This is a genomic window from Streptomyces maremycinicus, from assembly GCF_001184025.1.
Taxonomy (GTDB): Bacteria; Actinomycetota; Actinomycetes; order Streptomycetales; family Streptomycetaceae; genus Streptomyces; species Streptomyces maremycinicus.
In genome coordinates this window covers 57486-114333 of record NZ_BBYG01000017.1, presented here as the reverse complement: position 1 = coordinate 114333, position 56848 = coordinate 57486, and the positions used below count along the sequence as shown (strand labels likewise).

General features: G+C 71.2%; 56 protein-coding genes and 1 pseudogene (2 of these 57 only partly in view). 42 read left to right on the top strand and 15 right to left on the bottom strand.

Annotation, left to right across the window (positions count from 1 at the left end; genetic code table 11):
* The 11 genes from mraY to AOQ37_RS25960 all read left to right on the top strand — a co-directional run.
* Positions 1-411 carry the 3' end of a phospho-N-acetylmuramoyl-pentapeptide-transferase gene (mraY, locus tag AOQ37_RS26010; protein ID WP_020129934.1) on the top strand. The gene continues 663 nt to the left of window position 1, outside the view, so 411 of the gene's 1074 nt are visible here — the last part of the coding sequence; the start codon falls outside the window, past its left edge; its stop codon occupies positions 409-411.
* A complete protein-coding gene (gene murD, locus AOQ37_RS26005; RefSeq protein ID WP_062647430.1) occupies positions 393-1820 on the top strand; it encodes a UDP-N-acetylmuramoyl-L-alanine--D-glutamate ligase in 1428 nt (475 codons plus the stop codon). Before mraY ends, murD begins: the two co-directional genes overlap by 19 nt.
* 108 nt (positions 1821-1928) lie before the next feature.
* Complete coding sequence (gene ftsW, locus AOQ37_RS26000) at positions 1929-3293, top strand: putative lipid II flippase FtsW (RefSeq protein WP_062647428.1); 1365 nt, start codon at positions 1929-1931, stop codon at positions 3291-3293.
* A 6-nt stretch (positions 3294-3299) separates the two neighbouring features.
* Positions 3300-4397, top strand: coding sequence for an undecaprenyldiphospho-muramoylpentapeptide beta-N-acetylglucosaminyltransferase (gene murG / locus AOQ37_RS25995; RefSeq protein ID WP_028806861.1), 1098 nt, complete (start codon positions 3300-3302; stop codon positions 4395-4397).
* 142 nt (positions 4398-4539) lie between these two features.
* Positions 4540-5334 (top strand): cell division protein FtsQ/DivIB, encoded by a 795-nt coding sequence (locus AOQ37_RS25990; RefSeq protein WP_062647426.1) that lies wholly within the window; start codon positions 4540-4542, stop codon positions 5332-5334.
* A gap of 277 nt (positions 5335-5611) precedes the next feature.
* Positions 5612-6814 (top strand): cell division protein FtsZ, encoded by a 1203-nt coding sequence (gene ftsZ / locus AOQ37_RS25985; RefSeq protein ID WP_062647424.1) that lies wholly within the window; start codon positions 5612-5614, stop codon positions 6812-6814.
* Positions 6811-7548 carry a peptidoglycan editing factor PgeF gene (gene pgeF / locus AOQ37_RS25980; protein WP_062647422.1) on the top strand — a complete coding sequence of 246 codons (738 nt, stop codon included), beginning with the start codon at positions 6811-6813 and terminating at the stop codon, positions 7546-7548. Before ftsZ ends, pgeF begins: the two co-directional genes overlap by 4 nt.
* Positions 7545-8264, top strand: a complete 720-nt coding sequence (locus tag AOQ37_RS25975) for a YggS family pyridoxal phosphate-dependent enzyme (RefSeq protein ID WP_062647421.1) — start codon at positions 7545-7547, stop codon at positions 8262-8264. Before pgeF ends, AOQ37_RS25975 begins: the two co-directional genes overlap by 4 nt.
* Positions 8265-8392: 128 nt before the next feature.
* Positions 8393-9034: a cell division protein SepF gene (locus tag AOQ37_RS25970; protein WP_062647419.1), complete on the top strand. Its 642-nt coding sequence runs from the start codon at positions 8393-8395 to the stop codon at positions 9032-9034.
* 62 nt (positions 9035-9096) lie between these two features.
* Positions 9097-9381 (top strand): YggT family protein, encoded by a 285-nt coding sequence (locus tag AOQ37_RS25965; protein ID WP_020129925.1) that lies wholly within the window; start codon positions 9097-9099, stop codon positions 9379-9381.
* Positions 9382-9433: 52 nt separating this feature from the next.
* Positions 9434-10690 (top strand): DivIVA domain-containing protein, encoded by a 1257-nt coding sequence (locus AOQ37_RS25960; protein ID WP_062647417.1) that lies wholly within the window; start codon positions 9434-9436, stop codon positions 10688-10690.
* 184 nt (positions 10691-10874) lie between these two features.
* On the opposite strand, the gene ileS is transcribed toward AOQ37_RS25960, so the two are convergent.
* Entirely contained in the window at positions 10875-14042 is a 3168-nt protein-coding gene (gene ileS / locus AOQ37_RS25955) for an isoleucine--tRNA ligase (RefSeq protein ID WP_062647415.1), read from the bottom strand.
* Between the two features lie 591 nt (positions 14043-14633).
* Here ileS and AOQ37_RS25950 point away from each other — a divergent pair.
* The 6 genes from AOQ37_RS25950 (at position 14634) to AOQ37_RS25925 (ending at position 20484) form a co-directional block, all read left to right on the top strand.
* Positions 14634-15773: a TraR/DksA family transcriptional regulator gene (locus AOQ37_RS25950; RefSeq protein WP_062647414.1), complete on the top strand. Its 1140-nt coding sequence runs from the start codon at positions 14634-14636 to the stop codon at positions 15771-15773.
* A 67-nt stretch (positions 15774-15840) separates the two neighbouring features.
* Positions 15841-16437, top strand: coding sequence for a signal peptidase II (gene lspA / locus AOQ37_RS25945; protein ID WP_062647412.1), 597 nt, complete (start codon positions 15841-15843; stop codon positions 16435-16437).
* A gap of 133 nt (positions 16438-16570) precedes the next feature.
* Positions 16571-17515, top strand: a complete 945-nt coding sequence (locus tag AOQ37_RS25940; protein WP_062647410.1) for an RluA family pseudouridine synthase — start codon at positions 16571-16573, stop codon at positions 17513-17515.
* Positions 17512-18000, top strand: coding sequence for a GNAT family N-acetyltransferase (locus tag AOQ37_RS25935; RefSeq protein WP_062647408.1), 489 nt, complete (start codon positions 17512-17514; stop codon positions 17998-18000). Before AOQ37_RS25940 ends, AOQ37_RS25935 begins: the two co-directional genes overlap by 4 nt.
* Positions 18001-18065: 65 nt before the next feature.
* Complete coding sequence (locus AOQ37_RS25930) at positions 18066-19652, top strand: Na+/H+ antiporter (protein WP_062647406.1); 1587 nt, start codon at positions 18066-18068, stop codon at positions 19650-19652.
* A gap of 91 nt (positions 19653-19743) precedes the next feature.
* Entirely contained in the window at positions 19744-20484 is a 741-nt protein-coding gene (locus tag AOQ37_RS25925; protein WP_062647865.1) for an SDR family NAD(P)-dependent oxidoreductase, read from the top strand.
* A gap of 3 nt (positions 20485-20487) precedes the next feature.
* On the opposite strand, the gene AOQ37_RS25920 is transcribed toward AOQ37_RS25925, so the two are convergent.
* A complete protein-coding gene (locus tag AOQ37_RS25920) occupies positions 20488-21600 on the bottom strand; it encodes a mechanosensitive ion channel family protein (protein WP_062647404.1) in 1113 nt (370 codons plus the stop codon).
* A gap of 98 nt (positions 21601-21698) precedes the next feature.
* Here AOQ37_RS25920 and AOQ37_RS25915 point away from each other — a divergent pair, with 98 nt between their 5' ends.
* Positions 21699-22268, top strand: coding sequence for a dienelactone hydrolase family protein (locus tag AOQ37_RS25915; protein ID WP_062647402.1), 570 nt, complete (start codon positions 21699-21701; stop codon positions 22266-22268).
* 27 nt (positions 22269-22295) lie between these two features.
* Here AOQ37_RS25915 and AOQ37_RS25910 read toward each other — a convergent pair whose 3' ends face one another.
* The 5 genes from AOQ37_RS25910 to AOQ37_RS25895 all read right to left on the bottom strand — a co-directional run bounded on the left by AOQ37_RS25910 (position 22296) and on the right by AOQ37_RS25895 (position 27743).
* On the bottom strand, positions 22296-23975 hold the full coding sequence (locus AOQ37_RS25910; protein WP_062647400.1) for an alkaline phosphatase D family protein: 1680 nt from the start codon (positions 23973-23975) through the stop codon (positions 22296-22298).
* A 128-nt stretch (positions 23976-24103) separates the two neighbouring features.
* On the bottom strand, positions 24104-24532 hold the full coding sequence (locus AOQ37_RS40510) for a hypothetical protein (protein WP_159401370.1): 429 nt from the start codon (positions 24530-24532) through the stop codon (positions 24104-24106).
* A gap of 170 nt (positions 24533-24702) precedes the next feature.
* A complete protein-coding gene (locus AOQ37_RS25905; RefSeq protein ID WP_062647863.1) occupies positions 24703-25545 on the bottom strand; it encodes a thioredoxin domain-containing protein in 843 nt (280 codons plus the stop codon).
* 111 nt (positions 25546-25656) lie between these two features.
* Positions 25657-26349, bottom strand: coding sequence for a hypothetical protein (locus AOQ37_RS25900; protein WP_062647398.1), 693 nt, complete (start codon positions 26347-26349; stop codon positions 25657-25659).
* A 68-nt stretch (positions 26350-26417) separates the two neighbouring features.
* A complete protein-coding gene (locus tag AOQ37_RS25895; protein ID WP_062647396.1) occupies positions 26418-27743 on the bottom strand; it encodes a DUF2252 domain-containing protein in 1326 nt (441 codons plus the stop codon).
* 215 nt (positions 27744-27958) lie between these two features.
* Between AOQ37_RS25895 and dnaE the strand changes: the two genes are divergently transcribed.
* On the top strand, positions 27959-31498 hold the full coding sequence (gene dnaE, locus AOQ37_RS25890; RefSeq protein ID WP_062647394.1) for a DNA polymerase III subunit alpha: 3540 nt from the start codon (positions 27959-27961) through the stop codon (positions 31496-31498).
* Positions 31499-31635: 137 nt separating this feature from the next.
* On the opposite strand, the gene AOQ37_RS40910 is transcribed toward dnaE, so the two are convergent.
* Positions 31636-31800, bottom strand: a complete 165-nt coding sequence (locus AOQ37_RS40910; protein WP_199825085.1) for a hypothetical protein — start codon at positions 31798-31800, stop codon at positions 31636-31638.
* Positions 31801-32023: 223 nt separating this feature from the next.
* On the opposite strand from AOQ37_RS40910, the gene AOQ37_RS25885 reads away from it, so the two are divergent.
* The 4 genes from AOQ37_RS25885 (at position 32024) to AOQ37_RS25870 (ending at position 35999) form a co-directional block, all read left to right on the top strand.
* A complete protein-coding gene (locus tag AOQ37_RS25885; protein ID WP_062647392.1) occupies positions 32024-33256 on the top strand; it encodes an NYN domain-containing protein in 1233 nt (410 codons plus the stop codon).
* A 107-nt stretch (positions 33257-33363) separates the two neighbouring features.
* On the top strand, positions 33364-34338 hold the full coding sequence (locus AOQ37_RS25880) for an ABC transporter ATP-binding protein (protein ID WP_062647390.1): 975 nt from the start codon (positions 33364-33366) through the stop codon (positions 34336-34338).
* A gap of 109 nt (positions 34339-34447) precedes the next feature.
* Positions 34448-35275 carry an ABC transporter permease gene (locus tag AOQ37_RS25875; RefSeq protein WP_062647389.1) on the top strand — a complete coding sequence of 276 codons (828 nt, stop codon included), beginning with the start codon at positions 34448-34450 and terminating at the stop codon, positions 35273-35275.
* A gap of 34 nt (positions 35276-35309) precedes the next feature.
* A complete protein-coding gene (locus AOQ37_RS25870) occupies positions 35310-35999 on the top strand; it encodes a DUF2567 domain-containing protein (protein ID WP_078890360.1) in 690 nt (229 codons plus the stop codon).
* 157 nt (positions 36000-36156) lie between these two features.
* Here AOQ37_RS25870 and ybaK read toward each other — a convergent pair whose 3' ends face one another.
* The 4 genes from ybaK to AOQ37_RS25850 all read right to left on the bottom strand — a co-directional run bounded on the left by ybaK (position 36157) and on the right by AOQ37_RS25850 (position 40183).
* Entirely contained in the window at positions 36157-36657 is a 501-nt protein-coding gene (gene ybaK / locus AOQ37_RS25865; protein WP_062647385.1) for a Cys-tRNA(Pro) deacylase, read from the bottom strand.
* Positions 36658-36665: 8 nt separating this feature from the next.
* Positions 36666-37406, bottom strand: a complete 741-nt coding sequence (locus AOQ37_RS25860) for an LON peptidase substrate-binding domain-containing protein (protein ID WP_062647383.1) — start codon at positions 37404-37406, stop codon at positions 36666-36668.
* 11 nt (positions 37407-37417) lie between these two features.
* Entirely contained in the window at positions 37418-38464 is a 1047-nt protein-coding gene (locus AOQ37_RS25855; protein ID WP_062647378.1) for a hypothetical protein, read from the bottom strand.
* 129 nt (positions 38465-38593) lie between these two features.
* A complete protein-coding gene (locus AOQ37_RS25850; protein ID WP_062647862.1) occupies positions 38594-40183 on the bottom strand; it encodes a hypothetical protein in 1590 nt (529 codons plus the stop codon).
* A gap of 167 nt (positions 40184-40350) precedes the next feature.
* Here AOQ37_RS25850 and hisD point away from each other — a divergent pair, with 167 nt between their 5' ends.
* From hisD to hisF, 8 genes are read left to right on the top strand one after another with little or no spacing between them, the layout of a single operon-like run.
* A complete protein-coding gene (hisD, locus tag AOQ37_RS25845) occupies positions 40351-41676 on the top strand; it encodes a histidinol dehydrogenase (protein WP_062647376.1) in 1326 nt (441 codons plus the stop codon).
* The gene (locus AOQ37_RS25840) at positions 41673-42782 is read left to right on the top strand and encodes a histidinol-phosphate transaminase (RefSeq protein ID WP_062647375.1); all 1110 of its coding nucleotides are present in this window, start codon (positions 41673-41675) and stop codon (positions 42780-42782) included. The genes hisD and AOQ37_RS25840 overlap by 4 nt, the downstream gene beginning before the upstream one ends.
* Positions 42779-43372 (top strand): imidazoleglycerol-phosphate dehydratase HisB, encoded by a 594-nt coding sequence (gene hisB / locus AOQ37_RS25835; protein ID WP_055632936.1) that lies wholly within the window; start codon positions 42779-42781, stop codon positions 43370-43372. Before AOQ37_RS25840 ends, hisB begins: the two co-directional genes overlap by 4 nt.
* Positions 43373-43376: 4 nt before the next feature.
* Positions 43377-43541 (top strand): CG2302 family histidine operon protein, encoded by a 165-nt coding sequence (locus AOQ37_RS40905; RefSeq protein WP_062647370.1) that lies wholly within the window; start codon positions 43377-43379, stop codon positions 43539-43541.
* Complete coding sequence (hisH, locus tag AOQ37_RS25825; RefSeq protein ID WP_062647368.1) at positions 43532-44209, top strand: imidazole glycerol phosphate synthase subunit HisH; 678 nt, start codon at positions 43532-43534, stop codon at positions 44207-44209. Before AOQ37_RS40905 ends, hisH begins: the two co-directional genes overlap by 10 nt.
* Positions 44206-44931: a bifunctional 1-(5-phosphoribosyl)-5-((5-phosphoribosylamino)methylideneamino)imidazole-4-carboxamide isomerase/phosphoribosylanthranilate isomerase PriA gene (gene priA / locus AOQ37_RS25820; protein ID WP_062647366.1), complete on the top strand. Its 726-nt coding sequence runs from the start codon at positions 44206-44208 to the stop codon at positions 44929-44931. Before hisH ends, priA begins: the two co-directional genes overlap by 4 nt.
* Positions 44928-45326, top strand: coding sequence for a RidA family protein (locus AOQ37_RS25815; RefSeq protein WP_062647360.1), 399 nt, complete (start codon positions 44928-44930; stop codon positions 45324-45326). The genes priA and AOQ37_RS25815 overlap by 4 nt, the downstream gene beginning before the upstream one ends.
* Positions 45323-46078, top strand: coding sequence for an imidazole glycerol phosphate synthase subunit HisF (gene hisF, locus AOQ37_RS25810; RefSeq protein WP_062647359.1), 756 nt, complete (start codon positions 45323-45325; stop codon positions 46076-46078). The genes AOQ37_RS25815 and hisF overlap by 4 nt, the downstream gene beginning before the upstream one ends.
* A gap of 2 nt (positions 46079-46080) precedes the next feature.
* Here hisF and AOQ37_RS25805 read toward each other — a convergent pair whose 3' ends face one another.
* A complete protein-coding gene (locus AOQ37_RS25805; RefSeq protein ID WP_062647357.1) occupies positions 46081-46479 on the bottom strand; it encodes a glyoxalase/bleomycin resistance/extradiol dioxygenase family protein in 399 nt (132 codons plus the stop codon).
* Between the two features lie 11 nt (positions 46480-46490).
* Positions 46491-47126: a TIGR03085 family metal-binding protein gene (locus tag AOQ37_RS25800; RefSeq protein ID WP_062647354.1), complete on the bottom strand. Its 636-nt coding sequence runs from the start codon at positions 47124-47126 to the stop codon at positions 46491-46493.
* Between the two features lie 133 nt (positions 47127-47259).
* Between AOQ37_RS25800 and hisI the strand changes: the two genes are divergently transcribed.
* The 11 genes and pseudogenes from hisI to lgt all read left to right on the top strand — a co-directional run.
* Complete coding sequence (gene hisI, locus AOQ37_RS25795) at positions 47260-47664, top strand: phosphoribosyl-AMP cyclohydrolase (RefSeq protein ID WP_107085308.1); 405 nt, start codon at positions 47260-47262, stop codon at positions 47662-47664.
* 11 nt (positions 47665-47675) lie between these two features.
* A complete protein-coding gene (locus AOQ37_RS25790) occupies positions 47676-49154 on the top strand; it encodes an anthranilate synthase component I (RefSeq protein ID WP_062647350.1) in 1479 nt (492 codons plus the stop codon).
* 93 nt (positions 49155-49247) lie between these two features.
* A complete protein-coding gene (locus AOQ37_RS25785) occupies positions 49248-49898 on the top strand; it encodes a TIGR02234 family membrane protein (protein ID WP_062647348.1) in 651 nt (216 codons plus the stop codon).
* A gap of 188 nt (positions 49899-50086) precedes the next feature.
* Entirely contained in the window at positions 50087-50338 is a 252-nt protein-coding gene (locus AOQ37_RS25780; protein ID WP_062647346.1) for an HGxxPAAW family protein, read from the top strand.
* A gap of 103 nt (positions 50339-50441) precedes the next feature.
* Complete coding sequence (locus tag AOQ37_RS25775) at positions 50442-50900, top strand: DUF2752 domain-containing protein (RefSeq protein ID WP_062647344.1); 459 nt, start codon at positions 50442-50444, stop codon at positions 50898-50900.
* 151 nt (positions 50901-51051) lie between these two features.
* The gene (gene trpC / locus AOQ37_RS25770; RefSeq protein ID WP_062647343.1) at positions 51052-51861 is read left to right on the top strand and encodes an indole-3-glycerol phosphate synthase TrpC; all 810 of its coding nucleotides are present in this window, start codon (positions 51052-51054) and stop codon (positions 51859-51861) included.
* 23 nt (positions 51862-51884) lie between these two features.
* Positions 51885-52127: a tryptophan biosynthesis modulator TrpM gene (gene trpM / locus AOQ37_RS42015; RefSeq protein ID WP_078890359.1), complete on the top strand. Its 243-nt coding sequence runs from the start codon at positions 51885-51887 to the stop codon at positions 52125-52127.
* A 56-nt stretch (positions 52128-52183) separates the two neighbouring features.
* Positions 52184-53467 carry a tryptophan synthase subunit beta gene (trpB, locus tag AOQ37_RS25765; protein ID WP_062647342.1) on the top strand — a complete coding sequence of 428 codons (1284 nt, stop codon included), beginning with the start codon at positions 52184-52186 and terminating at the stop codon, positions 53465-53467.
* Positions 53464-54300, top strand: a complete 837-nt coding sequence (gene trpA, locus AOQ37_RS25760; protein WP_062647340.1) for a tryptophan synthase subunit alpha — start codon at positions 53464-53466, stop codon at positions 54298-54300. The genes trpB and trpA overlap by 4 nt, the downstream gene beginning before the upstream one ends.
* A gap of 103 nt (positions 54301-54403) precedes the next feature.
* Complete coding sequence (locus AOQ37_RS25755; protein WP_062647338.1) at positions 54404-55180, top strand: thioredoxin domain-containing protein; 777 nt, start codon at positions 54404-54406, stop codon at positions 55178-55180.
* 94 nt (positions 55181-55274) lie between these two features.
* Positions 55275-56291 (top strand): annotated as a pseudogene (gene lgt, locus AOQ37_RS25750) (prolipoprotein diacylglyceryl transferase); the annotation flags it as partial.
* Between the two features lie 291 nt (positions 56292-56582).
* Here lgt and AOQ37_RS25745 read toward each other — a convergent pair.
* On the bottom strand, positions 56583-56848 hold the 3' end of the coding sequence (locus AOQ37_RS25745; RefSeq protein ID WP_062647334.1) for an HpcH/HpaI aldolase/citrate lyase family protein. Its footprint extends 568 nt past the window's final position; 266 of the gene's 834 nt are visible here — the last part of the coding sequence; its start codon lies off the right edge, out of view; it ends in the stop codon at positions 56583-56585.

Below are 56848 nucleotides of genomic sequence, written 5' to 3'. Positions count from 1 at the left end.
TGCTACGAGGTGCGCGATCCACTGGACCTCGCGGTCATCGCGTCCGCGCTGATGGGCGCCTGCCTCGGCTTCCTGTGGTGGAACACCTCGCCGGCCAAGATCTTCATGGGCGACACCGGTTCGCTGGCGCTCGGCGGCGTGCTCGCGGGTCTCGCGATCTGCTCCCGCACCGAGCTGCTGATCGCCCTCCTGGGCGGCCTGTTCGTGCTGATCACCATGTCGGTGGTCATCCAGGTCGGCTCCTTCAAGCTCACCGGCAAGCGGGTCTTCCGGATGGCGCCACTCCAGCACCACTTCGAACTCAAGGGCTGGTCCGAAGTCCTGGTGGTGGTCCGTTTCTGGATCATCCAGGGCATCTGTGTGATCGTCGGACTGGGCATCTTCTACGCGGGATGGGCAGCGGACAAGTGACCGACTGGCAGGGGAAGAACGTCACCGTCGCCGGGCTCGGCGTCTCCGGCATCCCGGCGGCCAAGGTGTTGCACGGGCTCGGCGCGCAGGTCACCGTCGTCAACGACGGCGACGACGCACGGGCGCGGGAGCAGGCCGCCGAGCTGGAGGCACTGGGCGTCACCGTGCGCCTCGGTGACGGGGCGACCCTGCCCGAGGGCACCGAACTCGTCGTCACCGCACCCGGCTGGAAGCCCGACAAGCCGCTGTTCACGGCGGCCCACGAGGCGGGAGTGCCGGTCTGGGGCGACGTCGAACTCGCCTGGCGGCTCAGGGAACTGGGCGGCAGGAAGGCCGCGCCCTGGCTGTGCGTCACCGGCACCAACGGCAAGACGACGACCACCCGGATGCTGGCCTCCATCCTGACGGCGGCCGGCCTGCGCACGGCGGCCGTCGGCAACATCGGCGTCTCCCTGCTGGACGCCGTCCTCGGCGAGGAGCCGTACGACGTCCTCGCGGTCGAGCTCTCCAGCTACCAGCTGCACTGGGCGCCCTCGCTGCGCGCCCACTCCGCCACCGTCCTGAACCTCGCCCCCGACCACCTCGACTGGCACGGCTCCATGGAGGCGTACGCCAAGGACAAGGGCCGTGTCTACGAGGGCAATCGGGTCGCCTGCGTCTACAACGTCGCCGACAAGGCCACCGAGGACCTGGTGCGGGAGGCGGACGTCGAGGAGGGCTGCCGGGCCATCGGCTTCACCCTCGCCGCTCCCGCGCCGTCCCAACTCGGCGTCGTGGACGGCATCCTGGTCGACCGCGCCTTCGTCGAGAACCGGCAGCAGAACGCGCAGGAGCTCGCCGAGGTCTCCGACGTGAACCCGCCCGCCCCGCACAACATCGCCAACGCCCTTGCCGCGGCGGCCCTCGCGCGCGCCTTCGGGGTGCCCGCCAAGGCAGTGCGGGACGGCCTGCGGGCCTTCACGCCGGACGCCCACCGCATCGCGCACGTGGCGGACGTGGACGGCGTCGCGTACGTCGACGACTCCAAGGCGACCAACACGCACGCGGCGGAAGCCTCGTTGGCGGCCTACGAGTCGATCGTGTGGATCGCCGGCGGACTGGCTAAGGGCGCCACCTTCGACGAGCTGGTCGCCAAGTCGGCGAAGCGGCTTCGCGCGGTGGTGCTCATCGGCGCCGATCGCGCCCTGATCCGTGAAGCCCTGACGCGACACGCCCCGGAAGTACCCGTCGTCGACCTCGACCGGACGGACACTGGGGCGATGCTCGCGGCTGTCCAGGAGGCCCGGCGCCTCGCCGTCGAAGGCGACACGGTGCTCCTCGCCCCGGCCTGCGCCTCCATGGACATGTTCGTCAACTACAACCAGCGCGGTGACGTGTTCGCCCAGGCGGTTGGCGAACTCGGAACCTGACCCGGCCGCCTGCCGGGCGACCTTGGGAGGGACGCGTGGGACCGTCACGGCCGACGTACGGCGCGGCAGCCGAGCACAGCGGGCGTGCCGCGCACCCGGGAGCAGCCGATGCCCGGTAGCCGTACCGGGCGTCCGCCTGTCCAGCGGACCGTCCGCAGACCCGCCGCGGCCTCCCGCCCGCCCCGCGACAACGCCGTACGGCGGCTCCACACGCGGGCGCAGAAGGCCTGGGACCGGCCGCTGACGGCGTACTACCTGATCTTCGGCGGCAGCCTGCTGATCACGGTCCTGGGCCTCGTGATGGTCTACTCGGCCTCCCAGATCACCGCGCTCCAGATGTCGTTGCCGGGGTCGTTCTTCTTCCGCAAACAGTTCCTGGCCGCCTCCATCGGGGCCGCGCTGCTGCTGGTCGCCTCCCGGATGCCGGTGAAACTGCACCGGGGGCTCGCCTACCCGATCCTCGCGGGCGCCGTCTTCATGATGGCGCTGGTGCAGGTGCCGGGGATAGGGATGTCGGTCAACGGCAACCAGAACTGGATCTCGCTCGGCGGCTCCTTCCAGATCCAGCCCAGCGAGTTCGGCAAGCTCGCGCTGGTGCTGTGGGGTGCCGATCTGCTCGCCCGCAAACAGGACAAGAAACTGCTCGGGCAGTGGAAGCACATGCTGGTGCCGCTGGTCCCGGTCGCGTTCATGCTGCTCGGGCTGATCATGCTCGGCGGCGACATGGGCACGGCGATCATCCTCACCGCGATCCTCTTCGGGCTGCTGTGGCTGGCGGGGGCGCCCACCCGGCTCTTCGTCGGGGTGCTGTCGATCGCCGCCACCCTCGGCGTGATCCTCATCAAGACCAGTCCGAACCGGATGGCCCGCCTCCAGTGCATCGGTGCGACGGATCCCGGCCCCGGCGACGCCTGCTGGCAGGCCGTGCACGGGATCTACGCCCTGGCCTCCGGCGGGATCTTCGGCTCCGGACTCGGTGCGAGTGTGGAGAAATGGGGCCAACTGCCCGAGGCCCACACCGACTTCATCTTCGCCGTCACCGGTGAGGAACTGGGCCTCGCGGGGACGCTGTCGGTGCTCGCCCTGTTCGCGGCTCTAGGCTATGCGGGTATCCGCGTGGCCGGACGCACGGAGGACCCCTTCGTGAGGTATGCCGCGGGAGGCGTGACCACCTGGATCACCGCTCAGGCGGTGATCAACATCGGTGCGGTGCTCGGCCTGCTGCCGATCGCCGGCGTCCCGCTCCCGCTGTTCTCCTACGGGGGTTCCGCCCTGCTGCCGACCATGTTCGCCATCGGGTTGCTCATCGCGTTCGCACGCGACGAGCCCGGTGCGCGGGCGGCGCTTGCGATGCGGCACCCCCGCTTTGGTAGAAAGCGGGGGACTGGAGGCTCCGCGTTCGACCGGGGCCCCCGGAGATGGAACACGATGCGACGGCGTGCCTCGGCGGCGCGTTCGTCCGGAGAGCGGTGAATTTCGGTGCATGTCGTACTCGCTGGTGGGGGGACCGCCGGCCACATCGAGCCGGCGCTCGCCCTCGCGGACGCCCTGCGCAGGCAGGACCCCACCGTGGGGATCACGGCCCTGGGTACGGAGCGCGGCCTGGAGACCACGCTCGTTCCCCAGCGGGGCTACGACCTCGCGCTGATCCCCGCCGTGCCGCTGCCGCGCAAGCCCACCCCTGAACTGATCACCGTCCCGGGCCGGCTGCGCGGCACGATCAAGGCCGCCGAGCAGATCCTGGAGCGCACCAAGGCGGACGCCGTCGTCGGCTTCGGCGGGTACGTGGCGCTGCCCGGCTATCTGGCCGCCAAGCGCCTCGGCGTCCCGATCGTGGTCCACGAGGCGAACGCCCGCCCCGGCCTGGCCAACAAGATCGGCTCGCGCTACGCGGCCCGGGTCGCGGTCTCCACGCCCGACAGCAAGCTGCGGGACGCCCGTTACATCGGCATCCCGCTGCGCCGCTCCATCGCCACCCTGGACCGCGCCGCCATGCGTCCCGAGGCGCGGCACATGTTCGGCCTGGACCCCAACCTGCCCACCCTGCTGGTCTCCGGCGGCTCGCAGGGCGCCCGCCGCCTCAACGAGGTGGTCCAGCAGGTCGCGCCCTGGCTCCAGCAGGCCGGTATCCAGATCCTGCACGCGGTCGGTCCGAAGAACGAACTGCCGCAGGTGCAGCAGATGCCGGGGATGCCCCCCTACATCCCGGTACCGTACGTGGACCGGATGGACCTCGCGTACGCCGCCGCCGACATGATGCTCTGCCGCGCGGGCGCGATGACCGTCGCCGAACTCTCCGCCGTCGGGCTTCCGGCCGCCTATGTCCCGCTGCCCATCGGCAACGGCGAACAGCGGCTGAACGCCCAGCCGGTGGTCAAGGCGGGCGGTGGGCTGCTGGTCGACGACGCGGAACTGACCCCGGAATGGGTCCGGGAGACCGTCCTGCCCGTCCTCGCCGACCCGCACCGGCTGTACGAGATGTCCCGCGCCGCCAGCGAGTTCGGCCGCCGGGACGCCGACGAGCTGCTCGTCGGCATGGTGTACGAGGCGATCGCCGCCTCCCGTGCACGACGTTAGGAAACGCGTCGGCGAGTGAGCCGAAGGGACGCGCCGGTGTCGAGCGCCCGAGCACGCTCAGGCCCGAAGGGCCGAGCGGGGCCGGGCACTCGACACCGGCTGCGGTGCCCCGGGGGCGGACGAGCCAGGAAAGGGAGTGTGCGTGGCCGGATCAGCCACCGCCGAACGCGGTGCACGCCAGCAGGAGTCGTCCGGCCCGCCCCTCGTCCGGTGGTTGGGGCCGCGCCGACTTCGTACGATCATCATTCTCGCGCTGGCCGTCGTGCTCCTCGGCGCGGGCACCGGCTGGGTGCTGTACGGCTCGCAGTGGCTGCGCGTGGAGCGGGTCTCCGTGTCCGGCACGAAGGTGCTGACGGCGCAGCAGGTGCGCGAAGCCGCGGCCGTACCGGTCGGATCGCCGTTGGTCTCGGTCGACATCGACGGGATCGAGGCCCGGCTGCGCGGCGAACTGCCCCGCATCCACTCGGTCGACGTGGTGCGTTCATGGCCCGATGGAATCGGCCTGAAAGTGACAGAGCGTACGCCGGTCCTGCTGGTGCAAAAGGGGTCGAAATTCGTGGAGGTGGACGACGAAGGCGTCCGTTTCGCCACGGTGTCCGAGGCCCCGAAAGGCGTCCCGCTACTGGAAATGGCCGCATCCTCGTCCCGTTCGGCCGCCGCGAGTCTGCGCCGGTTCGGCGAGGCCGGGCTGGTGCGGGAGGCGGTGAAGGCCGCCGGTTCCCTGCCCGCCGCCGTCGCGCGGACCACCCGGGTCGTCAAGGTCCGTTCCTACGACGACATCTCGCTGGAGTTGAGCGGCGGCCGCACGGTCGCGTGGGGGAGTGCCGAGAAGGCCGCGGCGAAGGGCCGTACACTCACCGCTCTCATGAAAGCCGCCCCGGCCGCGCGGCACTTCGATGTCAGCGCTCCCACCGCCCCTGCGTCAGCGGGGAGTTGACGCACATCCGCGCAGGCCAGCACCCTGGTTGGGCAGCGACATGGCTGATCACATAGGGTGAAAAGAAAAACGGGAGGTTCGGCGTGTTCGTTGAACGGGCGCCACTTGTCGACTTAGTGTCCTGTTCAGAAGACTCCAAGGAACAGACACACTGGTAACCCTAAACTTCAGCGTTAGGGTTCGGGTCGGCGAAACGGACCGTCCCATTCGGCATCAGTCGTCGGATCACATCACCTGTGAGTCGACGACACGTAACTCGAGGCGAGAGGCCTTCGACGTGGCAGCACCGCAGAACTACCTCGCAGTCATCAAAGTCATCGGTGTCGGCGGCGGTGGTGTCAATGCCATCAACCGGATGATCGAGGTCGGTCTCAAGGGCGTCGAGTTCATCGCCATCAACACCGACGCGCAGGCGCTGTTGATGAGCGACGCAGACGTCAAGCTCGACGTCGGCCGTGAACTCACGCGCGGACTCGGCGCCGGCGCCAACCCGGCCGTGGGCCGCAAGGCGGCCGAGGACCACCGCGAGGAGATCGAGGAGGTCCTCAAGGGGGCCGACATGGTCTTCGTGACGGCCGGCGAGGGAGGCGGCACCGGCACCGGCGGCGCGCCCGTCGTGGCCAACATCGCGCGCAACCTCGGCGCCCTCACCATCGGTGTGGTCACCCGCCCCTTCACCTTCGAGGGCAGGCGCCGCGCCAACCAGGCCGAGGACGGCATCGCGGAACTCCGCGAAGAGGTCGACACCCTCATCGTCATCCCCAACGACCGACTGCTGTCCATCTCGGACCGCCAGGTCTCGGTCCTCGACGCCTTCAAGTCGGCCGACCAGGTCCTGCTCTCCGGTGTCCAGGGCATCACCGACCTGATCACCACCCCGGGTCTGATCAACCTCGACTTCGCCGACGTCAAGTCGGTCATGTCCGAGGCCGGTTCGGCCCTCATGGGCATCGGCTCGGCCCGCGGCGACGACCGCGCGGTGGCCGCCGCCGAGATGGCGATCTCCTCGCCGCTCCTGGAGGCCTCCATCGACGGCGCCCGGGGCGTCCTGCTCTCCATCTCCGGCGGCTCCGACCTCGGCCTGTTCGAGATCAACGAGGCCGCCCAGCTGGTCAGCGAGGCCGCGCACCCCGAGGCCAACATCATCTTCGGCGCGGTCATCGACGACGCGCTCGGCGACGAGGTCCGGGTCACCGTCATCGCGGCCGGCTTCGACGGGGGGCAGCCCCCGGCCCGCCGGGAGACCGTCATGGGCTCGTCCTCGTCCTCGTCCTCGGCACGCCGCGAGGAGCCCACCCCGGTGCGGCAGCCCGAGAGCCGGCCGTCCTTCGGCTCGCTCGGCAGCGTGACCCCCAAGGAGGACCCGCAGCCGGCCCCCGAGCCGGTGGCCGACCTTCCGGTCTCGCCGCCGGTGCCGCCGTCGCGGTCGTACTCGGACAGCGCGGCCGAGGAACTGGACGTGCCGGACTTCCTGAAGTGATAGGACAGCGCGAGAGCGTGAGCGGCGCGCACTTCGCCTTCACCGACCGGTGGGGCGGGGTGAGCGCCGCTCCGTATGAGGAGCTCAACCTCGGCGGAGCGGTCGGCGACGACCCCGACGCCGTACGCACCAACCGTGAGCTGGCGGCCAAGTCGCTGGGCCTGGATGCCGCCCGGGTCGTCTGGATGAACCAGGTGCACGGCAACGACGTCGCCGAGGTCGAAGGACCGTGGACCACCTCGCTCACCCCGCCGGTCGACGGCCTGGTGACCGCGACCCGCGGACTCGCCCTCGCCGTACTCACGGCGGACTGCGTGCCCGTCCTGCTCGCCGACCCCGTCGCCGGAGTGGTCGCGGCCGCCCACGCCGGGCGGCCTGGCATGGTCAAGGGGATCGTGCCGGCCGCCATCGACGCGATGGCGTCGCTCGGCGCCGACCCCTCCCGGATCGTCGCCCGCACCGGACCCGCCGTGTGCGGGCGGTGCTACGAGGTGCCCGACGCGATGCGCGCCGAGGTGGCCTCCGTCGAGCCGGCGGCGAGTGCCGAGACGAGCTGGGGCACTCCCGCCGTCGACGTGGTCGCCGGGGTGCACGCCCAGCTCGACCGGCTCGGGGTGCGCGACCGGGAGCGGTCGCCGGTGTGCACACGGGAGTCGAACGATCACTTCTCGTATCGCCGTGACCGCTCGACGGGGCGACTCGCGGGATATGTCTGGCTGGACCGATGGGCATGACGGACCGTAAGCGTGAACTCGCCGAGAACCTGGCGAAGGTGGAGGAGCGGATCGCCGCCGCGTGCGCGGCCGCGGGCCGCGCACGGGAGGAGGTGACCCTGATCGTGGTCACCAAGACCTACCCGGCGGACGACGTGCGCATCCTGTCGGAACTCGGCGTGCGTCATGTCGCCGAGAACAAGGACCAGGACGCCGCGCCCAAGGCGGCCGAGTGTGCCGAGCTGCCGCTGCGGTGGCACTTCGTCGGCCAGCTCCAGACCAACAAGGTGCGTTCCGTGGTCGGTTACGCGGACGTGGTGCAGTCCGTCGACCGGGCCAGGCTGGTGACGGCCCTGTCGAAGGAGGCCGTGCGGGCCGGACGCGAGGTGGGCTGTCTGCTCCAGGTGGCGCTCGACGCCGGGGCGAGCGGGCGCGGGGAGCGGGGCGGTGTGGCCCCGGGCGGCGTCGAGGAGTTGGCCGCTCTGGTCGCCGGAGCCCCCGGGCTGCGCCTTGACGGACTGATGACCGTCGCACCTCTGACCGGGGAGTACGCCGGGCGCCAACGCGAGGCCTTCGGGCGGTTGATGGATTTGTCGACTGACCTGCGCCGAGCCCATCCGGCTGCGAACATGGTGTCGGCAGGGATGAGTGCGGACCTCGAGGAGGCCGTGGCGGCCGGAGCGACACATGTACGCGTCGGCACTGCGGTACTCGGAGTCCGCCCCAGGCTCGGGTAACGTCGCCAGGAAGTCGGACCACAGCAGAAAATATGGTCATTACCGCCGAAGGGCGGACACAAGGGCCACGTGGATCGCGGGACTTGGCAGTCGAAAGTCGATCCACCACAGAGCGGAGGACTCAGAGAATGGCCGGCGCGATGCGCAAGATGGCGGTCTACCTCGGCCTCGTGGAGGACGATGGGTACGACGGCCGGGGATTCGACCCCGACGACGACTTCGAACCCGAGCTCGACCCGGAGCCCGAGCGGGACCACCGGCGACACGAGCCGTCCCATCAGTCACATGGTACGCATCAGTCCCAAAGGGATGAAGAGGTGCGAATCGTGCAGCCGCCGGCGCCGCGTGAGCCGGTGGCCCGCTCCGCTTCGCTAGGCGCGGAATCCGGGCGTCCGGCGCGGATCGCGCCCGTGGCATCCATCACACAAGAACGTCAGTCCCTGGAGAAGAACGCACCGGTGATCATGCCCAAGGTCGTGTCGGAACGAGAGCCGTACCGGATCACCACGCTTCACCCCCGGACCTACAACGAGGCCCGTACCATCGGGGAACACTTCCGTGAGGGCACCCCGGTGATCATGAATCTGACTGAGATGGATGACACAGACGCGAAGCGACTTGTCGACTTTGCGGCGGGTTTGGTGTTTGGTCTTCACGGCAGCATCGAGCGGGTGACGCAGAAGGTGTTCCTGTTGTCGCCTGCTAACGTCGATGTCACGGCGGAGGACAAGGCCCGCATCGCAGAGGGCGGGTTCTTCAACCAGAGCTGAGACGCTAGGCCGGAAGCAGCAGTACAGAGAAGCAGGGAACAGGGGAGAGGGAAGCACCGAACATGAGCGTGGTCCTGGATGTCGTCTACATCGCGCTGATGGTCTTCCTCATCGTGCTCATCTTCCGGTTGGTCATGGACTACGTCTTCCAGTTCGCCCGCTCATGGCAGCCCGGCAAGGCGATGGTGGTCGTTCTGGAGGCCACCTACACTGTCACCGATCCACCGCTCAAGCTTCTGCGGCGGGTCATCCCGCCGTTGCGTCTCGGGGGCGTGGCGCTCGACCTGTCCTTCTTCGTACTGATGATCATCGTCTACATCCTGATCTCGATCGTGAGCCGGCTGTGAGCGATGTGAACTACCGTCTTGCCGATGCCGACGACTACGTTGAGGTGAAGAGATGCCGTTGACCCCCGAGGACGTGCGGAACAAGCAGTTCACGACCGTCCGCCTCCGAGAAGGCTATGACGAGGACGAGGTCGATGCCTTCCTCGATGAGGTCGAAGCCGAACTGACCCGCCTGCTTCGTGAGAACGAGGACCTGCGGGCCAAGCTGGCCGCGGCCACGCGCGCTGCTGCCCAGAACCAGCAGAACATGCGCAAGCCGCCCGAACAGGACCAGCAGCAGGGTGGCATGCCCCAGCAGGGCGGCATGCAGCAGCAGGGCATGCCCCAGCAGGGGATGCCTCCGCAGGGCATGCCGCAGCAGGGCATGCGAGGCCCGGGTGCTCCGGTGCCCGCCGGCATATCGGGCCCGCCGCAGCAGCAGATGGGTGGCCCCATGGGTGGCCCGCCCCAGCTGCCGAGCGGTGCGCCGCAGCTGCCCGCCGGCCCCAACGGCGGCCAGGGCGGTCCGCAGGGCCAGGGCCCGATGGGTCAGGGTCCGATGGGCCAGAACCCCATGCAGCAGCAGATGGGTCAGGGTCCGATGGGCCAAGGCCCCATGGGTCAGGGCCCGATGGGTCAGGGTCCGATGGGCCAGAACCCCATGCAGCAGCAGATGGGTGGCCCGATGGGCGGCCCCATGGGCGGTCCGATGGGCGGCCCCGGTCAGGGCCCCGGTGGCGACAGCGCCGCCCGTGTCCTCTCGCTGGCCCAGCAGACCGCCGACCAGGCGATCGCCGAGGCCCGTTCCGAGGCCAACAAGATCGTCGGTGAGGCGCGTTCGCGTGCCGAGGGTCTCGAGCGGGACGCCCGTGCCAAGGCCGACGCCCTGGAGCGGGACGCGCAGGAGAAGCACCGCGTCGCGATGGGCTCCCTGGAGTCCGCCCGCGCCACGCTGGAGCGCAAGGTCGAGGACCTGCGTGGCTTCGAGCGCGAGTACCGCACGCGTCTGAAGTCGTACCTCGAGTCCCAGCTGCGTCAGCTGGAGACCCAGGCCGACGACTCCCTGGCTCCGCCGCGTACTCCGGCCACGGCTTCGCTGCCGCCGTCCCCGGCGCCTTCCATGGCTCCGGCCGGTGCCGGTGCCCAGTCCTACGGCGGCAACCCCGGCATGGGCGCTCCCAGCCCGGCCGCGCCGTCCTACGGCGGGCAGCAGCAGATGTCGCCGGCGATGACCCAGCCGATGGCTCCGGTGCGGCCGCAGGGCCCGTCGCCGATGGGTCAGGCTCCCTCGCCGATGCGTGGCTTCCTCATCGACGAGGACGACAACTGACGGCCTGTAGTACGCCTTAGGCGTCGGCAGCGTTCAAAGGGCGGGACCCCGGATCACCATCCGGGGTCCCGCCCTTTTTACGCGTGTTGACGGCGATCATGCGCGCCCTCGCCGGACCCGCACGCCGACATGCGAAGGGCCCGGCCCCCAGGGGGGAACCGGGCCCTCGCCGGTGCCTTACGCCCTACGCCTTGCGCAGGCGGAACGTCAGCGTCAGGCCGTCGTCCGTGAACGGGGCGCCGTACGTGTCGTCCGCCTCGCCCTGGGCGAAGTCCGTGGCGAGCACCTCGTCGGCGATGAGGCCGGCGTGGCCGGACAGGGCGTCCGCCGTCGCCGGGTCGGTCGCGGTCCAGCGCAGCGCGATGCGGTCGGCGACGTCGAGGCCGCTGTTCTTGCGGGCCTCCTGGATCAGCCGGATCGCGTCCCGGGCCAGGCCCGCCCGCCGCAGCTCCTCGGTGATCTCCAGGTCGAGGGCGACCGTCGCGCCGGAGTCGGAGGCGACGGACCAGCCCTCGCGCGGGGTCTCCGTGATGATGACCTCGTCGGGGGCCAGGGTGATCGTCTCGCCGTCGACCTCCACCGAGGCCGTGCCCTCGCGCAGGGCGAGGGACAGCGCGGCCGCGTCGGCGTCGGCGACGGCCTTGGCGACCTCCTGGACGCGCTTGCCGAACCGCTTGCCGAGGGCGCGGAAGTTGGCCTTGGCGGTCGTGTCGACCAGGCTGCCGCCGACCTCGGAGAGGGACGCCAGCGACTCGACGTTGAGCTCCTCCGTGATCTGCCCGTGCAGCTCGCGGTCGAGGGCGTCGAAGCCGCTCGCGGCGATCAGGGCGCGCTTGAGCGGCTGACGGGTCTTGACGCCCGACTCCGCGCGCGTGGCGCGGCCCAGCTCCACCAGGCGGCGGACCAGGACCATCTGCTTCGACAGTTCCGGGTCGATCGCGGAGAGGTCCGGCTCCGGCCAGGCGGCCAGGTGGACCGAGTCCGGGGCGTCCGGGGTGACCGGCACGACGAGGTCCTGCCAGACCCGCTCGGTGATGAACGGCGTCAGCGGGGCCATCAGCTTGGTGACCGTCTCGACGACCTCGTGCAGGGTGCGCAGCGCGGCCTTGTCGCCCTGCCAGAAGCGGCGACGGGAGCGGCGGACGTACCAGTTGGAGAGGTCGTCGACGAACGCGGAGAGCAGCTTGCCGGCGCGCTGGGTGTCGTACGCCTCCAGAGCCTGCGTCACCTGGTCGGTGAGCGCGTGGAGTTCGGAGAGCAGCCAGCGGTCCAGCACCGGGCGGTCGGCCGGGGCCGGGTCGGCCTCACTCGGCGCCCAGCCGGACGTACGGGCGTACAGCGCCTGGAAGGCGACCGTGTTCCAGTACGTCAGGAGCGTCTTGCGGACGACCTCCTGGATGGTGTTGTGGCCCACCCGGCGGGCCGCCCACGGGGAACCGCCGGCCGCCATGAACCAGCGCACCGCGTCGGCGCCGTGCTGGTCCATCAGCGGGATCGGCTGAAGGATGTTGCCCAGGTGCTTGGACATCTTGCGGCCGTCCTCGGCGAGGATGTGGCCCAGGCAGACGACGTTCTCGTACGACGACTTGTCGAAGACCAGCGTGCCGATCGCCATCAGCGTGTAGAACCAGCCGCGGGTCTGGTCGATGGCCTCGCTGATGAACTGCGCCGGGTAGCGCGACTCGAAGAGGTCCTTGTTCTTGTACGGGTAGCCCCACTGCGCGAACGGCATCGAACCCGAGTCGTACCAGGCGTCGATGACCTCCGGCACGCGCGTGGCCGTCCGCCCGCAGCCGTCCTGGGGACAGGCGAAGGTGACGGCGTCGATGTACGGGCGGTGCGGGTCCAGCTCGGACTGGTCGGTGCCGGTGAGTTCGGACAGCTCCGCGCGGGAGCCGACGACGGTGAGGTGGTCCTCCTCGCAGCGCCAGATCGGCAGCGGGGTGCCCCAGAAGCGGTTGCGGGACAGCGCCCAGTCGATGTTGTTGTTCAGCCAGTCGCCGTAGCGGCCGTGCTTGACCGTGTCCGGGAACCAGTTGGTCTTCTCGTTCTCCTGGAGGAGGCGGTCCTTGACGGCCGTGGTGCGGATGTACCAGGACGGCTGCGCGTAGTAGAGGAGCGCGGTGTGGCAGCGCCAGCAGTGCGGGTAGCTGTGCTCGTACGGGATGTGCTTGAACAGGAGGCCGCGCTGCTGGAGGTCCTCGGTGAGCTTTTCGTCCGCCTTCTTGAAGAAGACGCCGCCGACCATCGGGACGGACTCCTCGAAGGTGCCGTCCGGGCGGACCGGGTTGACGACGGGCAGGCCGTAGGAGCGGCAGACCTTGAGGTCGTCCTCACCGAAGGCGGGGGACTGGTGGACCAGACCGGTGCCGTCCTCGGTGGTGACGTACTCGGCGTTCACCACGTAGTGGGCGGGCTCCGGGAACTCCACGAGCTCGAACGGACGTTGATAGGTCCAGCGCTCCATCTCGGCGCCGGTGAAGGTCTCGCCGGTGGTCTCCCAGCCCTCGCCGAGCGCCTTGGCGACCAGCGGTTCGGCGACGACGAGCTTCTCCTCGCCGTTGGTCGCCACGACGTAGGGGACCTCGGGGTGCGCGGCCACGGCCGTGTTGGAGACGAGCGTCCAGGGGGTCGTCGTCCACACCAGGAGGGCGGCCTCGCCGGCGAGCGGACCGGAGGTGAGCGGGAAACGGACGTACACGGACGGGTCGACGACCGTCTCGTAGCCCTGGGCCAGCTCGTGGTCGGACAGGCCCGTGCCGCACCGGGGGCACCAGGGGGCGACGCGGTGGTCCTGGACCAGCAGGCCCTTGTTGTAGATCTCCTTCAGCGACCACCAGACCGACTCGATGTACTCGGGGTCCATCGTGACGTAGGCGTCGTCGAGGTCGACCCAGTAGCCCATGCGGGTAGTCAGCTCGGAGAACGCGTCGGTGTGGCGGAGCACGGACTCGCGGCACTTGTCGTTGAAGGCGGCGATGCCGTACGCCTCGATGTCCTGCTTGCCGGAGAAGCCGAGCTCCTTCTCGACCGCGAGCTCCACCGGGAGGCCGTGGCAGTCCCAGCCGGCCTTGCGCGCCACGTGGTAGCCGCGCATGGTGCGGAAGCGGGGGAAGACGTCCTTGAAGACGCGGGCCTCGATGTGGTGGGCGCCCGGCATGCCGTTGGCGGTGGGCGGGCCCTCGTAGAACACCCACTCGGGGCGGCCCTCGGACTGCTCCAGGCTCTTGGCGAAGATCTTCTGCTCGCGCCAGAAGTCGAGCACCGCGTGCTCGAGGGCGGGCAGGTCGACCTGGGCGGGCACCTGTCGGTACTGCGGCTGCGTGTTCAACGAGCTTCCTCCGGCGGACATACTGTCTTCCGTCGGAGGGACGAGAGCCGACTTGGCTGTCTACGCCGTGTGCGGCGCGCTCCCGCGGTACCACCCTCCTTGGCCCTCCGGCGCCCTCTGCGCGCCGGTGAGCCCCCTCATTGGGGTCGCGATGCCGGTTCTACTGGCCTTCGCCTGTCGGCTGGGGCTTTCCTCCGGCGGCTCCGGGGTGATCTTCACGTCGCGCTCGCCCCCGGGCTTCCACCGTCCCCGGGTCGCTCTGGGCTGCGTACGCCGCTACTCGTCCCCATCCACGCTTTTCGCTCCGCCCAGTGTACGGCTCCGCGACGACAGCGGCCGACGGGTTTTCGGGGGCGCCGGACCCGGTCTCCGGTCCGGTCCGGAACAACCCCAATGGTCGCTATGTGTGATGGTATGGGTGCCCGGATTCCGGGATGCCCGGCTCGGCGGATTACCGGGCGGGGAGCTGGGCACAACGGATGCAGGCTTGCCGCGTGGCGTGCGCGAGGCGGGCGAATCGGGCGGTGCGCCCCGTTGCCGCGGGCTCCAAGTCGATTTATCGTCCCAGCACGATTCGCGTGCAAGATCACAATATGTGAAGGGGCCGCGGCCATGGTGGCGAAGAAGACCGCCGTACAGCAGTCGTCGTCCGGCAGCTCCACGCGTGCCTCCGGTGTTTCCGATGCCTCCGGCGCCTCTGGTGCTCCCGGTCCGTCCGGTGCCTCCGGTCCGGCCGGTGCCTCCGGTTCCTCCGGTGGCGCGGCCAAGGACGGCAGGGCCGTGAAGACGGTGCGGTCGGTCGCGGCCGGGGCGCCGAAGAAGTCGGTGGCCAAGAAGGCCGCCGCCGGGAAGTCCGCCGCCGGCAAGGCGGTGGCCCGAAGACCGGTGGAGGAGGAAGCGGCGCAGGCGGGGGCGGGCGCACCGGAAGGGAACGGCGGTCCGGCCGGGAAGGCGCCCGCGGCGAAGAAGACCGCCGCGAGGAAGACCGCCGCCGAGAAGGCAGCCGTGAAGACGGGCGTCGCGAAGAAGAGCGTCGCCAAGAAGAGCGTCGCCAAGAAGGGCGTGGCGAAGAAGGCGGCCACGGCGGTCGCCGGCAAGGCGGCTGCCAAGAAGTCCGCCGCCAGGAAGGTCACCGCGAAGAAGGTCGACGCCGAGAAGGTCACCGACGAGAAGATCGTCGGTGCCGAAGGCGTGACCGGGACGAGTGCGGGCAGGAAGAGCACGGCCAAGAAGGTGGGCGCGGCCTCGGCCGCGGAGCAGACGGGAGCCACGACTGTGGTTGCGAAGAAGACTCCGGGTACGGCCACAGCGGCGAAGACCGCCGTTCCCAAGGCACGCCTCGCCGCAGCGGAGCCGGGCGAGCTGGCGGTGCGCCCCGGCGAGGAGCCGTGGACGCCGGAGGAGGTCGAGGAGGCCCGCGCGGAGCTCGACTCCGAGCAGGCGCGGCTGCGGGCGGAGCTCGCCTCCTCCGAGGCGGCCCTGACGGGCCTGATGCGGGACTCGGGGGACGGTGCCGGCGACGACCAGGCGGACACCGGCACGAAGAACATCACGCGCGAACACGAACTGGCGCTGGCCGCCAACGCGCGCGAGATGCTGGTGCAGACCGAGCACGCCCTGGAGCGGCTGGACGCCGGTACCTACGGCCTGTGCGAGAACTGCGGCCAGGCCATCGGCAAGGCCCGGATGCAGGCCTTCCCGAGGGCCACGCTGTGCGTCGAGTGCAAGCAGAAGCAGGAGCGCCGGTACTGATCACCTGGCTGCCGGGGGGTGTGCCGTACCCTCGTCCTCAGTCAGGTACCTAGGTTGAGGGACTCACGTGGCAGAGGCGGAGCGCGTCATCGGTACGCCGGACACCCCAGAGGCGGGATCCGAGCCGGAGCAGTCGTCCGGCCCGGACGGGCAGGAGAGCACCGGGGCGCGGCCCAGGGGCAAGCGCCGCATCGCCGTGCTCTTCACCGTCGCCACGATCGCGTACGTGATCGACCTGGTCAGCAAGATGATCGTGGTCGCCGAGCTGGAGCATCACGCGCCGATCGAGATCGTCGGGGACTGGCTGAAGTTCGAGGCCATCCGCAACGCGGGCGCGGCCTTCGGCTTCGGTGAGGCCTTCACCATCATCTTCACGGTCATCGCGACGGCCGTGATCGTGGTGATCGCCCGGCTCGCCCGCAAGCTCTACAGCCTGCCCTGGGCGATCGCCCTGGGGCTGCTGCTGGGCGGCGCGCTGGGCAACCTCACCGACCGGATCTTCCGCGCGCCGGGCGTCTTCGAGGGCGCGGTCGTGGACTTCATCGCCCCGAAGCACTTCGCCGTCTTCAACCTCGCCGACTCGGCGATCGTCTGCGGCGGCATCCTGATCGTGCTGCTGTCCTTCAAGGGACTGGACCCGGACGGGACCGTCCACAAGGACTGACCGCGCGCGGCGGTCGACCACGGCGTTCGACCACAGCCAGCGGTCGGCCACGGTGGCTGTCGGCGGGGGTCGTCGGCGGTGGTTGTCCACAGGGCCGTACGGCGGTACCGGAGCCGTCCTGCATACTCGACGGGTGAGCACGATTCCCGAGACCCGTACCCTGCCCGTGCCGGACGGCCTGGAGGGCGAGCGCGTAGACGCCGCCATCTCCCGCATGTTCGGCTTCTCCCGTACGAAGGCCGCCGAGCTGGCTGCGGCGGGGAAGGTCACGGTCGACGGCTCGGTGGTCGGTAAGTCCGAGCGGGTGATCGGCGGGGCCTGGCTGGAGGTCGAGATGCCGCAGGCGCCGGCGCCGGTGCAGATCGTCGCCGAGCCGGTCGAGGGCATGGAGATCGTGCACGACGACGACGACGTGGTCGTGATCGTCAAGCCGGTCGGCGTGGCCGCGCACCCGTCGCCCGGCTGGAGCGGGACGACCGTCATCGGCGGGCTCGCCGCCGCCGGGTACCGCATCTCCACCTCCGGTGCGGCCGAGCGCCAGGGCATCGTGCACCGGCTGGACGTCGGCACCTCGGGGCTGATGGTGGTCGCCAAGTCGGAGCGTGCGTACACGTCGCTCAAGCGCCAGTTCAAGGAGCGCACGGTCGACAAGCGCTACCACACGCTCGTCCAGGGCCACCCCGACCCGACCAGCGGCACGATCGACGCACCGATCGGCCGGCATCCGCACCACGACTACAAGTGGGCGGTCACGGCCGAGGGCAAGCCGTCCGTCACGCACTACGACCTGATCGAGGCCTTCCGCGCGGCCTCCCTGCTGGACGTGAAGCTGGAGACGGGCCGCACGCACCAGATCCGCGTGCACATGGCCGCCCACCGTCACCCCTGCGTCGGTGACCTGACCTACGGCGCCGACCCCACGCTCGCCAAGCGGCTCGGCCTGACCCGGCAGTGGCTGCACGCGGTGCGGCTGGGCTTCGAGCACCCCGGCGACGGGCAGTGGGCGGAGTTCGCCAGCGACTACCCCGAGGACCTGGCCAAGGCCCTGGAGCAGGTCCGCGAGGAGACCTACGGATGAGCGGCCGGGCCACCGACGGCATCCCCGCGTACTCGGTGCGGGTCGCCGAGGACCCCGCCGAACGTGAGGCGTGCTTCGCGGTGCGCAAGGAGGTCTTCGTCGGCGAGCAGGGCGTGCCCGAGGACCTGGAGTACGACGAGCACGACGCGGACGCCGTCCATGTGCTGGCGGTCCGGGAGGACGGACTGCCGCTCGGCACCGGGCGGCTGCTGTCCGGCGCGGCGGCGGCCCCCAGGACCGGCGGCGATCCGTCGGTGGGCTCGCTGGGGCGGCTCGCCGTGACCCGCGAGGCGCGCGGACTGGGCGTCGGGGTCGCGCTGGTGCGGGCCATCGAGGAGGCGGCACGCGCGCGCGGACTCGCGGCCGTGGACCTGCACGCGCAGACCCAGGCGCTGGGGTTCTACGAGCGACTGGGGTACGTGGCCTACGGGCCGCAGGACATGGAGGCGGGGATTCCGCACCGGTCCATGCGGCGTTCCCTGTAGCGGACGGTGGTCGTGCGACGCTTGAGGTCTGGATGTTCTTGATCGTCTAGACCGGAGCGCTGATCGTGGACCAGCTGGCCCTCTTGTTCGTCCTGCTGCTCGGGGCCGTGGTGAGCGTCCCGGTCGGCGACCGGTTCGGGTTGCCGGCGCCGGTGCTCATGACGCTGCTCGGGATCGTCCTCGCGGTGCTCGACTTCGTGCCCAACGTGGAGATCCCGCCGGACCTGATCCTGCCCCTCCTGCTGCCGCCGCTGCTGTACGCGGCGGTGCGCCGGACCTCGTGGCGCCAGTTCGCGGCCAACGTGCGGCCGATCTTCCTGCTGGCCGTGGCGCTGGTGTTCGTCACGACGGTCTGCGTGGCGGCCGTGGCCCACACGATCGTGCCGGGGCTGCCGGTCGCCGCGGCCGTGGCGCTGGGCGCGCTGGTCGCGCCGCCCGACCCGGTGGCCGCGACCGCCGTGGCCGGACAGCTCGGGCTGCCCCGCCGGCTGGTCTCCATCCTGGAGGGCGAGGGGCTGTTCAACGACGTGACGGCCATCGTGCTCTACCACGTCGCGATCGCGGCGGCGGTCAGCGGCTCGTTCTCACCGTGGCAGGCCGGTCTCGACCTGGTCCTGTCCGCGGTGGTGGCGGTGGCGGTGGGCGTCGCGCTCGGCTGGGGCGCTAACAGGCTGCTGGACGTCCTCGGCGACACCACCCTGCAAATCGGGCTGACGCTCCTCGTGCCGTACGCGTCCTACGTACTGGCGGAGGAGTTCCACGGGTCCGGCGTGCTGGCCGTCCTGACCACCGCCATGTTCCTCGCCGAGTACGCCACCGACCCCGACGACGTGCTGACCCGGCTGGCCGGCCACACCTTCTGGGACATCATCGACACCCTCGTCACGGGCGTCGCGTTCGGGCTGATCGGCCTGGAGCTGCACAACGCGATCCGGACGGCGTCCGGGCGGTGGGGGGAGATGCTGGGCTGGGCGGCGGTGATCGTGGCCGTGGTCGTCGTCGTACGGCTGCTGTGGCTGCTGCCGGCGACCTGGCTGACGCAGCGGCTGCACGCCAGGAAGGACCACCTCGAGGACATTCCGACGAACTGGCGGGAGACCCTCGTCATGTGGTGGGCGGGGATGCGCGGGGTGGCCTCGGTGGCGCTGGCGCTGGCCGTGCCGCTCAAGACCGACGACGGCGGGCCCTTCCCCGACCGGGACGAGATCATCTTCATCGCGTTCGGCGTGATCATGGCGACGCTGGTCCTCCAGGGACTGACCCTGCCGTGGCTCGTCAAGCGTCTCGACGTGCGGTCGGACGCCGACCGGGAGAAGGAGTTCGAGAAGGAGCTCGCGGTACGGGCCGCGAAGGCGGCGAAACGGCGGCTGCGCGAGATCGAGGCCGAGGAGGACCTGCCGGAGGAGCTGTCCGAGCAGATGCTGCGACGGGCCTTCGACATCGGGCTGCGGATCAGCCCGGACGTCGGCGAGGACGAACGGCGCGAGGGGCACGACCACCGGGTGCGGAGACTGAAGCGGGTACGGCGGATCCAGGCGGAGATGCTGAGCGCGGCCCGGCACGAGGTGGTCGCCGCGCGCAGCGAGCCGGGCTCCGATCCGGAGATCGTGGACCGCGTGCTGCGCCACCTGGACGTGCGCAGCCTCAAGTGAGACGGCCGGACCCGCCTCGCGCGCCCGGCGGGTTCATGGCGGTCGTGTGAACCGCCACGTCCACGGCCCGCACTCCTCGTACGCTCGGGCCATGGCACGCAACGTGGTGGTCAGTGGAGGCGGAACGGGAATCGGACTCGCCGCGGCGCGGGTCTTCGCCGCGGACGGGGACCGGGTCCTGCTCCTCGGGCGGCGGGCCGAGGTGCTGGAGAAGGCCGGGGTGGCCGGAGCGCTCACCTACGCCGCGGATCTGAGCGAGCCGGAGCGGGTGCGGGGCGTCGCCCGGTTCGTCGAGGCGGAGTTCGGCACCGTGGACGTGCTGGTCCACAGCGCCGGGGGCGCCGGGCACCTGGAACCGCCGAGCGACAGCGCCGATCCGCTCGACCGCGTCGCGCACCACTGGACCGTCAACTTCCGCAGCAACACCCTCAGCGCCGCGCTGCTCACCGAGGCCCTGAAGGACCGGCTCGCCTCGCCGGGCGGGCGGGTGCTGTTCATCGGCTCGATCGCCGCCTACCGGGGATCCGGCAGCGGCGCCTACGGCGCCGCCAAGGCCGCGCTGCACCCGTACGCCCGTGATCTCGCCCGGGAACTCGGGCCCCGGGGCGTCACCGTGAACGTCGTCGCCCCGGGGTTTGTCGAGGACACCGGTTTCTTCGGGGACGCCATCGAACCGGCGCGGCGCGAGCGGCTCATCGGCGAGACCTTCACCGGGCGCGCCGGGACGCCCGGGGACATCGCCGCCACACTGCACTGGCTGGCCTCCCCGGGCGCCGGGCACGTCACTTCGCAGGTCGTCCAGGTCAACGGCGGTGCGGAGCGCGGGAACTGACGGTCAGCGGACCGACCGCGGCGGCTCGTGGACGCGACGGGACGCGCCGTCGGGGGAGGACGACTGGCCGGGCAGACGGCCCGGGGGCAGCGCCGCGTCCGCCGTGTTGACCCTCGGCAGCGCGTAGGGGTGCTCCTTCGACAGCCAGCGGATCATCTCCTCGCGGACCCTGACCCGTACCGTCCAGATGTCGTCGGCGTCCTTCGCCGTGACCAGGGCCCGCACCTGCATGGTGTTGGGCGTGGTGTCGGTGACGTCGAGTCCGCAGGCACGGCCGTCCCAGGCCGGGCACTCGCGCAGGATGTCCCGCAGCTTCTCGCGCATCGCCTCCACCGGCGCCGCGTGGTCGACGTGCCAGTAGACGATGCCGGTCATCTGCGGGGTGCCGCGCGACCAGTTCTCGAAGGGCTTCGAGGTGAAGTACGAGACCGGCATCGTGATCCGCCGCTCGTCCCAGGTCCGCACGGTCAGGAAGGTCAGGGTGATCTCCTCGACCGTGCCCCACTCGCCGTCCACCACAACCGTGTCGCCGATGCGCACCATGTCGCCGAAGGCGATCTGGAAGCCGGCGAACATATTGCTCAGCGTCGACTGGGCGGCCACACCGGCCACGATGCCCAGGATCCCGGCCGAGGCGAGCAGGGAGGCGCCCGCCGCGCGCATGGCGGGGAACGTCAGCAGCATCGAGGCCGCCGCGACCACCCCGACGACGGCCGCCACCACCCTCATGATCAGCGACACCTGGGTCCGCACCCGCCGGACGCGGGCCGCGTCGCGGTGCACGCGCGCGTAGCGGGTGTACGACGTCTCGACGATCGCCGCCGCGATCCTGATCACCAGCCAGGCGGCCGAGCCGATCAGCACCAGGGTGAGGAACTGGCCGATACCGGTCCGATGGTCCTCCAGCAGCTGAGCGGCGTCGTACGACCCTCTCAGCATCGCCGCGCACAGCACGAGCTGATAGGGGATGCGGCCACGGCGCAGCAGACCCCACAGCGGGGTCTCGGGGTGCCGCAGGTCGGCCTTGGACAGCAGGCGGTCGGTGGCCCAGCCGATGAGGACTGTCAGCACGACCGAGCCGCCGACCACGATCACGGGGCGGAGCAGGTTCTCCATGCCTTCGAACGTAACCGGGCCGGAGGGGTCCTGAACATGCGGTTTCTGTGAGGAGGCGCACGCACGGCGTTGTCAGTGCAGGCTGGCACCATGGGCACATGAACATCATGCTCTTTCACTCGACCTACGGTCCGCGGCCCGCGGTGGGCGCCGCGGCGGACCGGCTGCGCGCCGCCGGGCACGAGGTGTGGACCCCGGACCTCTTCGAGGGCCATACCTTCGACACGGTCGAGGAGGGCATGGCGTACAACGAGGAGATCGGCAAGGACGAGCTGCTGAAGAGGGCGGTCCTGGCCGCCGCGCCCTACTCGGAGCGCGGGCTGGTGTACGCCGGGTTCTCGCTCGGCGCGTCGATCGCGCAGACCCTCGCCCTCGGTGACGCCAGGGCGCGCGGCCTGCTCCTGCTGCACGGCACCTCGGACCTGGCGCCGAACGTCTCGGTGGACGGCCTGCCGGTGCAGCTGCACGTCGCGGAGCCGGACCAGTTCGAGACCGACGACTGGCTGAGCGCCTGGTACCTCCAGATGGGCAGAGCGGGCGCGGACGTGGAGATCTACCGGTACGCGGGCGCCGGGCACCTGTACACCGACCCCGAGCTGCCCGACTACGACGAGGAGGCGGCCGAGGCCACCTGGCGGGTGGCGCTCGGCTTCCTCGAGACGCTCTAGGAGGGCCCGGACCCGGTGCCGGGCCGGTCAGACCGGGTCGTAGGTCCGTTCCACCTTCTGGGTGCCGCTGCGCGTGCGGTACGAGCGGGACCAGGCGGAGGTCGCGGTGGCGCTGGTGCGGTCGGACAGCACGTAGTAGTCCATCTGCGCGCGCTCGGCGGTGATGTCCAGGACGCCGTAGCCGTGCCGGTCGGTGTCCACGTAGTGGACGTGCCGGTTCGCGGCCCTGATGACCGGGGAGGCGATCGCGGTGAGCGTGCCCTCCGGGACCTTCACGATGTCGTCCAGGTTGTCCGAGGTCACCGAGGTGACCACGAACTCCGTGGCGGCCGAGGCCGACAGCGGGTAGGTCCCGGCGTCCACCGGCACGTCGTTGGCCCACGCCATGTGGATGTCACCGGTCAGGAAGACGGTGTTGCGGATCGCGTTCGAGCGCAGGTGGGCCAGGAGCTCACGGCGGTCGTCGGTGTAGCCGTCCCACTGGTCGGTGTTGAGGGCTATGCCCTCCTGCGGCAGGCCCAGCAGCTTGGCGAGCGGCTTGAACAGGTCCGCGGAGAGCGCGCCGATCGCGAACGGCGAGATCATCACCGAGTTGCCGACCAGCCGCCAGGTGGTGTCGGAGGACTTCAGCCCGGCCTTCAGCCAGTCGAGCTGGGCGCGGCCGGTGAGCGTGCGGTCCGGGTCGTCGACGGTGCCGTTGCCGACGGCGGCCTGCTGCGAGCGGAAGGACCGCAGGTCCAGCAGGGACAGATCGGCGAGCTTGCCGAAGCGCAGCCGGCGGTAGGTGGTGCCGGCGATGGCCGGCCGGACCGGCATCCACTCGAAGTAGGCCTGTTTGGCGGCCGCCTGCCGGGCCGACCAGGCACCCTCGGCGCCCTCGGTGTGGTTCTCGGCGCCACCCGACCATGTGTCGTTGGCGAACTCGTGGTCGTCCCAGATCGCGACGACCGGCGCCTTCGCGTGCAGGGCCTGGAGGTCCGGGTCCGTCTTGTACTTGCCGTGCCGGGTGCGGTAGTCGGCGAGGGTGAGGATCTCGTGCGTGGGCGCCGTCTGCCGTACGACGGTCCCGCGCGTGCCGTACTCACCGGTGCCGTACTCGTAGATGTAGTCGCCCAGGTGCAGCCAGGCGTCCAGGTCGCCGCGGGCCGCGAGATGACGGTACGAGGAGAAGTAGCCGGCCTCCCAGTTGGCGCAGGAGACCACGCCGAAGCGCAGTCCCGGCACGGCGGCGTCCGCCGCCGGCGCGGTGCGGGTACGCGCCACCGGGGAGTCCGTGCCGCCGGCCGAGAAGCGGAACCAGTAGTCGGTGGCGGGCGCGAGGCCGCGGATGTCGGCCTTGACGGTGTGGTCGGTCGCGGCGGACGCGGTGGTGGAGCCCTTGGCGACCACGTTCGTCAGTGCCTTGTCCGTGGCGACGACCCAGCTCACCTCCGTGGCCGGACCGAGTCCGGAGCCGGGTATCGCCTCGGCGGTGGGTGTCACCCGGGTCCACAGCAGGACGCCGTCGGGCAGCGGGTCGCCGGAGGCGAGGCCGTGCAGGAAGACGGGGGCCTCGGCGGCCCGGGCGGGCAGCGCGGCGGCGAGCGGGCCGGCCAGCACCGCGGTGGCGGCCACGGCCTTCAGCGCCGTACGGCGGCGCGGCGACAGCGAGTTGGGGCGCTCTGACGGGGTGTCGGCGCTCTCGGAGGATCTGTATCGACTGGTCACGGGCGATCAGATTACTGACCAGTACGACAGAAGAGCGGCCGAACTCCCAAAAGTTCGCCCGCTCTTCACGCTGGTTGGTCCTTGCCTGGTCCCGCTGCAGCCGCAGGACGGTCAACAATTCCTGAGGATCAGGCGGTAGCAGTACCTCGGACCATGTTCTTGGGCGATCCGCTTGCCCCGTCCTGGTGCCAGGTGATGACTGTGACCTTCTGGCCTTCAGTCAGGTTTTTGTTGCCCACGGCGCAGGAGTTCCCAGAGCCGTTCGTGTCCTGGATTCGCAGGACGTGGCTTCCGCCGGAGTCGCCCCACTGGACTTCCAGAACTGCTCGGTGTCCATCTGCGTAGTTGTCGCAGACCTTCCAGTGGTCGCCGTCATGGTAGAAGTAGCCGTCTGCGTGCTCGACGGTGGTGCAGCCCAGGGCTCCACAACTCTCGCTGTATGACTTGAGATGAAGATTGGTTCCTGCGAAGGCCGGTGCGGCGCTGAGCGTCACCACTGCCGCGGCCACACCGGCTCCCGTCAGTGCGCGCTTGATGTTGCTGCTCCAGTCGGTCAACTTGGAGTCCTCCCCGATTTCCACTTGTTCTTCCGTGCACACCCGGCCCGAACGCACGTGCGATTCTCAAGCCGGGTGTGCACGTTACTGTGGAGATCTGACGTCAAACAAGGTCATAAACAAGCCGCGGAGACTGAGCCTGTCTGTCGGTGGGAGGTGGAAAGGTCAAGTCAGCCCTTGAGGGCCGCCGTGATCGCCGTGGTGAAGTCGGCGACCGTCATGGGGGCGTTCTGGCCGCCGGAGTCGGTCAGTTTCTTGCCGTCCATGACCAGAGTCGGGGTGCCGCTGACGTCGTCCTTGTTAGTGTCGAAGGTCTTCGACATGGCCAGCGCCCACGCGTCGTAGGTGCCGTTCTTGACGGCGGTCTGGAACTTCGTGTTGCCCTTCAGGGCGGGAACCGTGTCGGCCACCTCGATGAGGTAGCTGTCGCTCTTGAACTTGTCTTCCGACTCGTCCGGGTGCCACTTCGCCGAGTAGAGCGCCGTCTTGTAGTCCAGGAACGCCTCCTGGCTGACGTTCAGCGCGGCGCCCATGGCGCTCATCGCGTTCTTGGAGCCCTCGCCGCGCGACCCGATCGTGCCGTCCTTGAGCTGGTCGCCGTCGAGGAAGGTGCCACCGACGTACTGGATCTTGAACTTGCCGGCGTCGAAGTCGGTCTTCACCGCTGGACCCACGGTCTGCTCGAACGAGGCGCAGACCGGGCAGCGAGGGTCCTCGTACATCTTGAGGACCTTCTTGGCCGTGCTCTTGCCGAGGATGACGGTCGTGCCGTTCGTGCCCGACGTGTTGGCGGGGGCGACCACCTTGGCGTCCTTGGCGTCCTCCCAGTAGCCCGGCTTGTTCGCCTGGACGACGGCGTAACCTATGCCGCCCGCCAGGGCGAGTACGCCGACGACCGAGCAGGCGACGATGATCTGCCGCCTGACCTTGGCCCGCTTGGCCTCGCGCTCACGCTCGATGCGCAGCCGCTCCCGGGCCGCCGTTTTTGCCGCCGCGCTGTTCCGCTTGCTCATGATGTTCTCCAAAGGGACGCGCACGGATGCCGTACGCGGAAGTTCGTGTGGGGACTGAGGGACTGGAGTGGTGCTCGGGGTGCCAGGGGCCGCGCGGACGTGCGGGCCTGGTCAGACCGTGGCGGGCGAGCACGGCGGTCCACGCCGTCCCAGGGAGTGCACGAGAATCCGCTCGCGGACGGTGGTCGACCGGCGGACGGGCCGCGGCAGGCGGCGGGCCGCCGGGGCGCGTCGTACGGTCACCGCGGCGACGGCCAGCAGCAGCGGCCGGAACGTGGTCGCGGTCGCCGCCCGGAGCAGCTGGGCCAGCGCCCGCTCGCCCCGGCGCAGCCAGGCGGCCGCGATCAGGCCGACGCACACGTGCGCGCCGAGCAGCAGCCACGCGGCGGCCGGGTCGGGGTGGGCGAGGAGCCCGCCGAGCTGGTCCGGGTCGGTGCCCGTGACCTGGGCCAGCGGGGTGCCGACGGGTGTGCCGTCGCCGCACAGCACGTCCCAGCCGACCGAGGCCAGCGGGCCGGCGACGGGGCCGCCCGCACGGCCGTAGCAGACGTGCTGGCCGGTGGTGAAGACCGTGTCGGCCGCCAGCTCCAGCGGGATCAGCAGGGCGGCGATCCGCCCGAAGCCGCACTCGCGGCCGGCGAGGACGTACGCGAGGGCGAACACGGCGGCCGCGACGGCGGCCACCGTGTTGAGCGGCAGTGGGGCCCGGGACAGCAGCACGTGCGACGCGGTGCTGAGCGTCACGACGCATGCCGTGAACAGCGCCGCGCGTACGGCTCTGAGTCGGGTCCCGGATATGTCCATAGCGGAGGAGAGTGTGTCACGTGCTCCCGTAGGAGGCCCCTAAAGGGTCCCTGTGAGAAAGCGGACCGTCACAGACCTGGAATCCGGCCGTTGCGGAACAGGTCGACGAAGATCTGGTGGTCGGCCCGCGCGCGTGCGCCGTAGGTGTGCGCGAAGTCGACCAGGAGCGGCGCGAAGCCGTCCTCGTCGGCCGCGATGGCCGCGTCGATGGCGCGCTCGGTGGAGAAGGGCACCAGGGACTCGCCCGAGGTGTCGTCCGCCGCCGCGTGCATCGTGGCCGTGGCCCGGCCCAGGTCGGCGACGACGCCCGCGATCTCCTCCGGGTCGTCGATGTCGCCCCAGTCCAGGTCGACCGCGTACGGCGAGACCTCGGCGACCAGCTGGCCGGCGCCGCCCAGCTCGGTCCAGCCCAGCCACGGGTCGGCGTGCTGCTGGAGGGCGCGCTGGGAGATCACCGTGCGGTGGCCCTCGTGCAGGAAGTAGTCCCGGATCGCCGGGTCCGTGATGTGCCGGGAGACGGCCGGGGTCTGGGCCTGCTTGATGTAGATCACGACGTCGTTCTCCAGGGCGTCGCTGTGGCCCTCGAGCAGGATGTTGTACGACGGCAGACCGGCCGAGCCGATGCCGATGCCCCGGCGGCCGACGACGTCCTTCACGCGGTAGGAGTCCGGGCGGGCCAGGGAGGTCTCCGGCAGGGTCTCCAGATAGCCGTCGAAGGCCGCGAGCACCTTGTAGCGGGTGGCGGCGTCCAGCTCGATGGAGCCGCCGCCCGGCGCGAAGCGGCGCTCGAAGTCACGGATCTCCGTCATCGAGTCCAGCAGCCCGAAGCGGGTCAGCGAGCGGGCGTCGCGCAGCGCGTCGAGCAGCGGGCCCTGCGCGGTGTCCAGGGTGAAGGGCGGCACCTCGTCGCTCTTGGCGCCGGTGGCCAGCGCGTGGATCCGCTCCCGGTAGGCGCCCGCGTACACCTCCACCAGCTCGCTGATCTGCTCGTCGCCGAGCGCCTTGGCGTACCCGATGAGGGCGATGGAGGCGGAGAAGCGCTTCAGGTCCCAGGTGAAGGGCCCGACGTACGCCTCGTCGAAGTCGTTGACGTTGAAGATCAGCCGGCCCGTCGCGTCCATGTACGTGCCGAAGTTCTCCGCGTGCAGGTCGCCGTGGATCCACACGCGCGAGGTGCGCTCGTCGAGGAACGGGCCGCCGCGCTTCTCGGCGTCCACATCGTGGTAGAAGAGGCCGGCGGTGCCCCGGTAGAACGCGAACGCGGAGGCCGCCATCTTCCGGAACTTCACCCGGAACGCGGCCGGGTCGGCGGCCAGGAGCTCGCCGAACGCGGTGTCGAAGACGGCGAGGATCTCCTCGCCGCGGTGCTCGTCGTTGAGCTGCGGAACCGACATCGCTGGGTGCCTCCTGGTGCATGACATGAACGACAGCGTTTCTGTCGTCTCCAACGGGCGGGGCCGGACGAAAGTGCCCGCGGCCCCACCCGTGAAGGTACGTGGGGAACGAGCCCGGGTGTCAGTCGCGAGGCATAGACTTCGACGCTGTCCCCCGATCCGTCCGTAACCGGTGGGACACCCGTTGCCGTTTGTTTCCCTTGGAGGCCGCAGCCGTGTCAAAGCCGCCGTTCACGCACCTGCACGTCCACACCCAGTACTCGCTGCTGGACGGTGCCGCGCGGCTGAAGGACATGTTCGACGCGTGCAACGAGATGGGCATGACCCATATCGCGATGTCCGACCACGGCAACCTGCACGGGGCGTACGACTTCTTCCACACCGCGAAGAAAGCCGGAGTCACCCCGATCATCGGGATCGAGGCGTATGTCGCCCCCGAGTCGCGGCGCAACAAGCGCAAGATCCAGTGGGGCCAGCCGCACCAGAAGCGCGACGACGTCTCCGGTTCCGGCGGCTACACCCACAAGACGATCTGGGCGGCCAACGCGACGGGCCTGCACAACCTCTTCCGGCTCTCCTCGGACGCGTACGCCGAGGGCTGGCTCCAGAAGTGGCCCCGGATGGACAAGGAGACGATCTCCCAGTGGTCCGAGGGCCTGATCGCCTCCACCGGCTGCCCCTCGGGCGAGCTCCAGACCCGGCTGCGCCTCGGCCAGTTCGACGAGGCCCTGAAGTCCGCCGCCGAGTACCAGGACATCTTCGGCAAGGACCGGTACTTCCTGGAGCTGATGGACCACGGCATCGAGATCGAGAGCCGGGTCCGTGACGGCCTGCTGGAGATCGGCAAGAAGCTCGGTATCCCGCCGCTGGTCACCAACGACTCGCACTACACGTACGCGCACGAGGCGACCGCCCACGACGCGCTGCTGTGCATCCAGACCGGCAAGAACCTCTCCGACCCGGACCGCTTCCGCTTCGACGGCACCGGCTACTACCTGAAGTCCACGGACGAGATGTACGCCATCGACTCCTCGGACGCCTGGCAGGAGGGCTGCGCCAACACGCTCCTGGTGGCCGAGCAGATCGACACCACCGGCATGTTCGAGGCGAAGAACCTCATGCCGAAGTTCGACATCCCCGACGGCTTCACCGAGGTCACCTGGTTCAAGGAGGAGGTCCGCCGGGGCATGGACCGCCGCTTCCCGGGCGGCGTCCCCGAGGACCGGCAGAAGCAGGTCGAGTACGAGATGGACGTCATCATCCAGATGGGGTTCCCGGGCTACTTCCTCGTCGTCGCCGACTTCATCATGTGGGCGAAGAACCAGGGCATCGCCGTCGGTCCCGGCCGTGGTTCCGCGGCCGGATCGATCGTCGCCTACGCGATGGGCATCACCGACCTCGACCCGATCCCGCACGGCCTGATCTTCGAGCGGTTCCTCAACCCCGAGCGCGTCTCCATGCCCGATGTCGACATCGACTTCGACGAGCGCAGGCGCGTCGAGGTGATCCGGTACGTGACGGAGAAGTACGGCGCCGACAAGGTCGCCATGATCGGCACCTACGGCAAGATCAAGGCCAAGAACGCGATCAAGGACTCCGCGCGCGTGCTGGGCTACCCGTACGCGATGGGCGACCGTCTCACCAAGGCCATGCCCGCCGACGTCCTGGGCAAGGGCATCGACCTCAACGGCATCACCGACCCCTCGCACCCGCGCTACAGCGAGGCGGGCGAGATCCGCGCGATGTACGAGAACGAGCCGGACGTCAAGAAGGTCATCGACACCGCCAAGGGCGTGGAGGGCCTGGTCCGGCAGATGGGTGTGCACGCGGCCGGCGTGATCATGTCCAGCGAGCCGATCGTCGACCACGCCCCGATCTGGGTGCGGCACACGGACGGCGTGACCATCACGCAGTGGGACTACCCGCAGTGCGAGTCGCTCGGCCTGCTGAAGATGGACTTCCTCGGCCTGCGCAACCTGACGATCATGGACGACGCCGTCAAGATGGTGAAGTCCAACAAGGGCATCGACCTCGACCTGCTGGCGCTGCCGCTCGACGACCCGAAGACCTTCGAACTGCTCCAGCGCGGCGACACCCTCGGTGTCTTCCAGTTCGACGGCGGCCCCATGCGTTCGCTGCTGCGCCTGATGAAGCCCGACAACTTCGAGGACATCTCCGCCGTCTCCGCGCTCTACCGGCCCGGCCCGATGGGCATGGACTCGCACACCAACTACGCCCTCCGCAAGAACAAGCTCCAGGAGATCACCCCGATCCACAAGGAGCTGGAGGAGCCCCTCCAGGAGGTCCTGGCCGTCACCTACGGCCTGATCGTCTACCAGGAGCAGGTACAGAAGGCCGCCCAGATCATCGCCGGGTACTCCCTCGGCGAGGCCGACATCCTCCGCCGGGTGATGGGCAAGAAGAAGCCCGACGAGCTGGCGAAGAACTTCGTCCTGTTCCAGAAGGGCGCCCGGGACAAGGGCTACAGCGACGAGGCGATCCAGGCCCTGTGGGACGTGCTGGTCCCCTTCGCCGGCTACGCCTTCAACAAGGCGCACTCCGCCGCGTACGGCCTGGTCTCGTACTGGACCGCCTACCTGAAGGCGAACCACCCCGCCGAGTACATGGCGGGTCTGCTCACCTCGGTCAAGGACGACAAGGACAAGTCGGCCGTCTACCTCAACGAGTGCCGGCGCATGGGCATCAAGGTGCTCCCGCCGAACGTCAACGAGTCGGTGCACAACTTCGCCGCGCAGGGCGACGACGTGATCCTCTTCGGCCTCGAGGCCGTGCGCAACGTCGGCACCAACGTGGTGGAGTCGATCATCAGGAGCCGCAAGGCCAAGGGCAAGTACGCCTCGTTCCCCGACTACCTCGACAAGGTCGAGGCGGTGGCGTGCAACAAGCGCACCACCGAATCGCTGATCAAGGCGGGCGCCTTCGACACCCTGGGGCACACCCGCAAGGGCCTCACCGCGCACTTCGAGCCGATGATCGACAACGTGGTCGCGGTCAAGCGCAAGGAGGCCGAGGGCCAGTTCGACCTCTTCGGCGGCATGGGCGAGGAGGAGACGAGCGAGCCCGGCTTCGGACTCGACGTCGAGTTCACGACCGACGAGTGGGAGAAGACGTATCTGCTCGCCCAGGAGCGGGAGATGCTCGGTCTGTACGTCTCCGACCACCCGCTCTTCGGCCTGGAGCACGTGCTGTCCGACAAGGCCGACGCGGGCATCGCCCAGCTCACCGGAGGCGAGCACGCGGACGGCGCGGTCGTCACCATCGGCGGCATCATCTCCGGTCTCCAGCGCAAGATGACCAAGCAGGGCAACGCCTGGGCGATCGCCACCGTCGAGGACCTCGCGGGCTCCATCGAGTGCATGTTCTTCCCGGCCACCTACCAGCTCGTCTCGACCCAACTCGTCGAGGACGCCGTCGTCTTCGTCAAGGGCCGCCTCGACAAGCGGGAGGACGTGCCGCGGCTCGTCGCCATGGAACTCCAGGTCCCCGACCTGTCGAACGCGGGCACCAACGCACCCGTGATCCTCACCATCCCGGCCACCCGGGTCACCCCGCCGATGATCAACCGGCTGGGGGAGATCCTCACCCACCACCGGGGTGACAGCGAGGTCCGCATCAGGCTCCAGGGCCCGACCAAGACGACCGTTCTGCGGCTGGACCGGCACCGGGTCAAGCCCGACCCGGCGCTCTTCGGTGACCTGAAGGTGCTGCTCGGCCCGTCCTGCCTGGCCGGCTGAGCACCGCGGGAGCCGACCGGGCGAGGCCGAGCACGGCGGAGCCCGGCAGAGAACGCGGGAGGAACGTACGAGGGGCGCATCCGGTAGCGGATGCGCCCCTCGGTGCGTCCGAGCCGCAACGGCCCGTCGCCGGGACGTCAGTTGTGGCCGAAGCGCTTCTGCCGGCCCTTGCGGGCGACGTCGGCGGGCGTCACCTGGGCGATGCGCTGCTCGGCCTGCGACTCCATCGAGGACTGCTGGGCGGCCTGACGGCCGCGCTCGGACTGCGGCTGTTTACGTTCCTGCTTCTTGTTCTTGGCCATGGTGATCTGCCTCCTGGGAGGATCTGGGGGCCATCGACGGGACCAGACTCACATAGGCTGACTTACGACGCATTTCAGATAATTACCGTCTGTAACAGTGCTTGTCATGCCGCAAGCCCCCGAAACGCCACGCCGAAGATCGAGTTCCGGCCGTTAACCTCCGCGTGGTCGGGCAGACTCGAAGAAAGCCCGAAGCAAACCTCCCGGAAAGAGGGTGAGTCGTGTGGACCGCTGCATCGTCCTGGTGGACGCCGGGTATCTGCTGGGGGCCGCCGCCAGCCTCCTCGCCGGAGAGCCCTCGCGATCGCGGATCACCGTCGACCACTCCGCCCTCGTCCAGGGACTGCGCGAACAGGCCGAGTCGGAGACCGAGCGGCCGCTGCTGCGCATCTACTGGTTCGACGGCGCTCCGGACCGCGTCCCCCAGCCCGAACACCGCAGATTGCGCGTGATGCCCCGGGTGACCGTCCGGCTGGGCGCCCTGACCCGCAGCGACGGCCGCTGGGCGCAGAAGGGCGTCGACGCGGCGATGCACGCCGAACTGACCGAACTGGCCCGCAACCGCGCCTGCTCCGACGTCGTCCTCGTCACCGGCGACGGCGATCTGCTGCCCGGCATGATGGCCGCCAAGGAGCACGGCGTCGCCGTCCACCTGTGGGCCGTCCAGGCCGCCGACGGTGACTACAACCAGTCCGAGGACCTGGTCGCGGAGGCCGACGAACGGCGTGTCCTGGACCGCACCTGGATCACCAAGGCCGTCCGCGCGAAGGAGCTCGGCGGGACCTGCGCGACGCCGCCCGCGCCCCGGCCCGAGATCGCCGCGATCCTCTCCGCGCCGCTGCCCGACTCCGGCCTCGCCCGCGCCGCCGAGCGGAGCGGCGAGGAGACCGAGCACGCCTCCGCCGCCGGCCCCTCCGAGAACGGCGTCGAGGATCGCGTTCCCGCCCCCAAGGGCGGTGTGCCCACCCCCAAGGACCTGGCCGCCCTGCGAGCCCCCGGCGCCCAGGCCGTCCACGCGGTCCAGCAGCCCCCCACCGCCACCCTGCGCTGGTCCTCCGACAAGGGCTGGGTCGACCGGCCCGGGATCGCCGCCGAACCCTCCGAGGTCGCCGCGATGCCCACCCTCGCGCAGCTCACCACGGCCGAGCAGCGCTGGGCCGACCGCGAGGAGGACATCACCACCGTCGGCGGCGACCCGTACGAGGTGGGGCAGGTCTTCGCGCGCCGCTGGATGGGCCGCCTCGGCGAGCAGGGCCAGCTCCAGAAGCTGTCCGGCATGTACCCGCGGATCCCGCACCGCATCGACGGCGAGCTGCTCAGGTACGCGGCCCGCTTCGGACTGCTCGCCCACAAGGACGACCAGATCGACGAACACGACCGGTACGCCATCCGGGCGGGATTCTGGCGCGAGATCGACGTACGGACGGCCGCCGAGCACGCTCCGGCCGGGGACTGAACCCGCCGCCCGCGACGCCCCGACGGCGAGCGGCGGTCCGTGACCCCGTAGTCTCGTCCCTTGTGAGTACGCGCGCGGCACCGCCCATTCGGCACAGGGACGAGGTCGTGTGTGCCGTGCGCGGGCTGACCAAGACCTATCCGGCGGTCCGCGGCCGGCGCGGCACTCCCGCGACACCCGAGGTCCGGGCCACCGACGACGTACACCTGGACATCCGGCGCGGTGAGATCTTCGGACTGCTCGGCCCGAACGGCGCGGGGAAGACCACCCTCGTACGGCAGATGACCGGTCTGATGCGCCCCGACTCGGGCAGCGTGGAGATCCTCGGGCACGACATCGTGCGCCACCCCGAGCGGGCGGCGCGGATCCTCGCCTACCTCGGCCAGGAGTCCACCGCCCTCGACGACCTCACCGTCTCGCTGGCCGCCGAGACCACCGGACGGCTGCGCGGCCTCGACGTACGCGCGGCCCGCCGGGAACGCGACGCCGTCCTCGACGAGCTGGGACTCACCCCGATCGCCGGACGGCCGCTGCGCAAACTGTCCGGCGGACAGCGGCGGCTGGCCTGCTTCGCCGCCGTGCTGGTCGGGGAGCGGCCCCTGCTCGTGCTGGACGAACCCACCACCGGGATGGATCCGGTGGCGCGGCGCGCCGTGTGGGCCTCCGTGGACCGGCGGCGGGCCGAACGCGGGACGACCGTGCTGCTCGTCACCCACAACGTCATCGAGGCCGAGACCGTCCTCGACCGGGTCGCCGTCATCGACCAGGGCCGGGTCATCGCCTGCGACACCCCCACCGGGCTCAAGGAGCAGGTCGCCGACGAGGTACGGGTCGAGCTGGTGTGGCGGGAGCGGGCGCCGCTGGACGTGCCCGAGGTGGCCGCGCTGCGGGAGCGGGCCGTGGAGTCGGGCCGCCGCTGGACGCTGCGGCTGGCGCCCGACGAGGCCCGCGCGGTCGTCGCCACCGTCACCGGCGGGGCCGCCTTCGCGGCCCTCGACGACTTCACGCTGGCCACCCCGAGCCTGGAGGACGTGTATCTGGCGCTGGGCGGAGCGGCACGGCAGGGACTGGTGCGGGCATGAGCGCCCCGGGCATGAGCGCGGCCGGAGCGCGGGGCTCCCGAGTGAGCGAGCGAGCCTCCAGGCCCGTATGGGACGGTATGGGAACCGTAGGGAAGAGGAGCAACGTCACGTGAGTGTCGTACCCGCCGAGGTTCTGCCGGGAAGCGCCCGGGCCGTCACCCGGACGGCGCCCCGCGCCGCCCCAGCCGAGCTGGCACCCCGCGCGCGGCTGTGGCCGTCGCTGGTGGCCGTGTACCGGGCGCAGCTGTCCCGGGCCCGGGTGGCCCGCATCCCGCTGCTGTTCGTGGCGACCTTCCAGTCGGTCGGCATCCTGATCATGATGCGGGGCGTGGTGGACGGGGGCCACGAGGCGGAGGCCGTCGTGGCGGGCTCCGCGGTGCTCGTCGTCGCGTTCGTGGCGCTGAACCTCCTCGCGCAGTACTTCGGTCAGCTGCGGGCGAGCGGCGGACTCGACCACTACGCGACCCTGCCGGTGCCGCCGGCGGCCGTGGTGCTCGGGGCGGCGGGGGCGTACGCGTCGTTCACCGTGCCGGGGACCCTGGTGACCGCGGTCTTCGGATGTGTGCTGTTCGGCCTGCCGCTCACCCACCTGTGGGTGCTCGTGGCCGTGATCCCGCTGGCCGGAGCCGCGCTGTCCGGACTCGGCGCGGCCTTCGGGCTGCTCGCGCCGCGTCCCGAGCTGGCCACCGTGCTGGGGCAGCTCGGTATGTCGGCGGCGCTGCTGCTGGGCGTGCTGCCGCCGGACCGGATGCCGGAGCCGGTGCGCTTCGCCCGCGACCTGCTGCCGTCGACGTACGGGGTCGAGGCCTTCGCCCGGACCTTCCGGGCCGGCCCCGACTGGGCCTTCGTCCTCGGTGACCTCGCCGTGTGCGCCGGTTTCGGCGTGGTTTCCCTGGCCGTCGCCACCTGGGCGTACCGTCGCGCGGCCGTCCGGTGACGCGCGGCACAGACGCGCCTGGCACGATGGCAGGGTGACCGCACCGCTGACTCCGCCTCCGCCGCCGCACGAGCCCTCCCCGCACGCTGCCTGGCCGCCGTCTCCCGGGGGGTACGCGGGAGTCGCCGCCGCGCCCCATGACGTCGCGTACGGACAGGACGGGCCCGGCATGAAGACCGAACTGCGCGAAGCCGCCGTCATCACCGTGGTGGTCGCGATCGCCGGGGCGCTGCTCGGGCTGCTGTGGGTGTGGCTGGCCCCGAAGGTGCCGCTCGTCGGTGACCTGGTGGACGACAACTGGGTCGTCTACTTCAAGGACACCGAGGGGGAGCAGGCGATCGGCGTGGACGGGACGTTCACGCTGCTGGCCCTGGCGTGCGGGGCCGTGAGCGCGGTGGCCGTGTTCCTGTGGCGGCGGCGTGGCGGAGTGCCGCTGGTGATCGCGCTCGCCGTCGGGGGTTTCCTCGGATCGCTGCTGGCGTGGCGGCTGGGGATGTGGCTGGGTCCCGACTCCGATGTGATCGCGCACGCCCGGGCGGCGGGCAAGGGGGTCACGTTCTCGGCTCCGCTGAAGCTCGGGGCGAAGGGGGCGTTGCTGGCGTGGCCGTTCGCGGCGGCGCTGGTGCACCTCGGGCTCACGGCGTTGTTCGGGCCCCGGGATCCCGATCCGTACCAGGCGCAGATGGGCATGCCCAAGGACGGGTACGGGGCGCCGATGGGCTAGGGGCGGGTTTCCTCGCCCCCGCCGCCCCTTCCCGTCCCGACCCTGGGGGCAGCGCCCCCAGACCCCCAGACCCCTTGTCGGCCCTGAACGGGCCGCGTCCTCGAGCGCCGGACGGGCTGTTTGTACGGGCCTTGTCCTCGAGCGCCGGGCGGGCTGTTCAGGGGCGGGCGATAGGGGACAGGGTCGCCGTTGTGAGGTCGGCCAGGTCCGTCGGGGTGAGTTCCACCTCCAGGCCTCTGCGGCCCGCCGAGACGCAGATCGTGGGGTGGGTCGTCGCCGAGGCGTCCAGGACCGTGCGGAGCTTCTTGCGCTGGCCCAGGGGGGAGATGCCGCCCCGGACATAGCCCGTGGTGCGTTCCGCCAGGGCCGGGTCGGCCATCGCCGCCCGCTTTCCGCCCACCGCCGACGCCAGGGCCTTCAGGTCCAGCGAGCCGGCCACCGGGACCACGGCCACCGTCAGGGTGCCGTCCACGTCCGCGACCAGGGTCTTGAAGACCCGGTCGGGGGAGACGCCCATCGCCTCGGCCGCTTCCTCGCCGTAGGACGGGTGGTTCGGGTCGTGGTCGTAGGCGTGGACCGTGAAGTCCACGCCCGCCGCCGTCAGGGCGACTGTCGCGGGCGTGCCCGCGGACTGCTGTTTCTTCGGCTTCTTCGCCATGCGGGCCTTCAGTTGAGACTCGTCGGGCCGCGCGTCAGGTCGGACGCGGGCAGCGAGGGCAGGCTGCGGATGATCGCCGTCTCCGCGCGCAGCAGCTTCAGCTCGTCCCGCAGGCGGGAGGCCGTGTCGGGGGCCTGGAGCAGGCGCTGCTTGGTCGGGGTGTCCAGCATCATCGCCGCGGCCACCAGGTACGACACCACGGACGGGTCGTCCGGCAGATCCGCGCCGGTGGCCAGTGAACGCTCCCGGGCACCCGCCAGGCGCTTCTGGTACTGGCGGAACGCGCGCAGTACGCCCTCCGCGAGGGCACCCGCCTCGTCGCCCGGGTCCTCGGGCAGTTCCTGGAGCTCGGCGGTCAGGAACGGGCCCGACGCGTCCACCGACAGCAGCTTGACGCGGGTCGTGCCCGTCGCCAGCACCTCGAAGGTGCCGTCGGCGCGCTCGCGGATCGTCGCCGCGTCGGCCACGCAGCCGACGTCGTGGAACGCCGCGAGCGGGCTCTCGCCGAAGCCGGCCGCCGGTCCGCGCTCGGGCAGCGCGGTCTGGTCGGGCAGGCCGGGGGAGCTGGGGGCCACCTCGTGGCCGTCGCGGATGGCCACGACGGCGAACCGGCGCGATTCGTCCTCGGGGGTCTTCAACAGGTCGCGCATCATGGCGCGATAGCGCTCCTCGAAGACGTTGAGCGGGAGCACGAGCCCCGGGAACAACGCCGAGTTCAGAGGGAAGAGCGGCAGACGGACGGTGGTCACGACGCAGAAGCCTAGTGGTCCGCGGAGTGGGCTCGTCCGCCGTGCCCGGTCCCTGGACGCCAGGGGGGTCGCTCGGAGGGCCCCGAACGCACTTCCTCGCGCACCGCGAGGAAGTGGCCGAGGGGATCGTCCGACACCCGGTCCCAGGGGAACGAGGTGGCGTACGGGCCGATCAGCCGCAGTTGCGCGAGGGCGTCGTCGTGGCGGTCCAGGCGGACCAGGACGTACGTCAGCACGTTGCGGATCTCGGCCGGCCACGGGTCGACGGACGGGAAACGGGCGGAGAGCGCGATGGCGCGGTCGGCCGCCGCGTCCAGTCGCTCACGCGGCACCTCGGGCCCGCAGCCGTCGGTGAGGTACGCGAAGGCGGCCCGCGCCGGCAGCGCCTGGACGAGGGAGCCGGCCGGGGCGTCCTGCGCGGCGCGGTCGGCGAAGTCGAAGCACTCCCGGTGGGAGCCGTGCCACGACTCGGCCAGATAGCGCTTGGCGGCGACATGGCAGCCGTAGTGGTGGGGGGCGCGGCGGACCGCGGCCGACCACAGTTCGCCGAAGTACTTGTGTCCGGCCCGGGTGCCGCGCGCGTGGTCCAGGGCGATCCGCCACGGCACCGGGTCGCGGACGTCGCTCTGCCCGGCGGCCGTGATCAGCGGGCTCACCTCACGCAGCAGCTCCGCCCGGGCCGGTGAGCGCCAGGCCCGCTCCACCGCGAGCTGGGCGGCGACGAGCAGCACGTCCGGATCGCGCGGGGCGGCGGCCCGCCACTCGTCGAACCACTCCGGACGGGAGTGCGCGAAGGACGCCAGCCGGGTGACGTACCGGTCGCGGTACTCCCACTCGGCCTGCTCCCGGGTGTGGGCCATGAGCCGGGCCGCGGGCGCGTAGGCGCCCAGACCGGCGGCGACCAGGGCGGGACCGAGCCGGTCGTCGGGCACGTCGAGGAGCACCTCGTCGTCGGCGGGGAGCCCGGCGGCGCTGTGGGGGGCGGCGGCGTTCCGCGCCGTCCGGGAGGCCCGGGAGGCGCGGATGAACGGGGGCAGCAGAGCCATGGTGTGGCCCATTGAAAAGCCGCGGGTTCAGATTGCGCCAGAGGGTTCGAAGACCTTCACGAAAGTTGTACGTCACCCGGTCAAGGGGCGGTAAAAGGTGACCGCGCGACAACTGTCCGTGAGCCCGCGGGGCGCCTGCGGTCACCCCCGGCGCAGCAGTCGCGTGGCCCCCGCCGCCACCGTCGTCGCGAGGATCCAGCCCAGCAGGATCAGCGCCGACGACAGCCACTGCCAGCCGCCGCGCAGCTGCCACTCGCCGACCTGGCCGAGGTCGATCACCGGCAGCAGCAGGTCGAGGGCGAAGAGGGCGGGATTCCAGGGCGGGTGCCCGTCGCGGTCGACGGGCGGATGCGCGGCGTGCGCGAAGGCCAGCGAGCTCGCCGCCCACAGCACCGCCATCCACACCGCCGCGCGGCCCGGCCGGTACCCGTAGGCGACCGTCCAGTCCTGGACGTAGCCCCAGAGCTTCGCGGCCGGCGGCAGGGTCTCGCGGCGGCGCCGCTGCTTGGCCAGCAGCACCTCGCGGGCGTCCTCGTCCTCCCCGCCGGCCCGCAGCACGGTGGCCAGCCGCTCGTACGGCTCCGGGGCGTACTCGGCGGTCGCCGCGGCCACCCAGCGCAGCCGCTCGGCCAGCGGGAACGGGCCCTGCGGCACCAGGTTCTCGTACGCGAAGCCGCCCATGTGCACCCGGCCGGGGCCCGGCCACGCGCTCGCCCGGTCCACCAGGTTGATCACCCGCGCACCCGACAGCACCACCTTGCCGCGCGGCGGCCGCTCCCCGAGGAAGCGCAGCTCGGGCGTCTGGACCCGGCGCAGCGACAGCTCCTGGTCCTCCGAGAACACGAACCGGGCCCGCTCCAGGTCCACGGCGTCCCCGAACCGCCCGTCGTCCAGCCGCACCCCGCCCCGGCACTCGAAGCGCTGGATGCGGGTCCCGCGCGCGGGTGTGGTGCCGCTCAGCGCCTGCCCGCCGACACCGGCCGGGGTCAGGTACAGCGAGCGCTCCACCGTCAGCTGGGGCGCGTTCAGGGCGAGCCGCGTGCAGGGGTTCGCCAGCCGCGCCCCGCGCAGGCTCAGCGACACGCCGATCTTGGCGCTGCGCAGGCTCAGTTCGCCCTGCGATTCGAGCAGCTCGGCCTGGAGGTCCTGCCCGACCGTCAGGCCGTCGGCGGCGATCGAGCGGCCGCTGCGGTCGCGGTAGACGATCGCCTGGTTGAGCAGCAGGTCCGTGCCGATGTGCGCGTCGGTGAGCCGGACGCCGTTGTGGAAGCGGCAGCGGGGCAGGTGCAGATCGCCCTCGGTGTGCACCCTGGCCGCCTCCAGCCGGGGCACCGAGCAGTCCACCATCCGCACGGTGGTGAACCGCGCCTCCGGCAGCAGCACCTCCCGCTCGAACCGGCAGCGCTTCATCTCCAGGTACGGCACCACCGTGCCGCCGGCGAGGTCCAGGGTGCCGCTGATCTGCACGCCCACCAGTTTCAGCGAGGCGACCCGGCCGGCCAGCGCGGGCGGTCCGTCCAGCAGCAGCCAGGCGACGATCCGCGCCCGCACGGTCCGCGACCCGCCCCACGGATGCCCGCCGTGCGGGTCGTCGACGACGGTGTCCCCGCTGCTCAGGTCGTACACGCTGCCGTTGCGGAAGGCCTGCCACATGCCTGCCTCGGCGGCGCTCAGGTCGTCCGGCAGATCCCCGGGATCGCCTCCCGCGCGCAGGCCCACCCCCTCGGTCACACGCGCCACCCCCTTCGTCACTCACGGTTTTCGCACGGCTGTTCATGCCCGGTGGGCGACCCCCGGACGCCAGACCCGAAGCCGATCTTCCGGATTCCGGCCAGGTTCTGTATCAGCCATTGATACGCGCGGACGACGCCCGATCCCGGTCTGAGAGAATTGACGGCGTGATCTCCCGAATCGATCTGCGCGGCGACGCCCTCCCCGAGGGACCCGCCCTGCGCGACCTGCTGCCCCGAGCCGACTTCGACGTCTCGGCCGCCCTCGAGAAGGTGCGTCCGATTTGCGAGGCCGTGCATCATCGGGGCGACGCGGCGCTGATCGACTTCGCCGAGAAGTTCGACGGCGTCCGGCTGGAGTCCGTACGCGTGCCGGCGCGGGCGATCGCCGACGCGCTCGAGGGGCTCGACCCGGCCGTGCGCGCGGCCCTGGAGGAGTCCATCCGCCGCGCCCGTCTCGTCCACCGCGAGCAGCGCCGTACGACCCACAGGACCCAGGTCGTGCCCGGCGGGTCGGTGACCGAGAAGTGGGTACCGGTCGACCGGGTCGGGCTGTACGCGCCCGGCGGCCGCTCCGTCTACCCGTCGTCCGTGATCATGAACGTGGTGCCCGCCCAGGAGGCCGGCGTCGAGTCCATCGCGCTCGCCTCCCCGGCGCAGGCCGAGTTCGACGGCCTGCCGCACCCGACGATCCTCGCCGCCTGCGCGCTGCTGGGCGTCGACGAGGTCTACGCGGCCGGCGGCGCGACCGCCGTCGCGATGTTCGCGCACGGCACCGAGTCCTGCCCGCCCGCCAACATGGTCACCGGCCCCGGCAACATCTGGGTCGCCGCCGCCAAGCGCTACTTCGCGGGCAAGATCGGCATCGACGCCGAGGCCGGCCCGACCGAGATCGCGATCCTCGCCGACGAGAGCGCCGACCCGGTGCACGTCGCCGCCGACCTGATCAGCCAGGCCGAGCACGACCCGCTGGCGGCCGCCGTCCTGGTCACCGACTCCGTCGAGCTGGCGGACGCGGTCGCCAAGGAGCTGGAGCCGCAGGTAGCGGCCACCCGGCACGTCGAGGACCGGATCGTCCCGGCGCTGTCCGGCCGGCAGTCGGCGATCGTCCTGGTCGACGGCGTCGACGAGGGCCTGCGGGTGGTCGACGCCTACGGCGCCGAACACCTGGAGATCCAGACGGCCGACGCCGCCGCCGTCGCCGACCGGGTACGGAACGCGGGCGCGATCTTCGTCGGCCCCTGGGCGCCGGTCTCCCTGGGCGACTACGCGGCGGGGTCCAACCACGTGCTGCCGACGGGCGGCTGCGCCTGCCACTCCTCCGGGCTGTCCGTGCAGTCCTTCCTGCGGGGCATCCACATCGTGGACTACACCCGGGAGGCGCTGGCCGAGGTCGCCCACCACGTGGTGACGCTGGCGGAGGCGGAGGACCTGCCCGCGCACGGCGCGGCGATCAAGGCGCGGTTCGACTGGAAGGTACCGGCGAGCAAGTGAGCTTCGGAATCGACGATCTCCCCGTACGGGACGAGCTGCGCGGCAAGTCCCCCTACGGCGCGCCCCAGCTGGACGTCCCCGTACGGCTGAACACCAACGAGAACCCCTACCCGCTGCCCGAGCCGCTCGTCGAGCGGATCGCGGAGCGGGTGCGCGAGGCGGCCCGCACCCTCAACCGCTACCCGGACCGGGACGCCGTGGAGCTGCGCACCCGGCTCGCGCGGTACCTGACGGACACCGCACGGCACCCGGTCGGCCCGGCGAACGTATGGGCCGCCAACGGCTCCAACGAGGTCCTCCAGCAACTGCTCCAGACCTTCGGCGGACCGGGCCGTACCGCGATCGGGTTCGAGCCGTCCTACTCGATGCACGCGCTCATCGCCCGCGGCACGGGCACCGGCTGGATCTCCGGCCCCCGCAACGCGGACTTCACCATCGACCTCGCGGCCGCCGAGCGGGCCATCGCCGAGCACCGGCCCGACGTCGTCTTCATCACCACCCCCAACAACCCCACCGGCACCGCGGTCCCGGCCGAGACGGTCCTCGCGCTGTACGAGGCCGCGCAGCGCGCCAAGCCGTCGATGGTCGTCGTGGACGAGGCGTACATCGAGTTCAGCCACGGCGACTCGCTGCTGCCGCTGCTCGAAGGTCGGCCGAATCTCGTCGTCTCGCGCACCATGTCCAAGGCCTTCGGCGCGGCCGGTCTGCGCCTCGGCTACCTCGCCGCGCACCCGGCGGTCGTGGACGCCGTCCAGCTCGTCCGGCTGCCGTACCATCTGTCGGCCGTCACCCAGGCGACCGCGCTGGCCGCCCTGGAGCACACCGACACGCTGCTGAAGTACGTCGAGCAGCTCAAGTCGGAGCGCGACCGGCTGGTGAGCGAACTGCTCGCGATCGGCTACGAGGTCACGGCGTCCGACGCCAACTTCGTGCAGTTCGGACGCTTCGCGGACGCCCACGAGGTCTGGCAGCGGATCCTCGACCGGGGCGTCCTGGTCCGGGACAACGGCGTGCCCGGCTGGCTGCGGGTCACCGCCGGAACCCCCGAAGAGAACGACGCGTTCCTCGACGCGGTACGTGATGTGAAGAAGGAGGAGGACGCATGAGCCGCGTTGGACGCGTGGAACGCACCACCAAGGAGACGTCGGTCCTCGTCGAGATCAACCTCGACGGCACCGGCAAGGTCGACGTGTCGACCGGCGTCGGTTTCTACGACCACATGCTGGACCAGCTCGGCCGGCACGGTCTGTTCGACCTGACCGTGAAGACCGACGGCGACCTGCACATCGACTCCCACCACACCATCGAGGACACCGCCCTCGCGCTCGGCGCCGCCTTCAAGCAGGCCCTCGGCGACAAGGTCGGCATCTACCGCTTCGGCAACTGCACGGTCCCGCTGGACGAGTCCCTCGCCCAGGTCACCGTCGACCTCTCCGGCCGGCCCTACCTCGTGCACACCGAGCCCGAGAAGATGGCGCCGATGATCGGCGAGTACGACACCACGATGACCCGGCACATCCTGGAGTCCTTCGTCGCCCAGGCGCAGATCGCGCTGCACGTTCACGTGCCCTACGGGCGCAACGCGCACCACATCGTGGAGTGCCAGTTCAAGGCCCTGGCCCGGGCCCTGCGCTACGCCTCCGAGCGCGACCCGCGCGCGGCGGGCATCCTTCCCTCCACGAAGGGCGCGCTGTAAAGCCATGACCGGACTGTCGACCGTCCTGATCGTCGTCGGCCTCTTCCTGGCCGGCGGCATCTACTCCTTCGTCAAGCAGCAGATGCCGAAGAGCCTGATCGTGCTGCTCTCGATCGGTGCCGCGATGTGCCTCGTCGCCGGCGTCGTACGGCTGGAGGTGTGGAATTGAGCACCGCCGCGAAGAACCCCAGGAACGCGAAGAGCCCGAAGAAGGTCGTCGTCTTCGACTACGGCTTCGGCAACGTCCGCTCCGCCGAGCGCGCCCTCGCGCGCACCGGGGCCGACGTCGAGATCACCCGTGACTTCGACAAGGCGATGAACGCCGACGGGCTGCTGGTGCCGGGCGTCGGCGCCTTCGCCGCCTGCATGCGCGGCCTGAAGGAGGCCCGCGGCGACTGGATCATCGGCCGCAGGCTCTCCGGCGGGCGCCCGGTGATGGGCATCTGCGTCGGCATGCAGATCCTGTTCGCCCGGGGCATCGAGCACGGCGTGGAGACCGAGGGCCTCGACGAGTGGCCCGGCGCGGTCGAGCCGCTCCAGGCCGAGATCGTGCCCCACATGGGCTGGAACACCGTCGACGCGCCCGCCGACTCCGAGCTGTTCGCCGGGCTGGACGCGGACGCGCGCTTCTACTTCGTGCACTCCTACGCCGTCCACGACTGGTCCCTCGACGTGCACAACCCGCTGCTGCGGGCGCCGAAGGTGACCTGGTCGACCCACGGCAAGCCGTTCGTGGCCGCCGTGGAGAACGGCGCCCTGTGGGCCACGCAGTTCCACCCCGAGAAGTCCGGCGACGCCGGAGCCCAGCTCCTCACCAACTGGATCGGAACACTGTGAGCAAGCTCGAACTCCTCCCCGCCGTCGACGTCCGCGACGGCCAGGCCGTCCGCCTCGTGCACGGCGAGTCGGGCACCGAGACCTCCTACGGCTCCCCGCTCGAGGCCGCCCTCGCCTGGCAGCGCTCGGGCGCCGAGTGGCTGCACCTGGTCGACCTGGACGCCGCGTTCGGCACCGGCGACAACCGCGCGCTGATCGCCGAGGTCGCGGGCGCCATGGACATCAAGGTGGAGCTGTCCGGCGGCATCCGCGACAACGAGACCCTCGCCGCCGCCCTCGCCACCGGCTGCACCCGGGTGAACCTGGGCACGGCCGCCCTGGAGACCCCCGAGTGGGTCGCCGAGGTCATCGCCGAGCACGGCGACAAGATCGCCGTCGGCCTGGACGTGCGGGGCACGACCCTGCGCGGCCGCGGCTGGACCCGCGACGGCGGCGACCTCTACGAGACGCTGGCCCGCCTCGACAAGGAGGGCTGCGCCCGCTACGTCGTCACCGACATCGCCAAGGACGGCACCCTCCAGGGCCCCAACCTGGACCTGCTGAGGAACGTGTGCGCCGTGACGGACCGGCCGGTCGTGGCGTCGGGCGGCGTGTCCAGCCTCGACGACCTGCGGGCCATCGCCGAACTGGTGCCCCTCGGTGTCGAGGGCTCCATCGTCGGCAAGGCCCTGTACGCCAAGGCGTTCACCCTGGAAGAGGCCCTCGAGGCGGTCGCCCGGTGAGCGAGGTCCGACGCGTGACGACCGGCGCGCCCTGGGAGGACACCTTCGGGTACTCCCGCGCGGTGGAGCTGCCCAACGGCCTGGTGCTGGTCTCCGGGTGCACCTCGATCGTGGACGGCGAGATCGCCGGCGGCGGCCCCTACGAGCAGACCGTCAACGCCTTCAACGTCGCGTTCGCGGCGCTGGAGCAGCTCGGCCTCGGGCGCGACGACGTCGTGCGCACCCGCCTGTACCTCACCCACGCGCGGGACGTGGACGACGTCGGACGCGCCCACAAGGAGCTGTTCGACTCCGTCCGGCCCGCCGCGTCCATGCTCATCGTCTCCGGCCTCGTGGACCCCAGCCTCGTCGTCGAGGTCGAGGTGGAGGCCTACCGAGGAGGGTCCCCGGCATGACCCTTGCCGTACGCGTCATCCCCTGCCTGGACGTGGACAACGGCCGGGTCGTCAAGGGCGTCAACTTCCAGAACCTGCGCGACGCGGGCGACCCCGTCGAGATGGCCAAGGTGTACGACGCCGAGGGCGCCGACGAGCTGACGTTCCTGGACATCACCGCCTCGTCGGGCAACCGGGAGACGACCTACGACGTGGTGCGCCGCACCGCCGAGCAGGTCTTCATCCCGCTGACCGTCGGCGGCGGGGTACGCACCCCCGAGGACGTCGACAAGCTGCTGCGGGCCGGCGCCGACAAGGTGGGCGTCAACACGGCGGCCATCGCCCGACCCGAACTGATCAAGGAGATCGCCGAGCGGTTCGGCAGCCAGGTGCTGGTGCTCTCGGTGGACGCCCGGCGGACCCCCGCGGGGACCTTCGAGGTGACGACCCACGGCGGCCGCAAGGGCACCGGCATCGACGCGATCGAATGGGCGCACCGCGCGGCCGAGCTGGGCGCCGGAGAGATCCTGCTCAACTCGATGGACGCCGACGGCACCAAGGACGGCTACGACCTGGCGATGATCGCCGCCGTCCGCGAGCACGTGCGGGTCCCGGTGATCGCCTCCGGCGGTGCCGGCCGGCTCGCCGACTTCCCGCCGGCCGTCGAGGCGGGCGCGGACGCGGTGCTCGCCGCGTCCGTGTTCCACTTCGGCGACCTGCGGATCGGCCAGGTCAAGGACGCGCTGCGGGAGACCGGACACCCCGTGCGCTGAACTCAGCCCTTCGGCTGGGTCAGCTGCACGAAGTTGCCCACCGTGTCGTCCAGGACGGCCGCGACGACCGGCCCCTGGTCCTGCGGGGGATGGGTGAACCGCACACCCAGCCTCCGCAGCCGCACGTACTCCGCGTCGAGGTCGTCGACCGAGAAGACGATGCACGGCAGCCCCGCCTCCCGCAGGGCCGCCCGGTACGGCTCCGCGATGGGGCCCTGGCCGGGCTCCAGCAGCAGCTGGAGATCCCGCTGGGCCCCCTCCGCCGCGCCCACCGTGACGAACAGCGTGCCCTCGCCGAGATCCATGCGCGTACGCGTCTCGAACCCCAGGACGTCGGTGTAGAACGCGTGGGCCTTGGTGACGTCGTCGACGTACACGCTCGTCATGGCGACCTTGATCATGTGCGGTCCTCTCAGATCCCGAGCTGCTTGCCGCCGTGCAGCCTGGTGATCGCTTCCTTCTCGCCCTCCAGCTCCACCTCGGCGGCGCTCTGTCGGCCGTACAGGAACAGCAGCAGCTCCGACGGCTCCCCGGTGGCCGTCACGACCGGCGTCCCCCGGTTGGCGACCACCGTGCGGCCGTCGGGGCGCCGCAGCACCAGACCGGTCGGGGTGCCGCGGCCCATCAGCCGTGCGGTGCGCTCCAGACGGGACCACAGGGCGTCCTGGAAGACCGGGTCCAGCGCGCGCGGCGTCCAGTCGGGCCGGGCACGGCGGACGTCCTCGGTGTGGACGTAGAACTCGATCGTGTTGGACGCCTCGTCGAGCTGCTTGAGCTGGAAGGGCGAGAAGCGCGGCGGACCCGTGCGGATCAGCTGGAGCAGTTCCTCGTACGGCTTGGCCGCGAACTCCTCCATCACCTTGTCCAGGCGGGACGCGAGCTGCTTGATCAGGATGCCCCCGGCGGCGTCGGGGCGGCGTTCGCGCACCACCACGTGCGCCGCGAGGTCCCGGGTCTGCCATCCCTCGCACAGGGTCGGCGCCTCGGGACCGGCCGTTTCCAAGAGGTCGGCGAGGAGAAGTCGTTCACGCTTGGCGAAAGTCGACATGCCGTCAGCCTACGACGGAGCGCAAGGTCCGCCCACCCGTCGCCCGCCCCCGCGTCGGGGCGCCCCGCGCCGCTCCTTCCCATCCAGTGGACACGGGCCGTCACTGTCCGTGGTGCGCGGCACAATGGCAGACATGACCAGCACGCCCCAGCCCAGCAACCTCGACCCCGGGATCGCCGCGCGCCTCAAGCGCAGCGCCGACGGGCTCGTCCCCGCCATCGCCCAGCAGTACGACACCGGTGAGGTGCTCATGCTCGGCTGGATGGACGACGAGGCGCTGCACCGCACGCTCACCACCGGCCGCTGCACCTACTGGTCGCGCAGCCGCCGGGAGTACTGGGTCAAGGGCGACACCTCCGGCCACTTCCAGTGGGTCAGGTCCGTGGCCCTCGACTGCGACGCCGACACCCTGCTCGTCAAGGTCGACCAGGTGGGCGCCGCCTGCCACACCGGCGCGCGCACCTGCTTCGACGCCGACGTACTGACCGTCGCGGCGCCCGGGGACGCCGATTCCGGCGTACCCGCCACGGATCAGTAAGGTCAGCCGCCATGGACCTCGAGACGTTCCGCAAGCTGGCCACCGACCGCCGCGTCGTTCCCGTCACCCGCAAGCTCCTCGCCGACGGCGACACCCCGGTCGCGCTGTACCGCAAACTCGCCGCCGAACGCACCGGCACCTTCCTGCTGGAGTCGGCGGAGAACGGCCGTTCGTGGTCCCGGTACTCCTTCGTGGGGGTCCGCAGCGCCGCCACGCTCACCGCGCGCGACGGCCAGGCCCACTGGCTCGGCACCCCGCCCGTGGGCGTCCCGGTGGACGGTGACCCGCTCGCCGCCCTGCGCGCCACCATCGAGACCCTGCACACCCCGCACGAGGAGGGCCTGCCGCCCTTCACCGGCGGCATGGTCGGCTACCTCGGCTACGACATCGTGCGCCGCCTGGAGAAGATCGGCCCCGGCGACCGCGACGACCTGCGGCTGCCCGAGCTGACCATGCTCCTCACCAGCGATCTCGCCGTCATGGACCACTGGGAGGGCTCGGTCCTGCTGATCGCCAACGCGATCAACCACAACGACCTCGACACGGGCGTCGACGAGGCCTACCACGACGCGGTGGCCCGGCTGGACGCCATGGAGGCCGACCTCTCCCGCCCGGTGGCCCAGCCCCCGGCCGTCCTGCCGCCCTCCGAACTCCCCGAGTACAGCGCCCTGTGGGGCGGCCCGGACTTCCAGGGGGCCGTCGAGGACATCAAGGAGCGCATCCGCGCCGGCGAGGCCTTCCAGGTCGTCCCCTCCCAGCGCTTCGAGACGGCCTGCACGGCGAGCGCGCTGGACGTCTACCGGGTACTGCGGGCGACCAATCCGTCCCCGTACATGTACCTGTTCCGCTTCGACGGATTCGACGTCGTGGGCTCCTCCCCGGAAGCCCTCGTCAAGGTCGAGGACGGGCACGCCATGGTCCACCCCATCGCCGGCACCCGGCACCGCGGGGCCACCCCGCAGGAGGACCAGGCCCTCGCCGACGAACTGCTCGCCGACCCCAAGGAGCGCGCCGAGCACCTCATGCTCGTCGACCTCGGCCGCAACGACCTGGGCCGGGTCTGCGAACCCGGCTCGGTCGAGGTCGTCGACTTCATGTCCGTCGAGCGGTACTCGCACGTGATGCACATCGTCTCGACCGTCACCGGGAAGGTCGCGGCGGGCCGCACCGCCTTCGACGTCCTCACCGCCTGCTTCCCCGCCGGCACCCTCTCCGGCGCCCCCAAGCCGCGCGCCATGCAGATCATCGACGAACTGGAGCCCTCCCGGCGCGGCCTCTACGGCGGCTGTGTGGGCTACCTCGACTTCGCGGGCGACTCCGACACCGCCATCGCCATCCGTACGGCCCTCCTGCGCGACGGCACCGCCTACGTCCAGGCCGGTGCGGGCATCGTCGCCGACTCCGACCCGGTCGCCGAGGACCAGGAGTGCCGCAACAAGGCGGCGGCGGTCCTGCGCGCCGTCCACACCGCCAACCGGCTGGCCGATTAGGGCGCTTCCGGACAGCCGGCGGGGGCGCACGCCGAAGATAGGACGTGTCTCACGTGAACCCCGGGTGACGGTTCGCCCGGGGTTCAGGCGATAGTGGAGTACGTGACTGCTGTTCCGCACCCCCGCTCCGAAGCCGCCGCCCCCGCCGCGTCCGGCCGCCGAAGCCTCGCGCTCGCCCTCCTGTTCGGCGCGCTGGGCTCGGCCCTGACGCTGCTGTCCACCCGGCAGCGCTGGTCGGAGGGCACGGCCACGGTGGCTGGCGGCGCCTTCCCGCTGACCGCCAAGGGCAGCGACGTCACGGGCGTGCCCGCGGCGCTCGCCATAGCGGCCCTGGCCGCGCTCGTCGCCGTCTTCGCCGTCCGCCGGGCCGGCCGCTTCGCCGTCTCCGCGCTGCTCGCCCTCTCCGGCGCGGGCATCCTGGCCGCCGCCCTGGTCGGCGCCTCCGACGGCTCCGCGCTCGACGAGCAGGCCGCCCGGGCCTCCGGCGACACCTCGGCCACCGTCGCCTCCTTCAGCCACACCGCCTGGCCCTACGCCGCGGCCGCCGGCGGCGCCCTGATCCTGCTGGCCGGCCTGCTCGCGCTGCGCTACGGCCGCCTGTGGCCCGCGATGTCCGGCCGCTACGAACGCGACGGCACCCCGCGCCCCCGGCGCGCGGCCAAGCCGCTCGACCCGGACCGGCCCGAGGACATGTGGAAGGCCCTGGACCGGGGCGAGGACCCCACGGGCGCGGATCCCGCCTGACCACCACCGCCCGGAGCCCGGCCCGGTCCGGGTCCGCGCCCGATCTGGGTCCGGCGGCACGGATCCCGATGTGGTGAATCAGACGCGATCCGAGGCCACCCCCGCGTCCGCGACGCGCGCGGGTACGGGACAATGGACGACGAGCGTCCGGCTCGGACGGACACAGAGACAGCAATGAGGAGCAAGTCATGGCGGGCAGCAGCCACGGACACACCCCGGCCGCCTGGACCGGTGTCACCATCGCCTTCATCGGGTTCACCGTCGCGGGCGCGTTCATGGTGATGGCCGAGCCGCTCGGCTTCTGGGCCGGCATGGTGATCGTGGCCCTCGGGGGTGTCGTCGGCGCCATCATGCGCGCGATGGGCCTCGGCATGCCGAAGGAAGCCCACCCGGTGCACCAGGTCACGGCCACCCGCGAGCCCGCGGTCGCCGAGGCCTGAGCAGGCCCGGTACGACTTCGGCAGGACGTCGCACGACCTCGTGAGGGGCGGCCGGTGCACACCGGCCGCCCCTCACGCGCGCGTGGCGCCCCGGCGGGGCACAATGCGAGGCGTGAACGCCGACAGCCAGCGGGTGACGAACGGCACGCCCCGGACACCACCGGGAACCGTGCTCGGACGACTGGCGGTGCCCGCCGGGATCCTCGCGGCCGTCGCCGCGGCCTTCGCCTACGTCGGGACCGTCGACCCCAACGAACCCGGCCACTACCCGGTCTGCCCGCTGCTGCGCCTCACGGGCCTGTACTGCCCGGGCTGCGGCGGACTGCGCAGCGCGCACGCCTTCGTGCACGGGGATCTCACCGCCGCCCTGCACGACAACGCGCTCGCGGTCGTCGGCTACCTGGGCTTCGCGGTGCTGTGGACCGTCTGGGTGGTCCGCGCGGCGCGCGGACGCCCCGCGCGGGTGGATCCCACCTCGGCCCAGATGTGGACGGCCGGCGCGTTCGTGCTGGTCTTCACGGTTGTCCGGAACCTGCCGTTCGGTGGCTGGCTCCATCCTTGATCAACCGGCGAACGTCCAGGTAGTGGGACAAGGCGTCAACCGGATGTGAGGCCTTCGCCTTCCTCCGGATACCATCGCAGTGACCACCTCTTTTCTACTGGTCCCTGGAACTGTCAACCGTCTCTCCACCGTCTGGAAGGGGGCCGCTCGCGTGAGTGTGCTCGACGAGATCATCGACGGAGTCCGTGCCGACCTCGCGGAGCGGCAGGCGCGCGTCAGCCTCGACGAGCTCAAGGAGCGCGCGGCGAAGGCCCCCGCCGCCAAGGACGGGGTGGCCGCGCTCCGGGGCGACGGCGTCAAGGTGATCTGCGAGGTCAAGCGCTCCAGCCCGTCCAAGGGCGCGCTGGCCGCGATCGCCGATCCGGCCGCCCTGGCCGCGGACTACGAGGCGGGCGGCGCGGCCGTCATCTCCGTCCTCACCGAACAGCGCCGCTTCGGCGGCTCCCTCGCCGACCTCGAGGCGGTCCGCGCGCGGGTCGACATCCCCGTACTGCGCAAGGACTTCATCGTCACCTCGTACCAGCTGTGGGAGGCCCGCGCGTACGGCGCCGACCTCGCGCTGCTGATCGTGGCCGCCCTCGAGCAGCCGGCCCTCGAATCGCTGATCGAGCGCGCCGTCTCCATCGGCCTCACCCCGCTCGTCGAGGTCCACGACGAGGACGAGGTGGAGCGCGCGGTCGACGCGGGCGCCAAGGTGATCGGCGTCAACGCGCGCAACCTGAAGACCCTCGAGGTCGACCGCGGCACCTTCGAGCGCGTCGCCCCCGAGATCCCGGCCCATGTCGTCAGCGTCGCCGAGTCCGGCGTCCGGGGCCCGCACGACCTCATCGCGTACGCCAACGCGGGCGCCGACGCGGTCCTGGTCGGCGAGTCCCTGGTGACGGGCCGCGACCCGAAGACCGCGGTGGCCGACCTGGTGGCGGCGGGCGAGCACCCCGCGCTCCGGCACGGCCGCGGCTGATCCGCCCGGTAGGATCGGCGCCGATGACACCCACGACGACGGCCATGGACCGGTACGCACGCCTCGCGCGCGGCTGCCGCCCCCGTGGCTGCCGCGCGCCCGCACGCCGGGTGCACGGCCGGCGCGTGCGGTACGTCATCGGCGACGAACCCGGTCAGGTGAACGGCATGCGATGGCAGCGCCCCGTCAGGGGCGCGGGGCTCTCTCGGACGTGCGGCGACCGCCGCGCGGGCGTGACCGTTCATCACGGTCCCGCAGCCGACTGACCGTACCCGCCCCCACGGCGACCGTGTCCGACACACACTCACCGTGAGGTTTCCGCATGCCCAGCGAGTTCTTCATTCCCGACCCCGAGGGTCAGGTCCCCAGCGCCGAGGGCTACTTCGGCGCGTTCGGCGGCAAGTTCATCCCGGAGGCGCTCGTCGCCGCCGTGGACGAGGTCGCCGTCGAGTACGACAAGGCCAAGCACGACCCCGAGTTCGCCCGCGAGCTCGACGACCTGCTCGTCCACTACACCGGCCGCCCCAGCTCCCTCACCGAGGTGCCGCGGTTCGCCGAACACGCCGGCGGCGCCCGGGTGTTCCTCAAGCGCGAGGACCTCAACCACACCGGCTCCCACAAGATCAACAACGTGCTCGGGCAGGCACTGCTCACCCGGCGCATGGGCAAGACGCGCGTGATCGCCGAGACCGGCGCCGGCCAGCACGGAGTCGCCACGGCCACCGCCTGCGCCCTCTTCGGTCTCGAGTGCACCATCTACATGGGCGAGATCGACACCCAGCGCCAGGCCCTCAACGTGGCGCGCATGCGCATGCTGGGCGCCGAGGTCGTCGCCGTTAAGTCCGGCAGCCGCACGCTGAAGGACGCCATCAACGAGGCCTTCCGCGACTGGGTCGCCAACGTCGACCACACCCACTACCTCTTCGGCACGGTCGCCGGACCGCACCCCTTCCCGGCGATGGTGCGCGACTTCCACCGCGTCATCGGCGTCGAGGCCCGACGCCAGATCCTGGAGCGGGCGGGGCGCCTGCCCGACGCGGCGATCGCCTGTGTCGGCGGCGGCTCCAACGCCATCGGCCTCTTCCACGCCTTCATCCCGGACGCCGGCGTCCGGCTGATCGGCTGTGAGCCGGCCGGGCACGGCATCGACACCGGCGAGCACGCGGCGACCCTCACCGCGGGCGAGCCCGGCATCCTGCACGGCTCGCGCTCCTACGTCCTCCAGGACGACGAGGGCCAGATCACCGAGCCGTACTCCATCTCGGCGGGCCTGGACTACCCGGGCATCGGCCCCGAGCACTCCTACCTCAAGGACAGCGGCCGCGGCGAGTACCGCGCGGTCACCGACGACGCGGCCATGCAGGCGTTGCGGCTGCTGTCGCGCAGCGAGGGCATCATCCCGGCCATCGAGAGCGCGCACGCGCTGGCCGGAGCCCTGGAGGTGGGCAAGGAGCTCGGCAAGGACGGGCTGATCGTCGTCAACCTGTCCGGCCGCGGCGACAAGGACATGGACACGGCCGCCCGTTACTTCGGCCTGTACGACACCGACGCCGAGGTCGCCGCCAACGCGGCCGACACCGCCGAGATCGAGGGGGACGCCAAGTGAGCGGGGCCGAATTCACCGGTGGGAACAGCGCGCTGCTGTCGGACACCCTCGCCGCCGCCAAGGCGGAGGGCCGCGCCGCGCTCATCGCCTACCTCCCGGCCGGGTTCCCGACCGTGGACGGCGGTATCGAGGCGGTCAAGGCCGTCATCGACGGGGGCGCGGACATCGTCGAGGTCGGTCTGCCGCACAGCGACCCGGTCCTCGACGGCCCGGTCATCCAGACGGCCGACGACATCGCGCTGCGCGGCGGGGTGCGGATCGCCGACGTCATGCGGACGGTCCGGGAGGCCTTCGAGGCCACCGGGAAGCCGATCCTGGTCATGACGTACTGGAACCCGATCGACCGCTACGGCGTCGAACGCTTCACCGCCGAGCTGGCCGAGGCGGGCGGTGCCGGCTGCATCCTGCCCGACCTGCCGGTCCAGGAGTCGGCGCTGTGGAGGGAGCACGCCCACAAGCACGGCCTCGCGACGGTGTTCGTCGTGGCGCCGAGCAGCAAGGAGGCACGGCTCGCGCAGATCACCGAGGCGGGCAGCGGCTTCGTCTACGCCGCCTCGCTGATGGGGGTCACCGGCACCCGTGAGTCGGTGGGCGCGCAGGCCCAGGACCTGGTCGAGCGGACCAGGGCCACCGGCACCGGTCTGCCCGTCTGCGTGGGCCTCGGTGTCTCCAACGCGCAGCAGGCCGCCGAGGTGGCCGGTTTCGCCGACGGTGTGATCGTCGGTTCGGCCTTCGTCAAGCGGATGCTGGACGCGCCGGACGCCGCGGCCGGTGTCGAGGCGGTCCGTGAGCTGGCGGGCGAGCTGGCCAAGGGCGTGCGCCGACAGGCGTAACCGGGGACGTACACCGCAGAGCAGGACATTGCTCCGGGTCACTCGAACGGGTGGACCTGGGGACGGGGAGGCGCAATGCGCCTCCCCGGTTCGTTCTGGGGGTGTGAGCGAGAAGAATCGTGCGGGAAAGCGCACCGCCAGGGAGCGGCTGGCGGACGAGCGAGAGAAGCAGAAGGCGGCGGAGCGGCGCCGGCGGACGCTGATCGTCGCGTCGAGCGTCGTCTGCGTCCTGGGCCTGGCGGCGGTGATCGGGGTCGTCGCGGCGAACTCCGGCAAGGACGACAGCAGCGACAAGGCGGGGCCGGTCGTGGCGCCCTCGGGAGCGCAGGGCGAGGACGCGCTGGCGATCCCCGTGGGCAAGGACAGCGCGAAGTCCACGCTCACGGTGTGGGAGGACTTCCGCTGCCCGGCCTGCAAGGCCTTCGAGACGGCGTACCGCCCGACGATCCACGAGCTGACGGACGCCGGGAAGCTCAGGGTCGAGTACCACCTGGCCACCCTCATCGACGGCAACATGGGCGGCAGCGGTTCCCGCAACGCGGCCAACGCGGCGGCGTGCGCGCAGGACGCCGGGAAGTTCCCCGCCTACCACGACGTGCTCTTCGAGAACCAGCCGGAGGAAACGGACGACGCCTTCGCCGAGAACAGCAAGCTCGTCGAGCTCGCGGCCAAGGTCGACGGCCTCGACACACCGGCGTTCCGTACCTGTGTCGAGGACGGCACCCACAACAGCTGGGTGGTGAAGTCCAACCAGGCCTTCCAGGACGGCCACTTCGGCGGCACTCCGACCGTGCTGTTCAACGGCAAGAACATCTACGCCGACCAGTCGATGACGCCGGCCAAGCTGAAGCAGATGGTGGAGGAGGCGGACAAGGGGTGACGAGGGGTGAGCCCCCCGCACACCCGCCCGTTATGGAGCCGTAGCCGGGCTGCCCGTCGTCGGCCCGGTCCGGCACGGTAGCGTCGACCCTGCCATGGAACTTGCCTACATTCCCAGCCCGTCGCACGGGGTGCTGTATCTCGGCCCCGTTCCGTTGCGCGGCTACGCGTTCTGCATCATCATCGGCGTCTTCGTCGCGGTCTGGCTCGGCAACAGGCGCTGGGTCGCCCGCGGCGGGCAGCCCGGCACGGTGGCCGACATCGCCGTCTGGGCGGTGCCCTTCGGCCTGGTCGGCGGCCGGCTCTACCACGTGATCACGGACTACGAGCTGTACTTCAGCGAGGGCCGTGACTGGGTGGACGCCTTCAAGGTCTGGGAGGGCGGCCTCGGTATCTGGGGCGCCATCGCGCTCGGCGCCGTGGGCGCGTGGATCGGCTGTCGCCGCCGGGGCATCGCCCTGCCCGCGTACGCCGACGCCATCGCGCCCGGCATCGCCCTCGCGCAGGCGATCGGCCGCTGGGGCAACTGGTTCAACCAGGAGCTGTACGGCAAGGAGACCGACCTTCCCTGGGCGCTGCACATCACGTCCTCGGCGGACGGCCGGGTGCCCGGCTACTACCACCCGACGTTCCTGTACGAGTCGCTGTGGTGCGTCGGCGTAGCCCTTCTCGTCATCTGGGCCGACCGCCGCTTCAAGCTCGGGCACGGGCGGGCCTTCGCGCTGTACGTCGCCGCGTACTGCGTGGGCCGTGCGTGGATCGAGTACATGCGGGTCGACGACGCCCACCACATCCTGGGCCTGCGGCTGAACGACTGGACCGCCATGGTCGTGTTCCTGCTCGCGGTGATCTACATCGTGATCTCGGCGAAGAAGCGGCCGGGGCGCGAAGCGGTGGTCGAGCCGGGTGCGGGTGCCTCCGGCGGTGGGGCGGAAGCCGACACCGACGCCGACGGCACCGCGAAGGACGCGGCCGGGTCCGCGGAGGACGCGGCCGAGGCGAAGGATGCGGACGGCGAAGCCGAGAGCGACGGCAAGACCGACGGCAAGACCGACGCCAAGACCGACGGCAAGACCGGCGGCAAGATCGAGGCGGCCGGTGTGAAGGCCGGCGTGCGGGGTGACGGTGAGGTGAAGGCCGCCGCCGATGCCGACGCGAAGGGCGAGTCCGAGAAGGCCGCTGCCGCGAAGGCTCCCGAGGTGAAGGCCCCTGCCGTGAAGGCCGAGGGCAAGGACCGGGCCGAGGGCACGGACAAGGCGGGGACCGGCACCGAGGACGAGGTCAAGGGCGGGGCCGAGGCCGAGTCGGCCGGCAAGAAGAGCTGACGATGCCTGTTTCCGTACGACGACGAGGGCGCCCAGGATCTCCGGGCGCCCTCGTCGTTCCGTGTGCGAGGTGAGGGGTCAGTCCCCGCGGGCGGCCAGGGACAGGGTGCGTCGCGCCATCGCCACCACGGCCGCGTCGATGAAGCGGCCGTCCGGCAGGGCCTGGGCACCCTGTTCGGTGGCCGCCGCCTTCACGATCGTCTCGGCTTCCTCCAGCTCGTGCTGGGTGGGCAGGTAGGCCCGTTCGATGATCGGGAGCTGGCGCGGGTGGATGGCGGCGCGGCCCAGGAAGCCGAGGGTGCGGCCGTGGGCGCAGCTGGTGGCCAGGCCCTCCAGGTCGCGGA

Excerpts from the sequence above, each read along its gene's own strand:
- AOQ37_RS25950 (WP_062647414.1), top strand. The coding sequence starts at position 14,634 with ATGGTGGCGAAGAAGACCGCCGTACAGCAGTCGTCGTCCGGCAGCTCC.
- trpM (WP_078890359.1), top strand. The coding sequence starts at position 51,885 with ATGACACCCACGACGACGGCCATGGACCGGTACGCACGCCTCGCGCGC.
- AOQ37_RS25780 (WP_062647346.1), top strand. The coding sequence starts at position 50,087 with ATGGCGGGCAGCAGCCACGGACACACCCCGGCCGCCTGGACCGGTGTC.
- AOQ37_RS25915 (WP_062647402.1), top strand. The coding sequence starts at position 21,699 with ATGAACATCATGCTCTTTCACTCGACCTACGGTCCGCGGCCCGCGGTG.
- ileS (WP_062647415.1), bottom strand. The coding sequence starts at position 14,042 with ATGTCCGCCGGAGGAAGCTCGTTGAACACGCAGCCGCAGTACCGACAG.
- AOQ37_RS25900 (WP_062647398.1), bottom strand. The coding sequence starts at position 26,349 with ATGGACATATCCGGGACCCGACTCAGAGCCGTACGCGCGGCGCTGTTC.
- murD (WP_062647430.1), top strand. The coding sequence starts at position 393 with ATGGGCAGCGGACAAGTGACCGACTGGCAGGGGAAGAACGTCACCGTC.
- hisB (WP_055632936.1), top strand. The coding sequence starts at position 42,779 with ATGAGCCGCGTTGGACGCGTGGAACGCACCACCAAGGAGACGTCGGTC.
- AOQ37_RS25920 (WP_062647404.1), bottom strand. The coding sequence starts at position 21,600 with ATGGAGAACCTGCTCCGCCCCGTGATCGTGGTCGGCGGCTCGGTCGTG.
- AOQ37_RS25805 (WP_062647357.1), bottom strand. The coding sequence starts at position 46,479 with ATGATCAAGGTCGCCATGACGAGCGTGTACGTCGACGACGTCACCAAG.
- AOQ37_RS25960 (WP_062647417.1), top strand. The coding sequence starts at position 9,434 with ATGCCGTTGACCCCCGAGGACGTGCGGAACAAGCAGTTCACGACCGTC.
- AOQ37_RS25855 (WP_062647378.1), bottom strand. The coding sequence starts at position 38,464 with ATGGGCCACACCATGGCTCTGCTGCCCCCGTTCATCCGCGCCTCCCGG.
- AOQ37_RS25970 (WP_062647419.1), top strand. The coding sequence starts at position 8,393 with ATGGCCGGCGCGATGCGCAAGATGGCGGTCTACCTCGGCCTCGTGGAG.
- AOQ37_RS25975 (WP_062647421.1), top strand. The coding sequence starts at position 7,545 with ATGACGGACCGTAAGCGTGAACTCGCCGAGAACCTGGCGAAGGTGGAG.
- AOQ37_RS25935 (WP_062647408.1), top strand. The coding sequence starts at position 17,512 with ATGAGCGGCCGGGCCACCGACGGCATCCCCGCGTACTCGGTGCGGGTC.
- AOQ37_RS40905 (WP_062647370.1), top strand. The coding sequence starts at position 43,377 with ATGACCGGACTGTCGACCGTCCTGATCGTCGTCGGCCTCTTCCTGGCC.
- ftsW (WP_062647428.1), top strand. The coding sequence starts at position 1,929 with ATGCCCGGTAGCCGTACCGGGCGTCCGCCTGTCCAGCGGACCGTCCGC.
- AOQ37_RS25775 (WP_062647344.1), top strand. The coding sequence starts at position 50,442 with ATGCGAGGCGTGAACGCCGACAGCCAGCGGGTGACGAACGGCACGCCC.
- hisI (WP_107085308.1), top strand. The coding sequence starts at position 47,260 with ATGACCAGCACGCCCCAGCCCAGCAACCTCGACCCCGGGATCGCCGCG.
- AOQ37_RS25800 (WP_062647354.1), bottom strand. The coding sequence starts at position 47,126 with ATGTCGACTTTCGCCAAGCGTGAACGACTTCTCCTCGCCGACCTCTTG.
- AOQ37_RS25925 (WP_062647865.1), top strand. The coding sequence starts at position 19,744 with ATGGCACGCAACGTGGTGGTCAGTGGAGGCGGAACGGGAATCGGACTC.
- ybaK (WP_062647385.1), bottom strand. The coding sequence starts at position 36,657 with ATGGCGAAGAAGCCGAAGAAACAGCAGTCCGCGGGCACGCCCGCGACA.
- AOQ37_RS25790 (WP_062647350.1), top strand. The coding sequence starts at position 47,676 with ATGGACCTCGAGACGTTCCGCAAGCTGGCCACCGACCGCCGCGTCGTT.
- hisF (WP_062647359.1), top strand. The coding sequence starts at position 45,323 with ATGACCCTTGCCGTACGCGTCATCCCCTGCCTGGACGTGGACAACGGC.
- AOQ37_RS25905 (WP_062647863.1), bottom strand. The coding sequence starts at position 25,545 with ATGAGCAAGCGGAACAGCGCGGCGGCAAAAACGGCGGCCCGGGAGCGG.
- AOQ37_RS25895 (WP_062647396.1), bottom strand. The coding sequence starts at position 27,743 with ATGTCGGTTCCGCAGCTCAACGACGAGCACCGCGGCGAGGAGATCCTC.
- AOQ37_RS40910 (WP_199825085.1), bottom strand. The coding sequence starts at position 31,800 with ATGGCCAAGAACAAGAAGCAGGAACGTAAACAGCCGCAGTCCGAGCGC.
- trpB (WP_062647342.1), top strand. The coding sequence starts at position 52,184 with ATGCCCAGCGAGTTCTTCATTCCCGACCCCGAGGGTCAGGTCCCCAGC.
- AOQ37_RS25965 (WP_020129925.1), top strand. The coding sequence starts at position 9,097 with ATGAGCGTGGTCCTGGATGTCGTCTACATCGCGCTGATGGTCTTCCTC.